The sequence below is a fragment of the Microcoleus sp. S13_C3 genome, assembly GCF_036700905.1.
Lineage (GTDB): Bacteria > Cyanobacteriota > Cyanobacteriia > Cyanobacteriales > Microcoleaceae > Microcoleus.
Genome location: NZ_JAUBPT010000002.1, coordinates 57,057 through 114,498, shown reverse-complemented (window position 1 = coordinate 114,498; position 57,442 = coordinate 57,057). Strand labels below are relative to the sequence as shown.

The 57,442-nt window shown below is 46.5% G+C and carries 57 protein-coding genes (1 of these 57 running past the window's edge); 18 read left to right on the top strand and 39 right to left on the bottom strand.

Annotation, left to right across the window (positions count from 1 at the left end; all coding sequences use genetic code 11):
- From QUA16_RS01170 to QUA16_RS01140, 7 genes are all read right to left on the bottom strand, one after another.
- A protein-coding gene (locus QUA16_RS01170) for a winged helix-turn-helix domain-containing protein (RefSeq protein WP_333104985.1) crosses the window boundary here: on the bottom strand, positions 1-228 show its 5' portion. The gene continues 171 nt to the left of window position 1, outside the view; the window shows 228 of its 399 coding nt (coding positions 1-228); the start codon lies at positions 226-228; its stop codon lies off the left edge, out of view.
- A gap of 228 nt (positions 229-456) precedes the next feature.
- Positions 457-1,185, bottom strand: coding sequence for a response regulator transcription factor (locus QUA16_RS01165; RefSeq protein ID WP_333104983.1), 729 nt, complete (start codon positions 1,183-1,185; stop codon positions 457-459).
- A gap of 655 nt (positions 1,186-1,840) precedes the next feature.
- Positions 1,841-2,662 (bottom strand): CHAT domain-containing protein, encoded by an 822-nt coding sequence (locus QUA16_RS01160; protein ID WP_333105013.1) that lies wholly within the window; start codon positions 2,660-2,662, stop codon positions 1,841-1,843.
- 8 nt (positions 2,663-2,670) lie between these two features.
- Positions 2,671-3,492, bottom strand: a complete 822-nt coding sequence (locus QUA16_RS01155; RefSeq protein WP_333180975.1) for a DUF928 domain-containing protein — start codon at positions 3,490-3,492, stop codon at positions 2,671-2,673.
- A 419-nt stretch (positions 3,493-3,911) separates the two neighbouring features.
- Entirely contained in the window at positions 3,912-5,867 is a 1,956-nt protein-coding gene (locus QUA16_RS01150; protein ID WP_333180974.1) for a CHASE2 domain-containing protein, read from the bottom strand.
- A 122-nt stretch (positions 5,868-5,989) separates the two neighbouring features.
- On the bottom strand, positions 5,990-6,661 hold the full coding sequence (locus QUA16_RS01145; RefSeq protein ID WP_333104979.1) for a response regulator transcription factor: 672 nt from the start codon (positions 6,659-6,661) through the stop codon (positions 5,990-5,992).
- A 71-nt stretch (positions 6,662-6,732) separates the two neighbouring features.
- Positions 6,733-6,870, bottom strand: a complete 138-nt coding sequence (locus tag QUA16_RS01140; protein ID WP_333104977.1) for a hypothetical protein — start codon at positions 6,868-6,870, stop codon at positions 6,733-6,735.
- A 153-nt stretch (positions 6,871-7,023) separates the two neighbouring features.
- Between QUA16_RS01140 and QUA16_RS01135 the strand changes: the two genes are divergently transcribed.
- Positions 7,024-7,896: a class I SAM-dependent methyltransferase gene (locus QUA16_RS01135; RefSeq protein WP_333104976.1), complete on the top strand. Its 873-nt coding sequence runs from the start codon at positions 7,024-7,026 to the stop codon at positions 7,894-7,896.
- Positions 7,897-8,673: 777 nt separating this feature from the next.
- On the opposite strand, the gene QUA16_RS01130 is transcribed toward QUA16_RS01135, so the two are convergent.
- The 8 genes from QUA16_RS01130 to QUA16_RS01095 all read right to left on the bottom strand — a co-directional run bounded on the left by QUA16_RS01130 (position 8,674) and on the right by QUA16_RS01095 (position 16,921).
- On the bottom strand, positions 8,674-10,887 hold the full coding sequence (locus tag QUA16_RS01130) for a phosphoketolase (protein WP_333104975.1): 2,214 nt from the start codon (positions 10,885-10,887) through the stop codon (positions 8,674-8,676).
- A 219-nt stretch (positions 10,888-11,106) separates the two neighbouring features.
- Positions 11,107-12,330, bottom strand: coding sequence for a COP23 domain-containing protein (locus QUA16_RS01125; RefSeq protein ID WP_333104974.1), 1,224 nt, complete (start codon positions 12,328-12,330; stop codon positions 11,107-11,109).
- A 305-nt stretch (positions 12,331-12,635) separates the two neighbouring features.
- Complete coding sequence (locus QUA16_RS01120; protein ID WP_333104973.1) at positions 12,636-13,904, bottom strand: transposase; 1,269 nt, start codon at positions 13,902-13,904, stop codon at positions 12,636-12,638.
- A complete protein-coding gene (gene tnpA / locus QUA16_RS01115; RefSeq protein ID WP_333104972.1) occupies positions 13,897-14,295 on the bottom strand; it encodes an IS200/IS605 family transposase in 399 nt (132 codons plus the stop codon). The genes QUA16_RS01120 and tnpA overlap by 8 nt, the downstream gene beginning before the upstream one ends.
- 116 nt (positions 14,296-14,411) lie before the next feature.
- Positions 14,412-14,741: an IS4 family transposase gene (locus QUA16_RS01110; RefSeq protein ID WP_333104971.1), complete on the bottom strand. Its 330-nt coding sequence runs from the start codon at positions 14,739-14,741 to the stop codon at positions 14,412-14,414.
- Positions 14,671-15,804, bottom strand: coding sequence for an IS4 family transposase (locus QUA16_RS01105; protein WP_333104969.1), 1,134 nt, complete (start codon positions 15,802-15,804; stop codon positions 14,671-14,673). The genes QUA16_RS01110 and QUA16_RS01105 overlap by 71 nt, the downstream gene beginning before the upstream one ends.
- 111 nt (positions 15,805-15,915) lie before the next feature.
- Complete coding sequence (locus QUA16_RS01100) at positions 15,916-16,194, bottom strand: hypothetical protein (RefSeq protein ID WP_333104967.1); 279 nt, start codon at positions 16,192-16,194, stop codon at positions 15,916-15,918.
- Between the two features lie 118 nt (positions 16,195-16,312).
- Positions 16,313-16,921 carry a COP23 domain-containing protein gene (locus tag QUA16_RS01095; protein WP_333104966.1) on the bottom strand — a complete coding sequence of 203 codons (609 nt, stop codon included), beginning with the start codon at positions 16,919-16,921 and terminating at the stop codon, positions 16,313-16,315.
- A gap of 682 nt (positions 16,922-17,603) precedes the next feature.
- On the opposite strand from QUA16_RS01095, the gene QUA16_RS01090 reads away from it, so the two are divergent.
- The 3 genes from QUA16_RS01090 (at position 17,604) to QUA16_RS01080 (ending at position 19,842) form a co-directional block, all read left to right on the top strand.
- On the top strand, positions 17,604-18,209 hold the full coding sequence (locus QUA16_RS01090; protein WP_333104965.1) for a hypothetical protein: 606 nt from the start codon (positions 17,604-17,606) through the stop codon (positions 18,207-18,209).
- Positions 18,210-18,346: 137 nt separating this feature from the next.
- The gene (locus tag QUA16_RS01085) at positions 18,347-19,723 is read left to right on the top strand and encodes a cytochrome P450 (protein WP_333104964.1); all 1,377 of its coding nucleotides are present in this window, start codon (positions 18,347-18,349) and stop codon (positions 19,721-19,723) included.
- Positions 19,720-19,842, top strand: a complete 123-nt coding sequence (locus tag QUA16_RS01080) for a hypothetical protein (RefSeq protein ID WP_333104963.1) — start codon at positions 19,720-19,722, stop codon at positions 19,840-19,842. The genes QUA16_RS01085 and QUA16_RS01080 overlap by 4 nt, the downstream gene beginning before the upstream one ends.
- 420 nt (positions 19,843-20,262) lie before the next feature.
- Here the strand turns inward: QUA16_RS01080 and QUA16_RS01075 are convergent, their stop codons facing one another.
- A complete protein-coding gene (locus QUA16_RS01075) occupies positions 20,263-20,550 on the bottom strand; it encodes a hypothetical protein (RefSeq protein WP_333104961.1) in 288 nt (95 codons plus the stop codon).
- A 493-nt stretch (positions 20,551-21,043) separates the two neighbouring features.
- Between QUA16_RS01075 and QUA16_RS01070 the strand changes: the two genes are divergently transcribed.
- Positions 21,044-21,304 (top strand): MoaD/ThiS family protein, encoded by a 261-nt coding sequence (locus tag QUA16_RS01070; protein ID WP_333104959.1) that lies wholly within the window; start codon positions 21,044-21,046, stop codon positions 21,302-21,304.
- Positions 21,305-21,572: 268 nt separating this feature from the next.
- On the opposite strand, the gene QUA16_RS01065 is transcribed toward QUA16_RS01070, so the two are convergent.
- On the bottom strand, positions 21,573-21,824 hold the full coding sequence (locus QUA16_RS01065; RefSeq protein WP_333180973.1) for a hypothetical protein: 252 nt from the start codon (positions 21,822-21,824) through the stop codon (positions 21,573-21,575).
- Between the two features lie 97 nt (positions 21,825-21,921).
- On the opposite strand from QUA16_RS01065, the gene thrC reads away from it, so the two are divergent.
- A complete protein-coding gene (gene thrC / locus QUA16_RS01060; RefSeq protein ID WP_333104957.1) occupies positions 21,922-23,220 on the top strand; it encodes a threonine synthase in 1,299 nt (432 codons plus the stop codon).
- Between the two features lie 336 nt (positions 23,221-23,556).
- Entirely contained in the window at positions 23,557-23,832 is a 276-nt protein-coding gene (locus QUA16_RS01055) for a MoaD/ThiS family protein (protein WP_006632924.1), read from the top strand.
- Between the two features lie 917 nt (positions 23,833-24,749).
- Here the strand turns inward: QUA16_RS01055 and QUA16_RS01050 are convergent.
- From QUA16_RS01050 to QUA16_RS01030, 5 genes are all read right to left on the bottom strand, one after another.
- Positions 24,750-26,645 carry a ribonuclease J gene (locus tag QUA16_RS01050; protein ID WP_333103403.1) on the bottom strand — a complete coding sequence of 632 codons (1,896 nt, stop codon included), beginning with the start codon at positions 26,643-26,645 and terminating at the stop codon, positions 24,750-24,752.
- Positions 26,646-26,670: 25 nt separating this feature from the next.
- Positions 26,671-26,847: a hypothetical protein gene (locus QUA16_RS01045; RefSeq protein ID WP_333180972.1), complete on the bottom strand. Its 177-nt coding sequence runs from the start codon at positions 26,845-26,847 to the stop codon at positions 26,671-26,673.
- 198 nt (positions 26,848-27,045) lie between these two features.
- Positions 27,046-27,939, bottom strand: coding sequence for a 4-hydroxy-tetrahydrodipicolinate synthase (gene dapA, locus QUA16_RS01040; RefSeq protein ID WP_333103402.1), 894 nt, complete (start codon positions 27,937-27,939; stop codon positions 27,046-27,048).
- A gap of 107 nt (positions 27,940-28,046) precedes the next feature.
- Positions 28,047-29,090: an aspartate-semialdehyde dehydrogenase gene (locus tag QUA16_RS01035; protein ID WP_333103401.1), complete on the bottom strand. Its 1,044-nt coding sequence runs from the start codon at positions 29,088-29,090 to the stop codon at positions 28,047-28,049.
- 96 nt (positions 29,091-29,186) lie between these two features.
- A complete protein-coding gene (locus QUA16_RS01030) occupies positions 29,187-29,426 on the bottom strand; it encodes a hypothetical protein (protein ID WP_333180971.1) in 240 nt (79 codons plus the stop codon).
- Positions 29,427-30,105: 679 nt separating this feature from the next.
- Here QUA16_RS01030 and tig point away from each other — a divergent pair.
- The 3 genes from tig (at position 30,106) to clpX (ending at position 34,003) form a co-directional block, all read left to right on the top strand.
- Positions 30,106-31,533: a trigger factor gene (gene tig, locus QUA16_RS01025; RefSeq protein ID WP_333103399.1), complete on the top strand. Its 1,428-nt coding sequence runs from the start codon at positions 30,106-30,108 to the stop codon at positions 31,531-31,533.
- A 427-nt stretch (positions 31,534-31,960) separates the two neighbouring features.
- Positions 31,961-32,650 carry an ATP-dependent Clp endopeptidase proteolytic subunit ClpP gene (gene clpP, locus QUA16_RS01020; protein WP_333045253.1) on the top strand — a complete coding sequence of 230 codons (690 nt, stop codon included), beginning with the start codon at positions 31,961-31,963 and terminating at the stop codon, positions 32,648-32,650.
- Positions 32,651-32,659: 9 nt separating this feature from the next.
- The gene (gene clpX, locus QUA16_RS01015; protein WP_333103398.1) at positions 32,660-34,003 is read left to right on the top strand and encodes an ATP-dependent protease ATP-binding subunit ClpX; all 1,344 of its coding nucleotides are present in this window, start codon (positions 32,660-32,662) and stop codon (positions 34,001-34,003) included.
- Positions 34,004-34,236: 233 nt separating this feature from the next.
- Here clpX and QUA16_RS01010 read toward each other — a convergent pair whose 3' ends face one another.
- Entirely contained in the window at positions 34,237-36,297 is a 2,061-nt protein-coding gene (locus QUA16_RS01010; RefSeq protein ID WP_333103397.1) for a DNA polymerase III subunit gamma/tau, read from the bottom strand.
- On the opposite strand from QUA16_RS01010, the gene QUA16_RS01005 reads away from it, so the two are divergent.
- Positions 36,274-36,516 carry a hypothetical protein gene (locus QUA16_RS01005; protein WP_333103396.1) on the top strand — a complete coding sequence of 81 codons (243 nt, stop codon included), beginning with the start codon at positions 36,274-36,276 and terminating at the stop codon, positions 36,514-36,516. The two genes, QUA16_RS01010 and QUA16_RS01005, sit on opposite strands and share 24 nt — an antisense overlap.
- A 318-nt stretch (positions 36,517-36,834) precedes the next feature.
- Complete coding sequence (locus tag QUA16_RS01000; RefSeq protein ID WP_333103395.1) at positions 36,835-37,746, top strand: hypothetical protein; 912 nt, start codon at positions 36,835-36,837, stop codon at positions 37,744-37,746.
- A gap of 17 nt (positions 37,747-37,763) precedes the next feature.
- On the opposite strand, the gene QUA16_RS00995 is transcribed toward QUA16_RS01000, so the two are convergent.
- From QUA16_RS00995 to QUA16_RS00980, 4 genes are all read right to left on the bottom strand, one after another.
- Positions 37,764-38,486 (bottom strand): DevA family ABC transporter ATP-binding protein, encoded by a 723-nt coding sequence (locus QUA16_RS00995; protein WP_333103394.1) that lies wholly within the window; start codon positions 38,484-38,486, stop codon positions 37,764-37,766.
- Positions 38,487-38,604: 118 nt separating this feature from the next.
- On the bottom strand, positions 38,605-39,765 hold the full coding sequence (gene devC / locus QUA16_RS00990; protein ID WP_333103393.1) for an ABC transporter permease DevC: 1,161 nt from the start codon (positions 39,763-39,765) through the stop codon (positions 38,605-38,607).
- 300 nt (positions 39,766-40,065) lie between these two features.
- Positions 40,066-41,709, bottom strand: coding sequence for an HlyD family efflux transporter periplasmic adaptor subunit (locus QUA16_RS00985; protein ID WP_333103392.1), 1,644 nt, complete (start codon positions 41,707-41,709; stop codon positions 40,066-40,068).
- Positions 41,710-41,780: 71 nt separating this feature from the next.
- A complete protein-coding gene (locus QUA16_RS00980; RefSeq protein WP_333103391.1) occupies positions 41,781-42,518 on the bottom strand; it encodes a phycocyanobilin:ferredoxin oxidoreductase in 738 nt (245 codons plus the stop codon).
- Positions 42,519-42,657: 139 nt separating this feature from the next.
- Between QUA16_RS00980 and tatA the strand changes: the two genes are divergently transcribed.
- Positions 42,658-42,855, top strand: coding sequence for a twin-arginine translocase TatA/TatE family subunit (tatA, locus tag QUA16_RS00975; protein ID WP_333103390.1), 198 nt, complete (start codon positions 42,658-42,660; stop codon positions 42,853-42,855).
- Positions 42,856-42,916: 61 nt separating this feature from the next.
- Here the strand turns inward: tatA and panB are convergent, their stop codons facing one another.
- The 8 genes from panB to QUA16_RS00935 form a co-directional block, all read right to left on the bottom strand.
- Positions 42,917-43,693, bottom strand: a complete 777-nt coding sequence (panB, locus tag QUA16_RS00970) for a 3-methyl-2-oxobutanoate hydroxymethyltransferase (protein WP_333103389.1) — start codon at positions 43,691-43,693, stop codon at positions 42,917-42,919.
- Between the two features lie 20 nt (positions 43,694-43,713).
- A complete protein-coding gene (locus tag QUA16_RS00965) occupies positions 43,714-44,013 on the bottom strand; it encodes a type II toxin-antitoxin system RelE/ParE family toxin (protein ID WP_333054748.1) in 300 nt (99 codons plus the stop codon).
- Positions 44,010-44,276 carry a type II toxin-antitoxin system ParD family antitoxin gene (locus QUA16_RS00960; protein WP_333054747.1) on the bottom strand — a complete coding sequence of 89 codons (267 nt, stop codon included), beginning with the start codon at positions 44,274-44,276 and terminating at the stop codon, positions 44,010-44,012. The genes QUA16_RS00965 and QUA16_RS00960 overlap by 4 nt, the downstream gene beginning before the upstream one ends.
- Before the next feature lie 148 nt (positions 44,277-44,424).
- Positions 44,425-44,841, bottom strand: a complete 417-nt coding sequence (locus QUA16_RS00955) for an aspartyl protease family protein (protein WP_333103388.1) — start codon at positions 44,839-44,841, stop codon at positions 44,425-44,427.
- Positions 44,842-44,994: 153 nt separating this feature from the next.
- Positions 44,995-45,459, bottom strand: a complete 465-nt coding sequence (locus tag QUA16_RS00950) for a hypothetical protein (protein WP_333103386.1) — start codon at positions 45,457-45,459, stop codon at positions 44,995-44,997.
- A gap of 21 nt (positions 45,460-45,480) precedes the next feature.
- Positions 45,481-46,320, bottom strand: a complete 840-nt coding sequence (locus QUA16_RS00945; RefSeq protein WP_333180970.1) for a hypothetical protein — start codon at positions 46,318-46,320, stop codon at positions 45,481-45,483.
- 99 nt (positions 46,321-46,419) lie between these two features.
- Positions 46,420-46,878: a hypothetical protein gene (locus tag QUA16_RS00940; protein ID WP_333103384.1), complete on the bottom strand. Its 459-nt coding sequence runs from the start codon at positions 46,876-46,878 to the stop codon at positions 46,420-46,422.
- 40 nt (positions 46,879-46,918) lie between these two features.
- Positions 46,919-48,676: a serine/threonine-protein kinase gene (locus QUA16_RS00935; RefSeq protein ID WP_333103383.1), complete on the bottom strand. Its 1,758-nt coding sequence runs from the start codon at positions 48,674-48,676 to the stop codon at positions 46,919-46,921.
- Between the two features lie 892 nt (positions 48,677-49,568).
- Here QUA16_RS00935 and QUA16_RS00930 point away from each other — a divergent pair.
- The 3 genes from QUA16_RS00930 (at position 49,569) to QUA16_RS00920 (ending at position 51,928) form a co-directional block, all read left to right on the top strand.
- Positions 49,569-50,999 carry a form I ribulose bisphosphate carboxylase large subunit gene (locus tag QUA16_RS00930; RefSeq protein WP_333045238.1) on the top strand — a complete coding sequence of 477 codons (1,431 nt, stop codon included), beginning with the start codon at positions 49,569-49,571 and terminating at the stop codon, positions 50,997-50,999.
- A gap of 137 nt (positions 51,000-51,136) precedes the next feature.
- Complete coding sequence (rcbX, locus tag QUA16_RS00925) at positions 51,137-51,547, top strand: RuBisCO chaperone RbcX (RefSeq protein ID WP_333103382.1); 411 nt, start codon at positions 51,137-51,139, stop codon at positions 51,545-51,547.
- A 45-nt stretch (positions 51,548-51,592) separates the two neighbouring features.
- A complete protein-coding gene (locus tag QUA16_RS00920) occupies positions 51,593-51,928 on the top strand; it encodes a ribulose bisphosphate carboxylase small subunit (protein ID WP_190745620.1) in 336 nt (111 codons plus the stop codon).
- Positions 51,929-52,008: 80 nt separating this feature from the next.
- Here QUA16_RS00920 and QUA16_RS00915 read toward each other — a convergent pair whose 3' ends face one another.
- The 3 genes from QUA16_RS00915 to QUA16_RS00905 all read right to left on the bottom strand — a co-directional run bounded on the left by QUA16_RS00915 (position 52,009) and on the right by QUA16_RS00905 (position 54,380).
- On the bottom strand, positions 52,009-52,650 hold the full coding sequence (locus QUA16_RS00915) for a restriction endonuclease subunit R (protein ID WP_333103381.1): 642 nt from the start codon (positions 52,648-52,650) through the stop codon (positions 52,009-52,011).
- A 262-nt stretch (positions 52,651-52,912) separates the two neighbouring features.
- On the bottom strand, positions 52,913-53,146 hold the full coding sequence (locus QUA16_RS00910) for a hypothetical protein (protein WP_333103380.1): 234 nt from the start codon (positions 53,144-53,146) through the stop codon (positions 52,913-52,915).
- Between the two features lie 10 nt (positions 53,147-53,156).
- Positions 53,157-54,380, bottom strand: coding sequence for a hypothetical protein (locus QUA16_RS00905; RefSeq protein ID WP_333103378.1), 1,224 nt, complete (start codon positions 54,378-54,380; stop codon positions 53,157-53,159).
- 254 nt (positions 54,381-54,634) lie between these two features.
- Here QUA16_RS00905 and QUA16_RS00900 point away from each other — a divergent pair, with 254 nt between their 5' ends.
- Positions 54,635-54,904: a hypothetical protein gene (locus tag QUA16_RS00900; protein ID WP_333103376.1), complete on the top strand. Its 270-nt coding sequence runs from the start codon at positions 54,635-54,637 to the stop codon at positions 54,902-54,904.
- A gap of 127 nt (positions 54,905-55,031) precedes the next feature.
- On the opposite strand, the gene QUA16_RS00895 is transcribed toward QUA16_RS00900, so the two are convergent.
- The gene (locus tag QUA16_RS00895; protein WP_333103375.1) at positions 55,032-55,406 is read right to left on the bottom strand and encodes a hypothetical protein; all 375 of its coding nucleotides are present in this window, start codon (positions 55,404-55,406) and stop codon (positions 55,032-55,034) included.
- Between the two features lie 567 nt (positions 55,407-55,973).
- Here QUA16_RS00895 and QUA16_RS00890 point away from each other — a divergent pair.
- Positions 55,974-57,442 (top strand): tetratricopeptide repeat protein (locus tag QUA16_RS00890; protein ID WP_333180969.1); only part of this gene is annotated, 1,469 nt, incomplete at its 3' end.

Here is a 57,442-nt window from a genome sequence, read left to right as displayed (position 1 = left end):
TCCCCAAACTTTTTCGATTAGCTGTTGGCGACTCCAGGCTTTACCCGAATGAATGGCTAAAAAATGCAATAGCTGAAATTCTAAAGGTGTGAGAGCTAAAGTTTTCTCTTTCAATCTCACCTCTCTACTGATTAAATCGATCGCTAGTTCACCGAAGACAAGATTGCGGACGGGGGCGTCATCCTCTACAACCAGAATTTGGGAATTTCGAGCGGTAGATATCGTCATAATTTTTGACTCTATTGCGACTATTTCAAAGTTCAAGAAAGCGAGTAAGCTGTTCACCATGTAAAACTCAGAGGCTATCTAAGCAAGTATTGGGTTTCAGTCTGTAAAATACGCAGTTTAAATGCTAAACAGCTTAACAGTCTTTTAATTAGCCCTTAGATATCCCCTTGCACGCTTAATAAAGAGGGGAAGATAGTTCAAAGTCCTCCTTCTTAAGGAAGGAGTGTTTCAATTACAAACTACCTTGTTACTCCGAGCGCTCGGAGCAAAACTGTAACCGTATCCCCGAACAGTTTGAATAAAATTGGGAACAGCGGCATCAACTTTAGCCATTTTCCTGCGAATTTGGCCGATATGCACGTCCACCACTCGCTCTTCGGTTGCATAATTGGATTTCCACCCCCAAACTTTTTCGATTAGCTGTTGGCGGCTGCAAGCTTTACCCGAATGAGTTGCCAAAAAACACAATATTTCAAATTCTAAGGCTGTCAGCGTTAGAATTTGCTCCTTCAATCTCACCTGCCTACCCACTAAATCGATCGCTAATTGACCGAAGATCAGGTTGGGCGGAGCGACGGATCTCGCCCGCCTCAACAAGACTTCAACTCTCACTGCCAATTCTTCAAGATTAAACGGTTTGCAAATAAAATCATCGGCACCTGCTTTCATGATTTTAATCCGATCTTCTTGGCCGGTGCGGCTGCTCAGAATTGCAACTAAAACATTAGTTTGATTTTGCATTTCTTGGCAGAGTTTATACCCAGTTGTGTCGGGTAAATTCCAATCCAATATCACCAGAACTGGGTTGAATTCCTCAAAAATTTCGAGAGCAGTTTTGCCGTCTGCCGCAACTTGTACTTGATATGTCTGGTTCAAAAAGCGGTAGACGAGAGTGCGGACGGGGGCGTCATCTTCTACAAGCAGAATTTTGTGATTTTGACCAGTAGATCTTGTCATAATGTTCGACTCTCTTGTTAGTTAATGGTGCCAAGTTAGGAATTGTAGGTTCAAACTCTGTTCTAATCAGATCCATTCTTTACTTAAATCTTAAGCAGCTCCGATCAAAAAATCATTCGTTCTACCCACAGAGTTGATGAAGTATCAGGTGCAAACTTGATTGCGGGAAAGTGCAACGTATGCGAATATCAGGACTTACGCATTGGGACGTAGTTCTGTCCTTCTGAGTAAAATGAAGAATCTCCAGCCCTATAAAAAGTTAAACCTATAGTCCGGCAGGGGTTTTAACCCCCTGCCTCAAAGCGAAAGTCCTCGCTATCAGGACTCAGAAGAAAAGTCCGGGTTTTCCACCCCCTTTATGATTCGGCGGTTGAAACCAGGGCAACCACGGGGGGATTGCCCCTACAAAAACTTTCGTCAGCCTCCGCAGACTAAGAAATAAAGAGGGTATTTAAGTTAGATTTGGTATTAGTCCTCATAGCGAGGACTTTCGCTATAAGCCCCGTGGAATTCATTCCCGCTAAGGACTACCGGGTGGGCGGGAGGACTGGGCAGATGACAGCTTCAGATCAACCTGCAAAAGTGCTGTAAAAACAAACGATTGCGATTAAAATTTAGTATAAAAACATTGAGCTGATTCGCTATTCATAAAAACTTACTCTGATTCCCCAATAAGAGTAAATGCCGCCCAATTTCGCGGCTGGGGATGAGTTTTCATCGTGGTTAACATTGCTTGCCGCAATGCCTGTGCTTTGTCGGGATTATTTTGCAAGTTTTGGTAAAACGATCGCATCAATTCGGATGTCGGCGCATCGGGAACCGCCCATAAAGAAACAATTACACTCGGCACTCCTGCTGAAATCAAAGCGCGCGACCAGCCAATCACGCCATCCCCGGTAATTCTGCCTTCTCCAGTGTTGCAAGCACTCAAAACGACTAAATTTGCTTGCAGTTTCATATCGAAAATCTCTTCTGCGGTCAATAAGCCGTCATCGCTGCCAGAGGGAGCCAGCGCGATCGCACTTCCCAATCCGCGCACATCATCCAGCAATCCATGTGTTGCCAGATGAATAATCGATGCTTGGGGCATTTTTGGGACGATCGCAGCTTTTGTCCCTTGAGCGCCTGTGATGGCTTGGGTTTTGAGCAGAGGGGCGATCGCTCTGGCTTCGGCTTCGGCTCCAGGTAGAGGAGACAATTGCCGTTTGGGTTCTCCCGGAGAGAGAGACACACTCGGCATCGTGGGATTGCCCAAGACTAAAGCGTTACCGCTATGGGATGCCTGAGATGCTAACTTCTGTCGTTGTTGTCTGGTTAATGCCAGAACTTGAATCGAAGGTGCAGTTAAGATGGTGTGTTTCTCGATTAAGTAAGTGCCGTTGGCATCTTGCAGAGCGGGGAAAGGCACTTGGAAGAGCGAAGCTTGAGGAATGAAAATGACATGGACATTGGGATCTTTTGGTAGAAGCGTTTGAATTGGATCGATCAGCAGTTGATGCAGCGTCGGTAAATCGGGTTGGGTTGGCGCTGTTCTTGACGTTGTTGTTCGATCGCTCTAATTTGCTTCAATTGATCGCTCCAGTCTTTCAAAGGTTCGGCTTCCGAACTTGCAAGAGCATCTAGCAATTCCAGCACAGCCGCTTGGCTTTGAGAAGTCTCAGAAGCTTTCCGCGCTTCGGCGATCGCGTCATACCACAGCCCAGACTCCGCATACAGATCGATCCGCTGTTGGGGAGTTTGCGCCGCTGCAAGTTGAGTCTGCAACGACGCCGCAGGTCCAACGACTTGGATTTCTGCCGTCGCCACCACATTCCTCGAAGGAACATTCGGATCGCACACCAACACCACTTGCCACTGATAGGATTGCCCGATCGACAGTTGGGGCAGATTTGAGGGCAAAGCAACCGACATGATTCCTGGCTGACTCTGCATCTCGGTTCTGTAGAGAAGTTGTCCCGTGCGAGTAAACAGCCTCAATTGCAGCGGACGAGGAGTGCGATCGGGTACAAACCAGGTAAAGGTCGGATGCCCAGAAATCGTCTCTCCTACATGGCTAAACGGCACTAAGGCAGTCAATCTCGCCGATGAATTACCTTCACAACTGCCGCCGCGAGTGGTATTCGTCCCCGTGTCTTTCGGTTTAGAAGGGTTTTGAGGAGGAGTGTATTTTGCCAGCGCTACAGGGGCGATCCAGAACGAAACACTCAGCATTAAACTCGCAATGCCCGCAGAGTAAACGGTTCGACGCTTCAACTCGTGAGTCATCATCGCAATCCCCTCTGTAACTATTTCTACAGTAATCAACAATACACAAACACAATAGAGGACTGCCCGCAAGCGTCGTTTGCGGGAAGGTGCAAAGATATTGGTGTCAGCTTAAGGGCAAACCCTCAGTCCGGCAGTCCGGCAGGGGTTTAAACCCCTGCCTCAAAGCGAAAGTCGTCTGAAGACGACTAATGAGTTCTTCAGTCCTCTTTGAGAGGACTTTCGCTATGAGACAGGGAATTCATTCCCTGGCGGACTGCCGGGTGGGCGCGAGGACTGGGTGGACTGACAGCTTAAGTTGACACGCTTTGGGCATTGCCGTATCCAGAGTTCGTTATATCTGAGCTCTTGAACCATTCTCAAGAACGGGCTCTCCGGCCCGTTCCACAAAGAGTGAATTTCTTGTGGAACGGGCCGGAGAGCCCGTTCATAAACGATTTGACAAGCGTGAACCCAACCAATTACCAGAACCACCGCCGTTTTGCTGACCAGGTTAACTCGCACACTGTCCCCTTCGGTTGATTCCGGTAGCGCCGAAATGCTCCGCCTAACTGTTTGGCTAAGTTCTTTGCAAGCTGGGTTCCTAATCCTGAAGGTTGAAGTTTAGGGTTTGGATCTTCAGTTATTTCCTTGTCTCGATCCATTTGAGCCAAGCTAAGCGTTTCTGACTGAGACGGTTTCCCCCTACCATTATCCGCCACCCGAATCACCTGCCGATCGCCTTCTTGAGTGCAAATTACGGTCAAGCGAGTGGCTTCGATCGCGTGTTTGCCGACATTGCAGAGCGCTTCTTCCAGAAAGCGGCAGAGTGCTCGCTTGTGTTCCAACCGCAGATGCGAGGTGTTCAAGGGATCGAACTGCACAATTTTGAATTTGAGCGTTTTGAGGTAAGGCAGTTCTTGTTCGAGCGTGTTGGAATAGACCTTGTAGAGCAATTCATGCAATGGAGCCTGCAGGGCCAATTCGATCGCACTTCCCATGCGGAGATGCGGTTCATCCGCGATCGCGTCTCGTTGCACCGATCCGTAAACTGCCCGCAATTCTTGATTCAAGCGTTGCAACTCCGGTAGAAATAACGGCGGTGTGGCTTGTTCTTGAGCAGTTCTCAAAATCACAACCAATGTTTGTAACGGGCCGCTATGAATCGCGTTAAAGGTCTGCTCGATCGCAAACTGACGTTCCTCCAACCGCAGTCGGAGTTCCTGTTCGTGGCGATAAAATAACGCTGCCGTCAACCCAGCCCCATTCAACACGAGTACGAGCAATACAGGCACGATCGGCACCCACCATCCCAAAAGAATCAGCCAGTAACAGAGCGCGATCGGGCTAATGCTGGCGACTAAGAGCCCGATCAAAATTTTCCAGGGCGATCGCAGAAATCGTCCCAAACTCATCCCCAAGAGTCCCCAGACCGCAATCCAGAGCGTTTCCCAGCCCTCCCCCCAAACCTGAAGCAACGCTCGCCGATCGAGTACCGCGCTAATCATCTGGCTGGTTTCGTGGGCTTGCATTTCGACTCCGTAAATCCGTCCGGGATTGATGCCTGCGATCGCACCCGAACTTGCCAAATCCTTCGCGCTAAAAGACATCATCCCAATCAGCACAATTTTGCCTCGAATCCAATCCGGGTTGACCTGTCCAGATTTGATTTGGGCCAGGGAAAGCACGCGAAATGGCATTGTCCCGCTGCGAACATTCAGTAAAATTTGGTTCCCGCCTGCATCCGCCCCCACATATCCGCCAGAGTTTGACTGCACTCTGGTAAATTCAATGCTGCCAAAGCGCATCGCCTCCGGATCGCGAATTCCATTACCTAGCTTAATTCCTCGGGTTGCTAAATAGAGTTCTGCCAGCCGGATCGCGAAGGAAAAACGGTATTCCTGTCGATCGTTGTTAGTGCCCAATAAACTGCGGCGCTGGTAGCCATCCGCATCGAGTACGAAATCTGCAAAGCCAACCTGTTCGGGTGGTAGCGCGGGCGGAGGTTTGACGATAAAGCCACTGCGATCGGGCAGTGCAATCTCCACTCCGATCGCATTCTTGCTGCTGCGAAACACCGATGTTAGTTCAGCATTACCTGGTTCCACCGGAATATCGCGGACAATATCTAGCCCGATCGCGATCGGTTGATACGTTTGCAACCGTTTGAGTAAATCGGCAATATCGCGATCGGGAATCGGATAAGTTCTAGCGCGTTGAATATCTTCCTCAGTGATGCCGACAATTACAATCCGTTCATCCATTGACTCAGGAGGACGCAAACGCAGAAATCGATCGAACGCAACCAACTCCCAAAACTGAAGCGCACCGCTCAATCTAGCCATCATCACAGCGACAATCACCATCACCCCTGGAAGCGCTCCTCGTCCCCAAGTCGTGACGCCCGCTTTCACTGCTTGCCATCGATCGGGCTTCATAATAATGTCCGGTTGAATAGTTATCATACTTTTGTACGACTGTTTGGCCGATGCCCGATGCCCGATGCCCGATGCCCGATGCCCCTACAGGATTTATAAGTAATTAACCAGACTTGATATCACTAATCAATCAATCCTTGTTCCCTAGCTCGCACTTCCGTTTGAATCCGCAGATTCTTATTATCATCAGGATACACCTCTAGCACATCTCGAATCTTAGTCCAGTAATACTGCACAGTGCGTTCAGAAACATTCATCCGTTTGGCGATCGCAGTATCCTGCAAGCTCTCTTGAAAAGCAAATTGCAACACCTGCATCCAGGCGGGTTTGAGTTGCAGCCCATTGCGGATCTCTCTGGGTGTATAAATACGCTCGTGCAGCGCCCAATCAACCATTGCCACCAAGTCTTTCATCGGCTGGCTCTTATCGACAACTGTGAAGCCGCCCATGTGATTGTCAATCGACGGTTTCAGCCAAACTAAAGTCCGAACATGGGCACTCTGCACCACAATATTCAGACTCGGATACTTATCCATCAACGTTTTGAGGAGTTGAAGCCCTGAATTTGCTTGAGCTATTGCGCCGCTCGTCTCTGGCATCACCAGATCCACAATCACCAAATCCGGGGTAGTCTGCGCTACCTGCTGAAGGGCTGCCTGAGCAGTCGGAGCAGTCAGAATGTCTGCCTCTGGATATTCTTGCTTCAGAATGTTAAGCGTGCCACCTAACACCATCGCATGGTCATCCACAACTAAAAATGTTCGTTTCTCCGGTTGAGCTAGAGTTTTGGGCATAGTGCATAAAATAAAAATAGTAAGGGATGCCGGAAAATCAGCGTCTTTAGTTTAGGTAATCCGTCATCTTCTTACAATAGAGGAATTACCGGGTTTCCGTCCTGCATCTGTCCGCCAACTGTGGTTGTGGAGGTCGGCAACGAGAATTGCGCTAAAGCGCAGTTCTGATGATTGTGTGGCAAAATCCGCACTTCATCGGAATTATTCATCTCTCTCTTCTCGAACTCTGCGTTCTCTGCGTCCTCTGTGGTTAAATCATTCCCATGCCACCGGAAACGATCTTACGCACAGATAGCTCGATCGGAGATTTGAGTATATTTCTATTATAATCCTGGTATCCTAGTAAGAATAAGGATAATTTCATGCCAGCAGAAGGTTCGTATCAAGCGCTCGCGTACAATCTGGAATTTGAGGGAGAAATCCAACGGTTAAAAGCTCAAGTTCTCCTCAGTTGGGAAAAGGAAGCGCGCACTTTAAAGTGGTTCGGTTTAGCCGACGGGATGAATGTTTTGGAAGCTGGTAGCGGGCCGGGATTTTTCACCAAAAAACTGTTAGAATTGCTGCCAAACAGTCTGGTAACAGCGGTAGAAATTGACCCGGTACTGCACGAAAAAGCAGTAGCATATTTGCAGGACAAAGGGGGCGATCGAGTAAATCACGTCCAAGCATCGGTTGCGGATACTGGTTTGGCGGCTAACACTTTCGATTTTGCGATCGCCCGTTTGCTGTTCGTTCACCTCCCAGATCCCGTCGCAGCAGCTAGAGAAATATTCCGCATCTTGAAGCCTGGGGGAAAACTGGTGATTATCGATAGCGATGCGGATCTGTTTTGGTTGACAAATCCGCCTTGGTCAGTCGAGATTGTCAGGGAGAAATTCAAGCAGGTGATAGCATCGCGGGGCGGCAATTTATGCGTCGGGCGCAATCTGTGCCGCATTCTCAAAGAAGCTGGGTTTGGTAGCGTTGATTTAGAAGCCGTTGTCAGCCACAGCGATATCATGGGAATTGAGGCGTTTCAACCTTTGCTGGACTCCGGGCCCATTTTGCAAATGGTCAAACAAGGGTTCATTTCAGAGTCGGAAATAGAAAGCTATCTGGTTTCGCGGGATGAGTTTGTAGCTGCGGGCGATCGATCGATGATGAGTTTTTGGTTGATGGCTTGCGGGGAAAAAAGCAATAAAATCAAGACAGATATTTCACACAATATTGAGGTCCCGTCGCAGCATAATCTCTAGCACTCTCACTACATTACCAGCTAACAAAGCAAACTTATTGAACAGCCAACCCGGAAAAACTTGAGAATAAATTATCCCCTCAGCATTAGGTTAAAGCTGCACCTATAGCTCTAGAATCGTATCATATCAAATCCGGTAGCATCGTCGGGCGTCAAATCTAATCAACAGTCAACTATCACGGCTCGTGCAACCGGACTTGAGATAATCCATCTGCGTTTATCTGTGTTTATCTGCCCTCATCTGCCGTTAAAAAAAGAGAAACTTTTAACCGCAGATGACAATGGATTGACGCAGATTCACGCAGATTAAGAGAAGAGAGATAGAAATAATTCCGATTCTAAAAAATTTAATATCAAAGTTATAAATTTTCATATTAGCGAGCGCTTTTTTAAAGCTTTCATGTTCTTCGGCTACTGTCATAAACTCGATCCACCCATCAAGATAAGTTATCTCCCAACCCGGAGAGTCGGCCATCAAAGATTCGAGCTCCTCAAATTGCTCCCAAGTATAATAACCGGGGAGAATCAATCGCTATTCTGCAAGCGTACCTATTTCTTCTAAAGTTTTTGCTGTCATAGGTATCACCATCCTATTTTAAATATTACTAAGCTGTTGTGCATTTAAATTGTATATTTCGAGTCCCGATCAAAAATCGTCAAATCCTCTCCCCTTCTCCCCTTCTCCCCCTCTCCCTCTCTAATACCATAGGCAATCATGCAACACAGCTTAGCCCCTACCCAGCACAAACCAGGCAGGGGCATTCACTCACATTCTAACTTAATGAACTAGCTCGATCGCCCTTTTAGTCAACGCCTCAGCAGTCAACCCATTAAACGCCATTAATTGACCAGCACTAGCAGTAGTTTCCCCCCGCTTCCAAGCGAAAGTATCCCGCTTGCAATTGCTGCGGAGCATCACAGGTTCCAACATCCCAGAAGCACCGCCTGTCACGCCAATTAAGGCATCTCCGCCAAACAATTCCGCAAATTTCTCATCGCTCAAAAAGCCGCCGTCAGCTTCCGAACAAGTATCCCAAGCAACATCGCTAGCACGATACAAACGCCGGGGATTCACAACAGAAACAATCCGCACTCCAATGCCTTCTGTTTCCAAAAATGCCGCCGCTTCAAACACAGGCATTAAAGTCATGTCGCCGACAACTGCAAACACAACTGTCTTATCTCCTGCTATTTCGTGCAGCACTATTCCACCGTCTTGCAAACCTTGGCGAGTCTGTTCAAAAGTAGTGCGAATTGGCAGTGGCGACTTGCTTGCAGTAATCACAACTCCCTTATTTTTAGCAGTCAAAGCCCACTCGTAACAAGCTTGAATGCTGTTAGCATCCGGTGGAAACAAAGGAAACACATTTCCGTTCCGCATCATCGCCGCAAAATAAGCCTCAATTTCCGGCCGCTGGTGCGTCCAACCGTTACGGCCTTGTTCCAATGCACCCGCTGTAAATAAGGTGACAGTTGCCGGAGTTGGACGGCGCAATTCTGCCATTGCTTGGGTTACAGTTTGCCAAATTGGTAAACCGTTGATGGCAAAAGATTCGTAGGAACACCACAAACTCCGCGCTCCGAATAGCGATAAACCTACGGCTAAACCAGCGCAAGCATCTTCGCTCAAAGGTTCGTAAACTTGACCGTTGGGCGATTGATTGTACAGGTCATCTGTCGTCGGGTGAATAATCTTAAGAGCTTGGTTGATATTGGCAATTGCCGATGCTTCATTGCCGTCAGCATTAGTCACAAGAAAAGTCCGATCGCGCTCGCCGACTTTCCCTACCAAACGTCCCATTGCTGTTGTCGAAATCTTCGGTTCTCCCCCAACTGCAAATTCTTCTAAAGGCAATTCGCCTAAATCTGCCAGCGGCAAGGTAAACTCAGTAACAACTGTTTTCGCCGCCGGCCCGCCGCCCGCACGCTCGCAATTTGTCCGCACCAATTGCCAAGCAGCAGCAGTCAAAGCGCGCTCTTTTAGAGCACTGATAATGTGCGGAGCATCCAGCGTATCTTTCGGATAAAGGTTGTGAGATTTTGCTCCGCGCGCGTGGACGCCGGCACCTTTCAACTGTTTGATAATAAACGCAGTTAATTTGCCGCCGAGAGCAGATTTTGCCGCTTTGTCAACTCCTTGTAAAACAGCTTTGGTAAATGCCATGCGCTGTTCGAGCGAAAAAGCAGTGCTGTCAACATAATCTTCCGGTTGATTTTTATCGTCAAATTCCTTAGCATCAACTAAGATAACTTCTTCAAAACCGTTGCCTTGCCAATAAGCAATCATTTCAGCATTAGTTTTAGTTGAAACCATGCTGTGATGTTCCTGAGAATATCCGTTCCAAACTAACACTGGCAAAAAGTTAGTAGCTTTGGGATAAGCAGTGTGGAAATGCGCCATGCTGCTCATCGGATAAGGTTCGCCCATGCCGCCGTCGCCCATTGTGAAAGCAAACAGTTTGTCGGGGTGCAAAAGCGCTCCAGCCATTGCGAAATGCTGCCCTTGTCCGAGGGGGCCGGCCGGTGCTAAAAGGCCGGGAATGAAGCCGGAAAGATGTCCTAACAAACCGTCTTTTTCTCGGAATTTATCGCGCACTTGCTGCACGTTGAAAATTCCCATATCCTCCAAAGATCGATCGAGAAACATGGCGCTGTAAAAGCCGGGGGCGTGATGGCCCACTTCGGTGACAATGTTCTTGTGTCCGAGCATCACCAAAGCGGCATAGGCCTCAGCTTGGCTAGCAAAACCCCCCGGATGTCCCGATGCCTTGCTGGCGGTGACTTGCAGCGTCAGGTACCGCAGGGCGTCTGCTCCCAGCATCGTTTGAAAGACGGCGACGGGATCGGCAGGATCGGCGATCGACTTGCTCCCCTGGGCGATCGCAGGTGTTTTCCCATAAGTATCAAAACCAGGGACTGTTTCAGAAAAATATTGAATGCCTTCGCAAAAAGCGGGCGTTGTTGACGTTGCCTGCGGGGTAGTTGCTGTCATGCTTGATACCTGAAAAATTTGAGTTAGATTAATGTAAGAGTAATTTTATAGCTTCCGTGTTCCAAAAAATCATGAGTTCTATTATGTCAGTGATAAATAAGTAAAATATGTCAACTTTTCAGCTAATAAGTAGTTGTTTGAGAACCCCGACTTATTTTAAAAAAGTCGGGGTTCTGTGTTTACCCATTACTCATCCCTCTAAAATCTTAAATCCCCAATCTAAAATTGTTCCAGCCGTTCCCGGACATCGATATACAGCACAGTACCGCTTTCAGAAAGAGAAGGCACAGCCTTTTGATTCCCCAGCCAAACAAAAAAACTGCTAAGTGCAGGAGTCGGATCTTGATCGCGGCGCAGCGTGTAGATCAAACCTTCGCAAGGCCCATTAACGCGGCTAGTCGTGCAAATCGCTTTCTGGTTATTTACCATACCCACCGTCACATAATTTAGCTGTTTATTTCGGTTATAATTTTCAAGGCGCTGAGTCACTTGTTGGCAGCGAGTTAGAGGATCGTAGCCAGAACTAGAAAAGAAATTAGAATTCCAGCGAATCCAAGGTTCCCGGAACCCTTGCGGATTTTGATACACAGTCACCGGCTCGCCCGTTGAGGTATCGCACACAAATCCTCCATAACCCCGATTCGGTTGGTTTTGACCAGATGCGCTGCTGAGAGAAAGATTGCTGAGAATATCAAAGCCGTTACGCTTGTTTTGTGATAGCAATGCCATAAAAGCATCGATCGGGATTGCCGCGTTCAAGCCCGTTTTTATCTCCTCAATCTGACCGTTCCACTGACTCCTAATTGTGCCAACAGTATCCCCCTGGCCGTGAATTCCTATTACCCTGCCCTCAGCATCAAATACAGGCCCGCCGCTCATCCCGCGCCTGGTTACAGCTTGGTAGCGCAGACGATACCCTGATGAGGCGCTGCCCAAGCGAGAAGAGATGATACCAGCAGTAAACTCAAGTTTTCGTTCAACTCCCGAAATGGGCAGCGGATAGCCCGAAACGTAAATAGCAGAACCCACAACAGCACGTTCTGACTCGCCCAGTGGTGCTACTGGATACTGTTCTCGGCTCTGAAACTGTATTAAAGCCAAGTCTATATCCCTGTCATTTTTCGGTAGGCGCTGTATTCTAATCGCAGCATAATCCTTCTCCAAATGAGTGCGAATACTGTATTTTTGAGCGAGGCTTGCCACCACATGATTAGCTGTCAGAACAGTGTAAATATTACCCTGTTTGGCAATAATTACTCCCGATCCACTAGCAAAAAAACCCAGCGTGTTGTTGACTTCCACGGTTGTCAACGTCGCTAGCTGGGCAATTTCTTCTGCTGTTTTGGCACAGGCAGCATATTGTTGGCTAACAACCGCCGTCACTGTTAATGCACCTGTCAAGATGATTGTCAGCGCGTCAAACCGCAAACTCCACACATTCATCGATAACTCCCTAGATGAAACGAGGCGAACTGCAAATATATACTAATCGGAATTCCCCAACTGGATTTAACCATTTTTTCCAATAATTCCGCTGTTGGTTCACTTCCATCTTCATTCTTCATAGACGCCAAAATTTGGATTTCGATACTTGCCCCTACAGTTAATCCCAATCAAGAAACCTTTGGCATTAAAAATCGGGTCGCCACTCCTACCGATTTTAACCTCATTTGTATAGCCCAATATAACCTTGAGGCAAAGATTTGGGTAGCAACACCGAAACGAAGCCCGCTTGATACTCCCCAGCCCTAAAGGGACGGGGATTCTTGAAGAGTCCAAATACGAACTTTCAAAGGCGAAATCAAAGCGCCTCTACTGACTCTTTTAAGGCATAACCCTAAAGTTGTCGCTACTTTTCGCAAAATATTTCCAGCAGCATTACAATCTGCGTTAATTTTGCTTCCGTCTTTTGAGCGATACAGTCCGCGATTGATGCGCTTTCCTGATTCTTTCCACCCTTCAGTTTTTTCACCGAACTTAGGTAGTTCATCCGAATCTAAAAAACTCGCCTTACTTGTATAGCTCTCTTCAGTTTCAATGAACTGGATACCATATTGTTCACAAAGCTGGGAAATCCTGTCCTTCAATCGAGCGGTAGGAATTTGCACAAAATTTTGATTGGTTTTGTTACCAAGACTTATTTCTTGGCGCATTCCCTTGTTCCAGCCAAAAATAATTGTACCTATTTGGTTTTCTAGGCAATGATTCAATACTAATCTAGCTGCTTTGTTAACAGCATCTCTCGTTTGTCTGTTTCGTTTTTCCGTGATTTTTGCCAATCGCTTAGACCAAAAGCCTTGAGGTCTATGCTCTTTGATCGACGCAACCCGCTTGTTATACCATTGGTTTAATGATTTTAGATGCCGTCCATCTACGATAAAACTTGTTCCTACATTGGAAACGCAAGTTAACCAATTATTCAATCCTGGATCGATACCCAGAGCCTTACTAACATCCAGCTCAACTGCTGTTGACTGAAGTTGGTAGACAAACTCGACATAAAATTGTTTATTTCTTGGTAAAATGCGAATCTCTCTAATTGCCTTGTAGTCTAGGTTAGATGGCATTGGCAAATAAAATTCACCAATTCCAAACCAGAGTTTGACCTTACTTCCCAACGGGAATCTCAATTGTCCATTCTTTAGCTTTACGTCTGCCTTTGGGAAGGTTACAAGTTTTAAGCTGTTTTTGCGGTATTTTGGTAGTTGAGGATGTTGCGTTACCGTACCACCCTTGATTCCTTTTAACAGCCCAATGTACGACATAAAAGATTCCGCAACGCTGGTCAACGCTTGTTGAGCAACATGGGAATATAGTGCTTTAAAGTGAAGATTATCCTTGAACAACTTGTGTAAGTCATACTTGCTAGGAATTCTCCCGGTTTTAAAATATAACTGCCGAGAATAGTAAGTCCCGCAGTTAGCTAACTTGTTCGACTCTTCGCATACAAATTCCAGTACGCTTCTTAGCTCTCGACTTGGACTGATTAGATTTTGCTGGCATCCATAACTAGACATTTTTCTGATTCTCAATGTACTGCTTAATTACTGAAATTGGCGCACCGCCAACAGTTGCAATAAAGTAGCTATTCGTCCATAGAGTTGGCAATCGACTTTTTAGCCAAGGAAATTCTTGGCGAAGATATCGAGAAGAACGCCCCTTCATGTACCGAATCAGCTTGGCAATCCCAAACTGAGGATCGCACTCGATCAAAAGGTGAACGTGATCTGGCATTACTTCCATCTCGATTAATTCACTGTTAAACTCGGTCGCAACCTCTAACAGTATTTCCTTTAATCGGGTATCGACACCCTCAATTAAAACCTTTCGGCGATATTTCGGACACCACACAATATGGTATTTACACGAGTAAACAACATTTTTGTTTGATTTGTAATTAACGCTCATATTATAGTTATACAGCACGAACCTGCATACTAGACTAATTTTGCATTAAGATTTGTTAAATGCTGGAGGCGGTTGAAACCGCTGCCGACTTATCCCCGTGTCTAAAGCCCTTGTCATTACCAACATTTTTCAAACGACTGGGTTGTAAAATCAGCAGCCCAGCACATATCCATCAATCGACTAAATCCTCGCCATAGGGTTTGCCAACCAGGAAGCCCATCATTTTTACGTCCCAGAAAACCTCCCAAACGGGCAACATATTTCCAAAACTCACCAATACTTAAATTTTTTGACAACAAACCAAGGCGAGCGACTAAAATATTTAGCATGATCGGGGGTACAAAGTGTTGAGCCGGCAATTGGGGATGACTGCGACTAATTTGGCGTAGCTGTAATAATCGCACGGCGACGACCGCAAAAAACCCAAGTAATGTGACGCTTGGCATTGGCAGAACTTAATTGACGTTTTTCGAGCGCACAACCAGTTTTCAGGCACTTATGATATTCTTCAATCAACCAGCGACAAGCGTACCAGTCGAGTTGGATTAAGGCAGAGTTGGCATCTGTTACAGGTACTGTTGTAAACAGAATCCATTCCAAATCACCATCTACTGACCAAGCACGTATACACCAACCATTAATTGGCTGCTGTTTTCTTTCATTACCCGTCGCGGGCGGTTGAATTATTAACGGTGACCAAGCAACCTGTAAATCCACCTCACGCTTGGGTTCGCCATTGCGACCACGTAGCACAATCGTTTTGAGTGCCATTGGTTCCAAGCTACGAGAAAATGCTTTGAGATGTCCTTTTGTTGCGTCTGGTTTGGTAATTACACGATTTTGAGTGACCCGCAATAAACAGTACCAGTGCAATGCCGTAGTACGTCGGATATATGAAAAGATATCGCTGCCTCGATCCCCAACACTTACCCACATTGAATTAACGGCTGGTGCTTCGCCGATTGATTCGACCATCTCCGACCAAATTTCACCTTCACTTTCGGTTCTGAGTAATTCCTGTGAAATGTTCTCAATTTCGAGATTTGGGCTCTGGTGACTGCGTACCCAAGGTATTTGTCCTGCCAGTCCCAGTATCTCCGGGTTTCCCGGCACTGGTACTACTGCCAAGCAATTATGCAGCATTATCCCTCGCCCTCTACCGTCGCCGATATGTCCTAACCCTTCTATGTTTCGTGCTTTTGTGTAATCTAGTTCTGATGTGTCCTGGATAAATAGGACAACCTTCTGCGAGCTGTTTTTGGCTCTGACTTTGGTTGCGGTCGTATGTGGTTTAATCAACTCACGGTGAGTAACTTCGGCTTCTGCAAATAATCTGTAGGCTGCTCTGACTTCATTCCAGCCTTCCATGATATTTGGTAGACTTGCTGCTGGGTTCGCTGCGAGTGCTGCTCCTACGACTACCGCTCTGTCTGTACGACGACTATCCCCCAACTCGGCATCTCCCCACTGTTCAACAGCCCAAGTCTGGAGGTCTGTGAAATTACTCAACTTCATACTCTGACTCTAATACACCTCAGTTCCACTTTAAAATATGTTGGTAATGACAAGGTCTAAAGCCAGGGGCTTGCGTCTCGTTCTTCGGTCAATCGATTTTAGATTTTAGATTTTAGATTTTAGAGGCGACCCCACGGATAAATCACGTGGCGGATACCACCTTTGAAATTCGTGGTCAGCGAAACTCCCAACCTCAGCACTCCCAGGAAAGCCGACTGCCAACACTGGCTCAGACACCGACCCGGGTTCAAGGCTGAATAGTGCTATTTTATACTCGATCGCGCTGCGAAACAGAGCGATCGCCAGATCGGTATTGCCCAGCCGCCTCAGAAGTGCTAGCAGTGGGTAGATGAGGCCGTCGTCGGTGACAAGTCCGATCGCCACAACGTGCTATTTAGTCAGTATCCTATAGGTTTGGGCCTGCTGGCCGACGATCGCCCCGGAACCATAAGATTTCCCCGTCGGGCTGCCTACTGCTGTTTGACGCGCCAAATTTTCCACCTCAATCCTTGGAATTGGCGATCGGATGGAAAATTTGCCAATCTTTAAGGCTGTCGGAACGGTGGGGGAAAGGGGGCAGTTGCGCCTCATCATCCATGTTTTCCCCTAGCTTTTCGCGGACATCAATGTAAGGAATTTTACTGCTTTCATCAAAAGAGGGCATCCCGACATATCCTTGGCGCCAAGCCAACAAATTATACAAAGAGCCGATCGGGTCTTGGCCAGGTCTGAGGGTATAAATCAAATTTTGACAGCGCCCATTGACTTGATTCGCCGTGCAGATGACGTTCTGGCCGTTCATTTGGCCTGCAGTAATGTACTTAAGCATTCGTTGGCGGCGATAGGTTTCGAGGCGTTGACTCACTAATTGACACCGAGTGGCCGGATCGTAGCCAGAACCGGAGAAATAATCGGAAGTCCACTCAATCCAAGGCTCTACGGCACCTTGAGCGTTTTGGTACACCGTCACCGGCGCACGGGTCGAGGTGTTACACCAAAATCCACTTTCCTCCGGTACTCGCCGACCGTAACTCGGTCCAGAAGCAACCGTCAGGCCGCTGAGGGCGATGGCTGTTGCCACCAAAACTTTTGTCAATAATTGCTGTTTCATGATTTTTTCCCTGTGTTTTATGAGATTCGGCACAAAAATCACCGAATGCTGCGATAACACCCTTGACACGCTTGTTCGTTACAACTCAGCTGACTTGGAAATTATGTTCTTCGCGACTTGACCAGAAACCAGTTTTTTTTACGAAAACACTTCGTTGTAGCCCTTATGCCTGGTTAAAAAACCCGGTTTTTTTGCTCTTGATGCGTAAGTTTTGATATTGTTCGCAACTTGCACGTTTCCTCTAACGGCGATTTCGGCGCTGTTAAAAAAAGCGCTCCGAAGCCGACATTAAAATGCGCGCGCCAGTCGGAATTCTGTCCTCATTACTACTAATCCAGCTCGGGCTGTCGCAAACCGGAAAGAGGTTCTTTACCTCAGATATTGGAATGGCTCGAATTGCAAGGGTACATCACACCTACTGACACGGTATTTGATATCACTTACGAGCTCGGTCGCGAGCTTGATCTGCTGAGACAGGTAGATTCCTGGGTTACTGCACTGAGGCGTAAAACCCATCTTGCTGGAGCTAACACTAAAATCCAGGTATTAAAAAGAACTCTTAACTTGTTTTCATCTCCGTACTGCGGGAAATACTTCTAAGTGAGTGTAATCAGGGTCTAAGTGCTTTCTACCACCAAAATTTACCCTCCATACACTGACGTTTAGTGGAGTATTAAAAACTATGAACCGTATCTGCAAACAGTTAGGATATTTAGGCGTTTGGTTAATTTTGATGGGCGGTAGCAGTTGTTCTAGCTCAGATGCAGCTACCTCAACCGAAAACCAGAGGCAACTCTCAGCCAGCGCCCCTCATTTCCAACACCTACAGCTAACGGAAAATCAAATTGAGGCTCGATCGAGTCAATTAAGGCAGCCTTCTAACTCTGTTGCCTCAGTTTTAGGCAGTGCTGCCCTCTCAGAAAATACTGCCACCGTTACGGTTTATAAGGTAGATAATTTGTGTCAAACTCTGAAGCCGGAAACAGTTACAGGCCCAGAGAACCAGTTAATGTCATCGGCGGTTAATGAAGTGTTAAAGCAGCAGATTTTCGATAGTCTTGGTTTGGCGGGTTATCGCCTCAAGATCGATCGCGACCTCGGAATAGCTACCGTGGATCTGCGAGCATCGGGAAATTCGCGGCAGAAATTGCAAAATCTGTCCAGTTGTCAGATGTTAGGTTTGTTCGGGGGCGTGCGCCAAACTTTAACCAATTATGCTCCTTGGCAAGTCAAAACTGTGCGTTTTACAGAGCTTGGAGAGGATATTTTGAACACCGTTCGAGAATAAGCTATTAAAATTATTGGAGATGGGACTGACGCACTTCTCCCCTTAAAAAAAGGGTTGGGAGGGACTGAATAAACCTTCAAACCCTTTGAGATTTTTTGATGCTGCTAAGTCCTGTGACCAAAACCCCGGTAATTCCTATGACACTACCTAACGGCCCCAAAGCTCCACCCTTGGTGCAGCTAATTCAATGGATCGGCGATCCCCTGACATTCATGGATAAATGTGCCAAACAATACGGCGACATTTTCACAGCTAGAGTGAACAACGGGCAACCATTGGTGATGATCAGCCACCCCCAAGCTGTCCAGGAGATGCTCAACAGCAATGCGTTTCACGCTCCAGGCCGCCTGAACAGCATCCTAAAACCCTTGATGGGAGAACAATCCATGATTATGCTCTCGGGAGAAAGGCACAAACGCCAGCGCCAATTATTGATGCCACCCTTTCACGGGGAACGGATGCGGAATTACGGCCAACTAATTTGCGATATCGCTCAAGATGTTGCCAGCAAGTGGTCGGTCGATCGACCTTTTGTGGCCCGCAGCGCGATGCAGGAAGTCACCATGCGGGTAATCTTGCAAGCTGTCTTCGGCATGGATGACGGGCCGCGATTGGAAGAGATCAGGCCCCTACTTGCCTCAGTCCTCGATATGACCAACTCTCCCCTGCGATCGAGCATACTGTTTTTCGGCTGGATGCAGCAAGATTGGGGCTCTTGGAGTCCTTGGGGACGCATGAAACAGCGGCGGCGGAAAATTGACGAACTGATGGAGGCGGAAATTGAAGAACGCAGACTCCAACCAGACGCCAACCGCACCGACATTCTCAGCTTAATGATGACCGCGCGCGACGAAAACGGGCAACCAATGACCAATGAAGAATTGCGCGACGAGTTGATGACGCTGCTGTTTGCAGGCCACGAAACCACAGCAACGGCCCTAGCTTGGGCGTTTTACTGGATTCACCACTTGCCCTCGGTGCGCCAGAAGTTGCTGCAAGAATTGGACAGTTTGGGGGAAAATCCCGATCCGATGGAGATTTTCCGCTTACCTTACCTGAGTGCAGTTTGTCAGGAGACGCTGCGAATTTACCCCGTGGGAATGCTGACGTTTGCGCGAGAAGTTCTTACGCCTGTGGAACTGATGGGACATCAACTCGAACCGGGCACGGTTGTCATCGGCTCGATTTATTTGACCCACAGACGGGAGGATTTGTATCCAGAACCGCTGCAATTTAAACCGGAACGGTTTTTGGAGAGGCAATTCTCGCCGTATGAGTATTTGCCCTTTGGAGGCGGCAGTCGCCGCTGTATCGGCTTGGCGCTGGCGCAGTTGGAGATGAAACTCGTGTTGGCAACCATTTTGCGCGATTTCGACCTAGTATTGGCCGAGAAAAAGCCCGTACAGGCCAAACGCCGAGGGGTGACTTTAGGCCCTGCCGGCGGCGTGCGGATGGCTCTGCTGGGGCGGCGGATGTCGCAGCAGAAGCCTGAACCTGTTGTTAGTGGGGTTTGAAGTCGCAGCAGTTGCAGCGGGCGATCGAACTTTCTGCTTTGAGTGCAAACAATTTAGCGAGAATGTGCGATCGTCCGCCAATGCCACCATTTTTTGTAGCACCCGCTACAGATAAATAGCTAGAATCCTTAACCTGTAAGCCTCCCCCCTCTCAATTTTCAAATTCTCAGTCTAAAATAATAGGAGCCTCGCAAACACAGCCTGAAAGCAAAAGTGGGTGATTGCAATAGTCCTCTTGATATCTCAAAAGCATCCCTGCCATACTTTAAAAACATATGCATACCCTGTTATTCAGCAAGGTCGGAAGCGCGTTGGCATTGCCACCAATCTTCCGGCCTCTTTATTTTTTGGGCGACTTCAGGCATTGGGTACAAGATGCAGAAGGCAAGGCAAAAATATAAATTCTCCCCCTGTCCCCATCTGCCCCTCTCCCCAATCTAGAGCTTCTGCCTGTCATTGAAATAGAATCCGACAGCAAGTTTAAGGAATCACTAAGGAATAATTAATAACTTGTTAAATCAGCTCCTTTTGCCCTTCTCTCAATCTTCTGTTTTCAGAAATTCCGATACCGAGACAGACTTCGGGAGACTATCCATATCTTGAATTTCGCTTTCGTGGGCAAAGAACTCGACTTCTTTGTCGTCAATCTGGATCTGATAGCTAGCGGTAGCTGTCACAACCCGTCGCTTTTTTTTATCTTCTATTAAAACCCAACACACGACAGGTCTTACCCATCTCTCAACGTGCTGGTTTTGCTTCGTACTCCCAAAGGCATACCAGCCTTTAGCTTCAATAATTTGAAGCACTTTAAAATCGTTATTTGCCATATATTTCTATCGTGTTAACTTCAGTATTCTTCTTAGATAGAACGGGTAGCTTGCTAAGCAGGGCAAAGGTTTTGCAATTCCAAACCGCAGTAGATAACCGGATTTTTAGTCAGGATAAGCGGGTTGGCAGGGCCTTGTCTGCGTTGTTGCCTGCTAAATTTAGTGGGATTTTTTGTACTCTCCCACAATTACGGTAAAGTATCTATACCGCATCCTCAAAAAATATTCTCGCATTAGCCTCAACAGCAGCCAACTCGACCTTAGCTAGCTGCATCTAAGTGGATGCCAACTGCTTCTAACGCCTGGTTGGTGAGAGCGATCGGCATACAATACTGTTAAGACTTTTTGCTGCAATCAACTATCATCTTTACCCAATGGGGTAAAACTTAACTAGAGGTTGCCGCTTTCAATTCTAAGCCTCGGCGCGCCTAATTCCTAATTAATTGTATGGTGTAGTTGATAATTGCCAAACCGTCGATCGCACTCAACAGCCGTGTCTAACTCTTCGATTACCATCACCGTTAAACTGTTCGCCGCCTTCGGTGAAGCCTACGGCGTTTCGGAACTTACCTTAGAACTTCCTCCCGAAACCCCAGTGTCTCAAGTGCTCGAAAGCTCGATCGCCCAATATCCTCAATTAGAACAATGGCGCGATCGCACCCGCTTTGGCCTCAACCTGGAATTCGTCTCCCCCGACACCATCCTCCAAGACGGCGACGAACTTGTCCTCATCCCCCCCGTCAGCGGCGGGTAGGCTAAGTTGGTTCATCTGAAATGTTGCACCATTGTCAATAAGCTTTTTAGGAACAGGCAAGATGCCTGTTCCACAAAGAGTGAATTTTCTTGTGGAACAGGCATCTTGCCTGTTAAGCGAGAATGGTGCAACATCTCAGTTAATCTGAAATGTTGCACCATTCTCAATAAGCTTTTTATGAACAGGCAAGATGCCTGTTCCACAAAGAATGAATTTTGTTGTGGAACAGGCATCTTGCCTGTTAAGCGAGAAGGGTGCAATATCTCAGTTAATCAAAAATTCGAGGTTTTGTAGTTGTGTTCGATCGCACGACTGCCCAATTGTTCGCCAAAAAAAGATTTATTAAGTTTTGTAACAATTTCGGCTGCAAATCATCCTTGAGCTCGATCGGGCTGGCGTGCGGGCCTGACAATCTGGATTCCCATCCCGATCGTGAAAACAACTCAAATCCTTGTGGTGTGGGCGTCCCGCCCGCCCAAATATCAAAGTTAAATACACCACCTTTTAACTGAAAAATCAATCCCGACTAAAAAAATCGGGTATGGTTGACGGGCTAAATTGACCGTGCTAATCTTGCACAAGACTAAGAAAACATCGCAAAACTAGAGAGTTGAGCTATGACCCAGGCGACCAGAACCCAATCCACAGCAGCAACCTTCACAGCCCTCAAATGTAAAGAATGCGGCGAAGAGTACGAACTCCAAGCCAAGCACGTCTGCGATTGCTGTTTTGGCCCGCTTGAAGTCAAGTACGACTACGACGCCATCCGCCGCAGCGTCACTCGCCAAACCATCGCAGCCGGCCCCAACTCGATCTGGCGCTACCGCGCATTTTTACCAGTCGCTACAGATAACGTCATCGATGTCGGCACTGGGATGACTCCTCTATTAAAATCCCACCGCTTGGCGCGCCGCCTCGGTCTAAAAAATCTTTATATTAAAAACGATGCCGTCAATATGCCCACTCTCAGCTTTAAAGACAGAGTGGTGTCAGTCGCCCTCAGCAGAGCGAGAGAATTGGGTTTCACAACGGTATCCTGTGCCAGCACCGGCAATTTAGCTAACTCTACGGCTGCGATCGCCGCCCACGCCGGACTCGACTGCGTAGTCTTCATCCCCTCCGACTTAGAAGCAGGCAAAGTCCTCGGCACTCTGATTTACAATCCAACTGTCATGGCAGTTCACGGCAACTACGACCAAGTTAACCGCCTCTGTTGCGAAGTCGCCAATACACATGGCTGGGGATTTGTCAATATCAACTTGCGTCCCTACTATTCCGAAGGCTCAAAAACCCTCGGTTACGAAGTTGCCGAACAGCTAGGCTGGCAATTGCCCGATCACATCGTCGCTCCCCTCGCCTCGGGCTCTTTGTTCACAAAAATTTACAAAGGTTTTCAAGAATTCACCGAAGTCGGTTTAGTTGATGAAAAGAAAGTTCGGTTCAGCGGTGCCCAAGCTGACGGCTGTTCCCCCATCGCCCAAGCCTTCCGCGAAGGCCGTGATTTCGTCAAACCGGTGAAACCGAATACAATTGCTAAGTCGATCGCGATCGGCAATCCAGCCGACGGTATGTACGCCTTGGAAATCGCCCGCAAAACCAACGGCAACATTGAATCCGTCAGCGACACCGAAATCATCGAAGGCATGAAACTGCTAGCAGAAACTGAAGGCATATTCACAGAAACTGCAGGCGGCACGACCATCGCAGTCTTGAAGAAACTCGTAGAAGCAGGTAAAATCAATCCCGATGAAACCACCGTCGCTTACATCACCGGCAACGGTTTGAAAACGCAAGAAGCAGTTCAAGGCTACATCGGCGAACCCATCACCCTCGAACCGAAATTAGAAGCGTTCGAGCGCGCCTTAGAACGCGCCCGCACGCTCGAACGCTTAGAATGGCAACAAGTTTCGGTTTAATAGTCATTAGTCATCAGTCATTAGTCATTAGTTATAAGTTATTAAGCTGCTGACTACTGACTACTGACTACTGATTAATAGTCATCAGTCATTAGTCATTAGTTATTAGTTATTAAGCTGCTGACTACTGACTAAGGACTACTGATTAATAGTCATCAGTCATTAGTCATTAGTCATTAGTTATTAGTTATTAGTTATTAAGCTGCTGACTACTGACTACTGACTAAGGACTACTGACTAATGACTACTGACTACTGACTACTGACTAAGGACTACTGACTAAGGACTACTGACTACTGACTACTGACTAAGGACTACTGACTAAGGACTAAAAAAATGACCGTCAAAGTTTTAATTCCCACTCCCCTGCAAAAATTTACCAACAATCAAGCCACCATCGAATGCGCCGGCGATAACATTTCCGAACTCATTGAGTCGCTGGAAACCAATTGTCCCGGCATCAAAAAAAGCCTGTGTGACGAAAAGGGAGAACCCCGCAGATTTCTCAACTTCTACGTCAACAGCGAAGACATCCGCTTTTTGGATGGCTCAAAAACAGCCCTCCAAGATGGCGATGAAGTCAGCATTGTTCCTGCTGTTGCTGGTGGCTGATTAATTTTAAAATAAACGCAAGTGAACGCAGATAGATTTAAATAACTATCTGCGTTTACTTGCGTTTATTTACGGTTTAAAAACTACTCCTTCCCTAACCGAGAAAATCCTACAAATCCCGGCGGATTTGGTAAGTAGCTGCTTCCTGAAATACATCGAGTCGCAACTCTTCAATCTTGACAAGTTTAAATGTCTTAGCAAAATAGATATCATATCAAATCCGTTGACATCGGAATGATTCATCTGTCTCTTCCGTTTCTCTGTATCCTCTGCGCCCTCTGCGGTTTAATCATTCCAATACAACCGGAATTCATATCAGGAGTTACGTCGATCGATACTGACATTTTTTGGGCGTTGCACCATTTGAGAATGATTATTGTAGGGTAGGCGTCCCGACTGCTGTGAAAATAAACCGGACGGGCGGGACGCCCATCCCACAAAAAAATCAAAATCATCCTGCTATTATGCAACGCAGTTTTTGGAGGTTGATTAACAGTAAGACTTTTTCTAACATTTGCTAACAATCACTTACATTTGCCTTCTGGTCTTCATGTCATATAGAATGAATTTAGCCACTCAGATGTAGGTGAAAAACCTTGGTAGTACGCAACCGCTATATAAATAAGTTGCCTCTACATTATCAAAGCAAATAATCAGATTGGCGTGGGGCTGTAAGCGATAACCAAGCTGAAGGCAAGAATATAAGTGCTTGTAGAAATTTCTACGGGCATCGGTTGATACGCCTTGGTTGAGATCTGATCTCAACTTATGTATTTGTTAGCAAATGTTAGCAAAAAAGTATCGGTGAAGCTATTTAGGAAATCAAATCTAGGTTTGTAGTTGCGCTTGGATACCGAAGCGCAACTACAAACCTAAAACTTATTTCTTTGTTCGCAGTGCGTCAGGAAATTATCGCACTAGGAAGCTGCCCTTGCAGCAGTCCGGGGACGGCGCCGGCCTGTCACCTGATTGGCAGGAGATGGCAAGGAGGGCGATGGCGATGATGGCGATGGCAAGGATGGCGATGCCGATGATGGCGATGATAATAGCTTAGGTGCTTCCAGGGAACCGGGAGATACTGCTGCTTTTTCCGATCGCACTGCTTCTTCAGGAATTTGCATCAGGAATACCAACAGCGGATTGCTTTGAAGTTCCCGGCGCATCACTCGCTGAATTGCCTTTTCTATTTGCGTTTGAACTCCTACCCAGTCAATATCAACTTGTGAGTCAGCAGTGGCGGGTTTGACAAATTCTGACCAACGATCGCTCAAAACTGTTTCAATGGTTTGAGTGATTAATCCGATCACCTCCGTGCGATCGGCTGATGTCACCACACCTTTCAAGTGAACTTCTGGTTTGGCAACTAATTTGCCTTCCCAATTCAAAGCCGCCGCTACAGTTACAACGCCATCTCCGGCTAACTGCTGACGTTCCTTGAGGACGCTAGCTTTGACCACGCCCGATCGAGAAGCGTCTACCAATTCAATTCCTGAAGGCACTTGGCCAGCAACTCGTATCGAATTTTCGGTCAATTCTACGACATCGCCGTTATCAATAACCACCATATTGCTAGCGGGAATGCCCATGCTTTGAGCCGTCTTGGAGTGCTGGATCAGCATCCGGTGTTCCCCGTGCACTGGCAAGAAGAACTTGGGACGAGTCATGTTAATCATTAACTTTTGGTCTTCTTGACAGCCGTGACCCGAAACGTGAATGCCTTTATCGCGGCCGTAAACCACGTGTGCTCCCAGCATCATCAGTTTATCGATCGTGTTTACCACTGCGATCGTATTTCCGGGAATCGGATTAGCCGAGAAAATGACTGTATCGCCCTTTCTGATTTTCAGTTCGTGATGTTCGCCGTTAGCAATGCGAGTCATCGCCGCCATTGGTTCGCCTTGAGAACCTGTAGTTAAAATCAGCACCTTGTCTTCAGCCAAATTGCGGATTTCTTTCAGCGGTTTGAAAATACTATCTTCGCATTTGATGTAGCCGAGATTGCGGCAGTGAGCGATGACGTTAAGCATCGACCGGCCAACCACTCCGACATACCGATTGTTTTTCTTAGCCAAGTCCAAAACAATTTGCAATCGGTGTACCGACGAAGCAAAAGTCGTCAGCAGCACTCTTCCCGGTGCTTGAGCGATAATTCTGTCTAAATTCGGCGCCACAGAACTTTCCGAAGCGGTAAAACCGGGAACTTCCGAGTTAGTAGAATCGCTGATCAAGCACAGCACGCCTTTCTCGCCGTACTCGGCTAGCTTTTGCAAATCAAAATGCTCGCCGTCTACAGGAGTGTGGTCAATTTTAAAGTCTCCGGTGTGGATCACAATTCCCACGGGAGTGTGAATTGCCACCGTAAAACTGTCTGCCATCGAGTGAGTGTTGCGGATGTATTCGACTAAGAAATTCTTGCCAATTCTTACAGTATCCCTGGGTCGAACCGTTCTCAATTCAGTGCGGTGAGACACTCCGGCTTCTTCGAGTTTTCCGGCTAGCAAAGCCATCGCCAAACGGGGGCCGTAGATGACTGGAATTTCAAATTGTTTGAGGTGATAAGGAATTCCCCCGATGTGGTCTTCGTGACCGTGAGTCACGATCATACCTTTAATTTTGTGGCTGTTTTCCCGCAGGTAAGTCATGTCTGGGAGGACAATATTTACCCCGTGCATTCCATCTGTCGGGAACGCTAAACCGGCATCTAAAAGAATGATTTCGTCGCCGTACTCGAACACACAAGTGTTTTTACCGATTTCGTGCAGCCCGCCGAGGGGAATAACTTTTAGAGCAGATGCAGTTGTATTTTTGATCATGCGTATCCTTTGTTAGTTATTTTTGTTATTGGTCTGTTAACTGTTGACTGTTGACTGTTGACTGTTGACTGTTGTCTGTCGTCTGTCGCCTACTGTCTCGACCTCTCCAATAATCCCTGTGGAACAGGCATCCTGCCTGTTCAAGACAAGCTTTTTGGGAGGTTTTTATCTGTTGTTCGTTGATGGGGGCGATTTTTTCCAAGATATTTGTGGAAAACTCCCCTACGGGGTTTTACTATCCCCTACAGTCAGTTGTCTTTTGCCTTCAGTCTTTAATCCTCAGTCTTTACTTTTTGACTGTTAGCTAATTACTAACAGTTAATTACTAATGACTAATGACTAACAACTAATGACTTATCACAACCAATATTCAGTTGTCTGAAAACTCGTTCTCGCTCGTCTAGCTAGCTGATACTGCTGCTAGCTGACTCAGTACGTCCTTTAACTTTTGAGTTACCTCAACGGGCGGATCGCACAGGGGCGGACGGGTGGAGCCTACATCCCAGCCTTGAAGTTTGAGAGCTGTCTTGACGGGAATGGGATTTGTGGTGAGAAAAAGAGCTTTAAACAGGTCAAAAAGTTGCAAGTGAATCTGGGTAGCGACTTGAACTTGACCGGCCTCGAAAGCTTTGATCATCTGTTGCAGTTGCTCTCCTACCAGATGGCTGGCTACGCTAACTACACCAGATCCTCCTACCGCCAACATTGGCAAAGTTAGGGAATCATCTCCAGAATAGATGGCAAATTCAGGGGATGTCAAGCACCGAATTTGACTTGCTTGATCCAAGTTGCCACTTGCTTCTTTTACGGCCACAATGTTGGGGATTTCTGCCAATCGAGCCACCGTCTCCGGCAACATATTCTGACCAGTGCGACCGGGGATGTTATATAACATTATAGGCAATTCGGGAGCAGATTGCGCGATCGCCCGAAAATGATTATATAAACCTTCTTGCGGGGGTTTGTTGTAATAAGGAACCACCTGCAAACAACCATCTAACCCTAGTTTAGCTGCTTTTTGGGTAGCTGCTACTGCTTCTGAAGTAGAATTCGATCCGGCTCCTGCGATTACCAACGCCTTACCGGCCACCGCCTTTTGTACCACCTGAAATAATTCGTACTCTTCATCCCAGGTCATAGTGGGAGACTCGCCAGTAGTGCCGCACACTACCAAGCTATCTGTACCGCGATCGGCTAAATGAACTGCCAATTGTTCTGCTACCGCATAGTTAACGCTGCCGTCTTCCTTAAACGGCGTAATCATTGCAGTCAGAACCCGTCCAAACTTTACCACACTTTCTCCGATTTTAGACTGTTGATTTTTGATTTTAAATTTTTGATTTCAGATGAAAGGTTGATCTAAAATCCCCAATTACAATTTCCCAATTGCCAGGGTTCCCCCTAAGTAGAAGCCGCCGCCACTTGGGTTCGCAACAAATTTTTTTGAACCAGCAACTCAGCTATCTGCACCGCATTTAAAGCCGCCCCTTTGCGAATTTGATCGCCCGACAGCCACATTTCCAACCCGCAGGGGTGAGAAATATCTTGGCGAATCCTGCCGACTAACACGTCATCCTTACCGCTGGCCTCGACAGGCATCGGGAAATAATTAGCTTGCCAGTCTTCTACCAGCTTAACCCCGCTTGCCTGCTTTAAGATTTCCCTGGCCTCGATCGCGCTAAAAGGCTCTGCAAACTCTAGATTAATCGCTTCCGAATGAGCCCGCAGTACGGGAACCCGCACACAAGTTGCCGTAATTTTAATCTCGTCCGTACCAAATATCTTCCGAGTTTCGTTTACCATTTTCATTTCTTCTTCACAATACCCCAAATCGTTAATAGGGGTGTTGTGCGGAAACAAATTAAATGCTAAGGGGTATGGAAATATATCTGTTTTGGGCGTTTCCCCCTGCAAAATTGCTCTTGCTTGAGCTTTCATTTCCTCCATTGCCCTCGCCCCCGCCCCGCTGGCAGACTGGTAAGTCGCTACAACGATGCGCTGTATGGGCCTAACTTTGTGAAGTGGCCAAACGGCAACTGCCATCAAAATAGTCGTGCAGTTGGGATTAGCAATTATACCTCGGTGAGCTGCTGCTGCTTGGGGATTGACTTCGGGAACCACTAGCGGTACCGTCGCATCCATGCGGAAGGCGCTAGAATTGTCAATTACCACTGCTCCGGCTGCCACCGCTTGCGGAGCCCATAATTTAGAAGTAGATCCGCCGGCAGAGGCGAGCACCAGATCTACATTATCAAACGATCGCGCCGAAACTGCTTCGACCGACAGCATCTCGCCGCCAAAAGGCAAAGTTGTGCCTGCTGAACGTTCCGAAGCCAGCAGCTTCAACTGAGAAATCGGAAAACTCCGGCTGTGCAATAGTTCTAGCAACTCGGCACCGACTGCGCCGGTAGCTCCTAAAATGGCAACTCGATAGGATTGAGACAAATTAGTTTCCTCCACAAATTATAGTTTCAACGATCGAAATCAAAAATTTAAATAACTGCAATTCTCAATATCAAACTTAATTAATGTTATGCGACATCAGGAGCATGAGAGGATGGCAATGGTGCAGTTAAGCGAAAAGGGCGATCGAACTTCCTGAATGCGACGTGCGATCGTACCCAATGCCAGTTTAGCATCTTTTGTCGCTCGCCCACGCCCAATCCGCATCCGGTTAAGTTTTGCGATATATCTGCATTTTCGCAGGCGCATCCATTGACTTTGACTGGCCGCAGAGACCGGCAAGATTGACATCACAGGGCGATATGTGCTATGGTGCATCGGCAATTAGTGGACTTAACCTCCACATTCCTAGCAGCAAAAGCTAGTATCCTCAAACCAAAACTATTTGGCAAGAGCCAAAAAAGTAGCCGGCAATGACTTACAGTCTCATCCGGTAAAGGTGTTGTAGTTGTGCCGTTACGAGTCAAAGCGTACAAAATTAAAATGCAGGCAAAGTCAGATTTGTATGTATTTTATCAAGGAAATTGGGTCTAAAACCCTGTCCTTCTAGGACGGCTTTAATTTCTTAAATCCCTTCCTAAAAGTCAGGAAATTTCTAGTATTCTAGAGTAGTCAAGGTTAAACTCCTGCGCCCTAGTGCATAAAAACAGTTAACGACACACTTTGGCGCGTAAACCGGGGGACAAAGAGCGGCGAAAACTCTATAAACAGCTAGGAGCTTAACACAGTTCCTTTAACCAGAGAAACAAACTATTTAGTCTTGTTAAGTAGGGTAGGGCATACCCGAACTCTAGGTAAATATCCTAGTACGCTTTTGGAGATAGACCAAGAAGGGATGACTGCGAATCATGCTCGTTAATTGGTAGGATTTCTACGGTTAAAAAGTTTGAGGATTGCCGAAAGGACGCAACATTTTAAGGTCAGTCGCTGAATTAAGAATCCCTGTCCTTTAGGTCAGGGAGTGTCAATACACTATTGTTAAATATCACAAAAGCCGATGAAAGTAACCCAGGAAAAACTTCCAGCTAGCCAAATTGGTCTGGAAATCGAAGTACCGTCAGAAAAGTCAAAACAAGCTTACGAGCAAGTAATTAAACAATTTGCTCGCGAGGTTAATATTCCTGGGTTCCGCAAAGGCAAAGTTCCCCGTCAAGTTTTGCTACAGCGCCTAGGCCAGAGTCGTTTGAAGGCGACGGCTTTGGAAAATTTGATTAATGATTCCCTGCAAAAAGCCCTGGAACAAGAAAAAATTGCCGCAATTGGCAGTTTTGAACTTCGCACCGAGTTTGAAGAATTACTAGAGAAGTTCGATCCAGAACAGCCTCTGATTTTTTCGGCGAAGGTTGATGTACAACCCGAAGTGAAAATGGGTCAGTACACAGGTTTGCAGCTTCAAGCAGAAGAAGCTAAGTATGATGAGGGTCAGGTAGATGAGGTATTGGCAAAATATCGATCGGACAAAGCTACTTTAATCCCCGTAGAAGGCCGGCCGGCTCAGTTGGGAGACACGGCTTTGGTTGATTTCTCCGGTAGATTTGCGGAAGCACCCGAAGGCGAAACTCCCGCAGAAATTCCTGGCGGTCAAGCAGAAGACTTCCAAGTAGAATTATCGGAAAATCAGTTTGTACCGGGCTTTATCCAAGGCATGATCGGGATGAATCCGGGAGAAACTAGAGAAGTTTCTGTGCAGTTCCCAGATGAGTATAGCAGTGAAGAATTAGCAGGAAAACCGGCAGTCTTTACGATTACTCTCAAAGAACTTAAGGAAAAAGAATTGCCGGAGTTGGACGACGACTTCGCCCAAGAAGTCAGTGAGTTTGAAACTTTAGCAGAACTGCGCGAATCGCTCGAAACTCGGTTTAAAGCAGACAAAGAAAACCAGACATCAGCTAATAAGGAAAAAGCTATATCAGCAGCCCTCGTGCAGCTAATAGAAGTGGAAATTCCCGAAACAATGCTCGATCGCGAAATCGATTATTTGTTGAATCAACAAGCCCTCCAATTGAAAAATTACGGCATAGATATCAACCAACTGTTTACGGAAGAAAATATGGGCCCGATGCGGGAACGCTCGCGCCCGGAAGCAATCGAGCGCCTCAAGCAGAATTTAGCTCTGGCAGAAGTAGCCAAGCTGGAATCCTTATCTGTTGAACCAGCAGAAGTAAAAGCAGAAGTAGCAAAAATCAGAAAGCAGTTTCCCAAAGGAGATTTTGACCCCCAAAGGTTGCAGGAATTTGTAGCAGAAGACTTGCTCAAACAAAAAACCCTGAAATGGTTGGAAGAAAAAGGAACAATCGAACTCGTACCTGAAGGCTCTCTGACTCCTGCTGCAGAAGAATCTGATGCAGATGCAGATGATGCAGATGATGCAGAAACTTCAGAAGCAGCCACAAGCGTCGAAGTTGAAGTTGTAGGCGAAGATTAGGGCGCAGAATCAAAGTAGTAGGGACACCGCACGCCAGCCCTTCTTCGTGTCAACAAACACGTTAAACCCGCATTCCGGCAGGGAATTCATTCCCTGGCGGACTAGCGGATCCACTGGCGGACTTGGCGGGCTGAAAGCTTAAGTGGACACTAATGGGGTATTGGAGTGTCCCTACGGCGGGGATCGATGGGGGTATCTGAATTGCGATCGAATTTTACGTTTAATGTCGAGCTACTGTTGAATTTGGGTTAAATAGTCACAAGATTTTTGCTCGACTATACCCAATGCCCAATGCCCAATGCCCCATTCCCCATTCCCCATTCCCCCGATATCTGTTCAGAAGAGGCATAATAGTTAAAAGCTGGCGGCTTAATTTAAAGCTTTCATCAGCAGCAGCAAATTGTCTAGAATCCTTGACTGGTGTCTTATGGTTGTATCTCAATCTTCCAATTACCTAATTACAAGCTATAACGATTTTGATGTCAGTTCCAGCCCCAGCAATGTAGTGCCGATGGTGCTAGAACAGTCGGGGATGGGCGAGCGGGCCTTTGACATTTACTCGCGCTTGCTGCGGGAGCGAATTGTGTTTTTAGGAACTCCCGTAACCGACGAAGTTGCTGACTCGATAGTGGCTCAGCTATTGTATCTAGATGCCGAAGACCCAGAAAAAGATGTCCAAATGTACATTAATTCCCCCGGCGGCTCGGTGACGGCCGGCATGGCAATTTATGACACAATGCAGCAAATCCGCCCGGATGTGGTGACGATTTGTTACGGTTTGGCAGCGAGTATGGGCGCATTTCTGCTGACAGCAGGAGCTCACGGTAAGCGGATGTCTCTTCCGAGTTCCCGGATTATGATTCACCAGCCGCTTGGAGGCGCTCAAGGTCAAGCAGTGGATATTGAGATTCAAGCCAAAGAAATCCTTTATCATAAGCGTAAGCTGAATCAACTGCTAGCGCACCACACAGGTCAACCGATCGACAAATTAGAGGCGGATACAGAGCGCGACTTTTTTATGTCAGCCGAGGAAGCCAAAAATTACGGTTTGGTCGATCGAGTTATCGAAAAGGAAAACCTTCCGACGGCGGGAGAGAATGTCACTGCACTGAATTAAGAGGCTGTTATGTCTAAGTACGACTCCCATCTAAAATGTTCGTTTTGTGGCAAGTCTCAAGAGCAAGTACGCAAGTTGATCGCAGGCCCAGGGGTGTATATCTGCGACGAATGCGTTGACTTGTGCAATGAAATTTTAGATGAGGAGTTGTTTGATTCGAGTGCAGTACCCGCAGCGGCGGTGGCCCCGAAGCAGGAAACGACGCAAAAGCGTCGCGCTACTTCGGGCAAAAGTATGTCGCTGAGCCAAATTCCGAAGCCGAGGGAAATTAAAAATTACCTCGACGAAAACGCGATCGGGCAAGATGAGGCGAAAAAGGTGCTCTCGGTGGCAGTTTACAACCACTACAAGCGCCTCAGCTTTATCCATGCCAAAAATAGTGGCAAGCACCCGCCGGAAGAAGTAGAACTGCAAAAATCGAATATTTTGTTAATTGGGCCGACGGGCTGCGGAAAAACTCTGCTGGCTCAGACTTTGGCAGATATGCTAGACGTGCCGTTTGCGGTGGCTGACGCGACGACGCTGACGGAAGCGGGCTATGTCGGGGAAGATGTGGAAAATATTTTGCTGCGGCTGCTGCAAGTGGCAGATATGGACGTGGAAGAGGCGCAGCGCGGAATTATTTATATTGATGAAATTGACAAAATAGCCCGCAAGAGCGAAAATCCTTCGATTACGCGGGATGTGTCTGGGGAAGGTGTGCAGCAGGCGCTGCTGAAAATGCTTGAGGGGACGATCGCCAATGTACCTCCCCAAGGTGGCCGCAAGCATCCCTACCAAGACTGCATCCAAATTGATACTAGCAATATCATGTTTATCTGCGGCGGTGCTTTTGTCGGTCTAGAAAAAGTGATAGAGCAGAGAACGGGCAAAAAGTCAATGGGTTTTATTCAGCCGGGAGAAGCTCAGCCGAAGGAAAAGCGGGCTGCTGATGTACTCAAGCAACTGGAACCGGATGATTTGGTGAAGTTTGGGATGATTCCTGAGTTTATTGGGCGGGTGCCGGTGGCGGCGGTGTTGGAGCCGCTGGATGAGGAAACGCTGATGGCGATTTTGACGGAACCGCGCAATGCTTTGGTTAAGCAGTATCAAAAGCTGCTGAAGATGGATAATGTGCAGTTGGACTTTAAGCCGGAGGCGATTCGGGCGATCGCCCAGGAAGCATACCGCCGCAAAACTGGAGCACGGGCGCTGCGGGGAATTGTCGAAGAATTGATGTTGGATGTGATGTACGAGTTGCCGTCGCGCAAGGATGTTGCCCGGTGTACGATTACTAAGGAAATGGTCGAGAAGCGATCGACGGCTGAGTTGTTGGTACTTCCGTCTTCGCTACCCAAGCCAGAGTCAGCTTAAAAGTAGATATTCACAATCACTAGGTGACTCTAATTCAACCTAAAACTTTTAGGGTATTAAGAAACCTGGAAGGGGGGCCACTCTTAGCAGCCCCCCTACTACAAAAACCGGGTTTCTCGGTTTTTTTTTAGTGATCTATAGCGATTCTCAGGAAAGTAAGCTACTCTTCCTGTTTGGCCAATGCCCAATGCCCAATGCCCAAGAACACCTCATGTTACTGAGAAAGGCTATACTTACCAATCAATAAAATCATCCTCACCTAACTCAGAAGATAACTCGGAAAAATCGGGTTCAGATTCCAATCTAAAAGTTTCCGACTCCCAAATCTCCAAGTCATCCGACAAATCGACTACTTCCCCGTCAAACATATCAGCCAACTTCCTAGTCGAATTCGCGACATTTCGCGCATCATCACGCACCGCTATAGCCTGAGCTTTAGAGTCATTTTGAGAGTCTGTAGAACCGTTTGTGGGCGATCGCGATTCGGAAATGGCCGGCACATTAACGGCGGTATTTTCAGGCGCTGGCGGGTGTTTTTGTTCTTCTCTACCCTTGCCCAAAAAATCATCTGTAATCTCAGAACCCGCCGACTTCTGCACCTGTTGGTCGGCATCATCTGCAGGATGAGAATTCCTGGGATTTTCGCCACCACGTCCGTTAGAAGTAGGCAAATCCTTAGCGCGGGAACTTTTAGTTTCAGCGGGATTTGTCAAGCCCACTTTTACAGTAACTCGACGGTTGAAAATTTGCAAAAAAGCTTCTTCAATATTAGCTACTTTGTCTTTAACCATATTGAGCAACGGCTGCGAACTAATCTTAACATGAGCAGTATCATTGCTAAAAATTACGAGCTGTCCATGTTGGCGAAGCAGCGATTGAGTGCCATGCGGCCGCACGCGGTCAAGTACCTGTTCCCACACTCGATTTAAATCGATTTCATCGGCTGAATTAGTCGGTGAATAATTTGTTTGATTCGTTTCAGCAGTTGGTACAGGTGCAGGAATCGCTGCCGGAGGTGTGCTTTCTGTTCGATTAGCCACAGGCGGCGACTGCGGCGGAGGATTTTGAGGTTTGGCAGCGGGAGGCGGTTCGATATTAGATGTCTGGCTCCCCCCCTTAGCAAGGGGGGGTTGGGGGGGGTGATTTTGTGGTGGTTGAGCAACATTTTTCGCTGGTTCGGCTGTTGCTTGTGCCTGATTTCTAATTGCTGAAGGCAACAATCCCAATAGCGTTACTTCCAGCCACAAACGCGGCTGAGTAGTGTTTTTAATTTGCACTTCGTGGGTTTGCAAATGTTTCTGACCTGCCAAAATCAACTCCGCATCCCAATGGCGGGCAAAATCCCCCAGTTTTTCCCAAGTTGCCGATGTTAAAGCTACTAAATCTGACCGCTTTGGTGCAGCTTTGGCTATTAGCAAATCTCGGTAAAAGCTCGCGAGACTTTGCAGCACAATTAGCGGTTCCCGACCGCGATCCATGAGGTGGCGAGTCATGTCTATTAGTGCTGTAGCGTTATCTTTGTCAATAGCTTGCAGCAAATCCATTAAGTCATTTTCGGGAACTGCGCCGACTAAATCCCAAACTTTTTCGACTGTTACTTGACCGGGAAATAAGCTCACTTGGTCGAGCAAACTTTCGGCATCTCGCAGACCTCCTTGGGCAATTTGAGCAACCATTTGTACTGCATCACTGGCAATATTGATGTTTTCTAATTGGGCAATTTTTTGCAAGTGAGCAATCATTGCTTCGAGAGGGATGCGGCGAAAGTCGAACTTTTGGCAGCGAGAAATAATAGTTGGTAATACTCTTTGTGGGTCGGTTGTGGCGAGGACGAATACAACGCGATCGGGCGGTTCTTCTAGGGTTTTCAATAAGGCATTAAATGCCTGGGTACTGAGCATATGAACTTCGTCGATTACATATACTTTATAGCGGCACTGTACGGGGGAAAATTGAGCTCGTTCGATCAAATCCCGAATGTTATCTACTCCGGTGTTGCTGGCGGCGTCAATTTCGATGACATCTAGTGTCGAACCTCGGGCAATTTCTTGGCAAACGTTGCATTTGCCACAGGGTGTCGGGGTGGGGGCAACCGTAGAAATACAGTTGAGGGATTTGGCGAAAATTCTGGCACTGGAGGTTTTACCGGTGCCTCTGGGGCCGGTGAATAGATATGCTGGTGCTATGCGCTCTTGTAGGATGGCGCTGGTGAGGGTTTGGGCGATCGCCTCTTGACCGACTAATTCGGCAAATGTCTGAGGGCGATATTTGTGGTGCAGGGGTTCGTAGGTCACGATCGAATATTGGTGGTATTAGCTGTAATCTTAGCTAAGGAGACGTTGTTCGATCGCAAAGAGAGCTCGACTCTCACAGCAAGCCGCCCGGTGGGCTGGCACGGCGGGAGTGAGCCAACAGTAGGAGTTAGCACTCTTCAACGTCCGTCCCTCGATCGTCCGGGCGATCGGCTGTTCTCCTGGATGTTTTCTGCTGCTGAGTCCCAGAGTTACTATTAATTTATGTGTATTTCTTTTTATTTTTCTAGAAAGGGAGACCGCCGAACCAACATTTTTTTAGCTGTATTGGTATAATATATTACAGACAATTCACCATTTCTATTGGCCAGTGCCAGCGCGCGATTTCCCGATATTTCGGAAACCGGCTTGCAGTTAAAGATAAAGTATTAATTAGAGGGTGCGTGCTCCAGTTGCAGAAATCCAGTTGTACCAAGATGATGGTGGAATGATGTCAATGTTGGTTGATCCAGTTGCACTACCAGCTCTACTCTGGAGTCCTGTATAAATATAGCGTCAAATTTTACCCTTTAAAAGCCCATGTCAACCCAAATAATCCTTGTAGAACCAAGGTTGGCAGTAGCCTCTCCCAAACCTAAACAGGCTAAACCCGGAGATCCGTCCTCAGACCAACTCTTCATGGGAGCGTCGGGATTACTGTTGTTATTGCTTATCGGTTTAGCGGTGTTTACCAAGCTAAAACTCGACGATTTGAGTAAAAAGCTCAAGTTTGAGGAGTTTAGAAATCGAGAACTCCAGAAAAAATACAAAATGGCTCTGGAAACCATGTCAAAGATGGAAAAGAATCCCGACCTTATCCACTCGCGAGACTTTAATTTAGATTACCTGAGAATGCGAATGGCGGAAGAAGTATTTCACTTTGCCATTGTGAACCAGATTAAGGTAAAAGTCAAAGAGAAAATTAGTATTGCCCTGCGTCCGACTCAGGCTGCGGTGGGAGATAAAAACGGGAATGCCGGCAGCGGCAGGCAAGTAGATTCGATGTTTGATATCGAATACGAAACTGGCGATCCCGCAGTGAAAATAGAAAAACGAGTGCTGTTTCGGATTCAAATTAAGCTGATGAAACTGCCGACTCAGGCAACATCAGCGACAATTAATCAAATTATTGACTGTTTGGAAACTTATCTGAGTCCTTCAGACGACCACGACAGTTGGCAGCCGACTATTCAAGGTCGCATCGTTCATATTGAGTGGGATCAAAAAGCCAAGCCGACGCCGATGTTGGTGCTGGAACAGTCGAATGAAGGGGTGAATGTTACCTTTAGGACTACGAGAACGCCTGCGGGCAGACCTGCAAATGACCTTGACAGCCAGTTGACAGGAACGAAAGGCCAAAAAAACGGCAAAAGTAGTTCTAAAACTCCAGCCAAAGGTACAACAAAAAGTCCTACCAAGGTAGGAGGAAAGCGTCCCGGTTCTCGGAAATAAGTTGAGGTGAATTAATATTATTTTCCCGAAAGAACGCCTGTGGCAGCCGTTGTGGAGGTGTCTTGTGCGAGGTAGCCGTCTTCCATGTGAATAATGCGATCGGCTATGTCTAAAATGCGGTTGTCATGGGTGACAAGCAAAATAGTGCAGTGCTGTTCTTTGGCCAAACCTCGCATAATTTCTACCACATCTCGACCTGATTTACTGTCTAGTGCTGCTGTGGGTTCGTCTGCTAATACTAATTTCGGCTGGCTGACTAATGCGCGGGCGATCGCAACTCTTTGTTTTTGTCCGCCAGAAAGACTGCTTGGGTAATAATCTATTCTGTCTCCCAACCCCACAGCTTCCAGAATTCCTTCTATTTTATCATTAGTTTCTTGGTTAGAAAGATGGTTGTGCAGGTCGAGGGACATTTGCACATTTTGCCTAGCTGTCAAGCATTTAAGCAAATTATGAGCTTGGAAAATATAACCGATGTCGCGACGGACTTTAACTAATTTATTTTTCGCGGTTCCCCGCAATTCTTGGTCGAGAATTTTCAGACTACCTTCTTGGATCGATCGCAAAGCTCCAATCAAGGTTAACAATGTTGTTTTACCAGACCCAGAAGGCCCAGTCATCAGCACGATTTCGCCCGGATAAATTTCGAGGTTGATGTCAAATAATGTCTGTTTGCGAAGTTGACCTTCACCGAAAGAATGGTTGAGATTTTTAATTGAGACAACGGGTAAAGTATTCATAGTTAGCAGTTATTAGTTATTAGTTATTAGTTATTAGTTATTAGTGGTTTTTTATTTCATAATTCCTCCTTCTTCAATCCGTGTATCCGTGTCAGAATCCGTGTCGTGCCTTCCTTCCTTAAAAAATATCTGCCGGGTCAGCCGCCTGCAACTTCCTAACTGCGATCGCCCCCGATAGACAACACATGACAACTGTCATTGCAAAAACAGTCCCAGCTTTCATCAAAGTCATGTACAGTGGCAAACTTGTCGCACTTCTCCCTAAATTGTACAGCACCACAGAAACCCCAAACCCCGGCAAATAACCAAGAATTGCCAAAATCAAAGCCTCTTGAAACACCACACCCAAAAAGTAAATGTCCTTATATCCCATCGCCTTCAGCGTAGCGTATTCTGGTAAATGATCGGTAACATCAGTATAAAGAATTTGGTAAACAATCACTATCCCCACGATAAATCCCATTGCCGCGCCGAGAGTGAAAACAAATCCGATCGCCGTACTTTCTTCCCAATACTTTTTCTCAATATTTACAAACTCTTCTTTAGAAGAAATTCTCACATCATTCGGCAAAGTTGCCCTCATTTTCTCAACAACAGCCTTAACATCTGTTCCCGGCTGCAAGTGAACAATACCTATATCGATTAAACCTCTTGTTCTCCGCGTCGAAAAAATCCGCATAAAGTTCAAATCGCTGGTGACAAGATTTCCGTCGGCACCGAAAGAGGCCCCTATAGTAAATAAACCATCTACCCTAACGCGGCGATTGTCAACTTCAGTTTCAACAACTTTTCCCTGTTGGAAATATTCTGCTACCGGCCCAAACTCCGGCCGAGAAGCTTGGTCAAATAAAACCACATCGGAAATTTTGATTTTGTCCAAATTATTTTGGATTTCAGGCAGATCAAAGATGGGATTAGCGGGGTCAAAACCTATGACCATCAATTGCCGAGTATTTCGCTGGTTGGGGTCGGGGTTTTTCCACAATCCAAAGCCTAAATATACGGGACTAATTGCTGTAACGCCGTCAAAACTCAAAGCTTGATACAAGCGACGCTGGGGAAAACTTTTCATGGCTATTAAAGCCGTAGACTGGGTGCTGGTGATAAAAATATCCCCTTTTAACTGTGAGTGAAAGGTGATGGAGCTTTCAAATAGCGCGTCTCTAAACCCGAACTGCATAAACATTAGCAAGTCGGCGAAGCCAATGCCGGCTAGTGCGACGGCTAAGCGCATTTTTTCGCGGGTTAATTGTGCCCAAGCTAGTGGTATTTTTGCCATACAATGAAGGAAGTTCGGCAACGGATTATGTAACGGATGTAACGGATGTAACGGATGTAACGGATGTAACGGATGTCAGGAAGAAGGAATAAGGAAGGAGGAAGAGGGAATAACTCCTCTGACCAATTACGAATTACCAATTACCAATTATATTATGTCCGGTCGATTACCCCTAATACGGTAGGGGCCCGTGAGCCAACAATACCTGCCAATAATTGACAATCTCAAAAACCCGCCCTTTTAATCGCGGTCACTCGATAGGACATGATATTACCAATTACCAATTACCAATTACCCATTTTAGATGTCTATTTTAACTTCTACTTGCAAGTTTGTTAGGGCTGCAACTTTTTTGCTCGATTCCGGATCGAGGCGAATTCTTACTTCGATAACTCTCGCGTCGGTGTCGGCGGCGGGGTCTGTATTAAGGACATCTTTTTTGCCGATTTGTTTGCCGATGCGAGCGACTGTTCCTTCCAAAGCGCCTGCAAATACGGGGCTGGTGACTGTTGCGCGCTGGCCGTTTCGCACTTTGGCGATGTCGGTTTCGTAAACTTCTGCTACGGCGTACATTTGGTCGGTGCCGCCTAGTTCTACGATGCCGTCTTGAGTGTTGACACCTTCTCCTTGTCGGCTGTGAACTTTCAGGATGTAGCCGGATACCGGTGCTTTGACGTAACTTAAGTTTAAGTCTACTTGAGCTTTTTGTTTGGTGGCGATCGCACTTTCTACGGCTGCTTGGGCGGCTTGCACGTCTTCGGGACGTACTTCGGCAATTTGGTCTAGATTTGCTTTGGATTGATTGATTTGTTCTTCGCCGGTTTCTGCTTTTTGTTTGAGCATTGCTTCGGCTTGATTGATTTGTTCTCGTCCTGTTTCTATCTTTTGATTTAAGGTGGCTCTGGCTTGGTTAATTTCCTGCCTACCTGTTTCTAACTTGCGTCGGAGATTGGCTCTGGATTGATTGATTTCCTGCTGGCCTGTTTCTACTGTTTGTTTGATTGTTGCTTTAGTTTCGACTATTTCCTCACGCAAAGTTTGCACTGTTTTTTCTAATACAGCTTGAGCTTCTTTGACTCTCTGGCGAGCAGTTTCTACTGCTAAGCGCTTGGTGTCGTAGGCGGAAGCAGAAATTGCGCCTGTTTCAGAAAGTTCTTTATTGCGTTGTTCCTCGGCTTCGGCGTTGGTTAATTCGGCTTTTAGCCGATCGACTGTAGCATTTTGAGAGGCAATTTCGCCGCGCAATTGAGCTTCTAACCTAGCCAATTTGGATTGCTGCACCTCTGTTTCTCTTTCTAGTTGTGCCTCAAATTTAGCAAGATTAGCTTGTTCGGCTTCGGTTTCTCTTTGCAGTTGTGCTTCAAACTTGGCGACGTTAGCTTGTTCAGCTTCGGTTTCTCTTCGCAGTTGAGCTTCTAAGCGGGCGACATTCGCTGCTTCGCCTTCGGTTTCTCTTTGACGTTGAACTTGAAACTTGGCAACTTCTGCTTTCCCGGCGCCGACAACGCCTGTTTTTGCGCCTGCTTGAATTTTCGCTAATTCTGCTTGTTTGACTTTGACTTCTTTGTCGGCTTGTTGGAGGATTGCTTGGAGTCGATCGCGCGTATCGAGAACTGCTATGATTTGTCCTTGACTGACTCGATCGCCCTCTTCCACCTGCAAAAGTTCAATTCTTGCTCCCTCCGACGCCGAAGGGGCCGACAATTTGATAACTTCCCCCTGCGGAGTCAACCTACCCAAAGCGGTAACGCTGTTGCGGGTGGCGACGGAAGTTGCAGCCGCCGTTGCAGCCGCCGCCTTTAACTCTTCGGCTTTTCTAATTTGAGATACTTGCCAAAAACCAACTCCTGTGGTAATGAGAGTTGCACCGATCGCTAAACCGATAATTCCTCGCCCTGGGGGTTTTAAAAATGATTTATCCTTGAGCCGTGATTCCTTTACCATTACTTATAAAGTAGGTGATTTCCTGATTAAGTTTTTTTCACCTACTGTGAAGTATTGTAAACCAATTTCAGCTATTTAGGGATATCAAAAAGCACCTCGGTCATGTAATGTTCAGCCCAATCTTGACCGAAAGCTTTTTCGAGTACGCGGCGGGTTTTGTCGTTTTGCTGCTGCTGGGTGCAGTAGTAAATTTGAGCGTCTAGAATTTCCGATGCTTCGGCGGCATTGACAGGTTCGGAAGCGACTGCCTGTTTGCAGTGAATTTCCACGTAGGATTCAACAATATCCAAAAACCGACTGTTTTCTTCGATCGACTCTGGCCGCACAAACAGACAAAATTCTGAGAAAATATCCCCCCATTCGGGAATTGGGCGGGGACAAGAAAATTGCTTAATCGGCAAAATTCCCAGTTGGGTTCGGTAGGTTTCCGACAAAGTTCGATCTCGGTTGAGGGGAGAAAGGTCTGCGATCGCGGCGCTAACTTGGCCTTTGCCTGCTACGATATCCGTACCGAACATCGGCAAAGCATAATTCGGTCTGGGAAACATCACGCAGTGCAGAATGTCAAGTACCGGCCCGACTTTAGCGAGTTCGAGGTGGATTTTGCGGAACTGGGGCGTTTGATAGCAGCGGTTTTCAATGATCAGTTTTTCTCCTTCCAAGCGGCCTTCTACGTATCCCAACTCAGCGGGCAGGTGGTAGGGTTCGAGGTCGAGATAGCGGTGCCATACTGCTTCCATCCGGTCTGCTAAATCGCGGATGAGATGGTGCTGTTGCTCGCGTAGAGAAGGCTGGGATGTTTCTAACATTCTTATTTATCGTGCGATAGCTTAATTAAACTTGATTCTACTGTTGCAGGATGCAGGAAAAAAGGTAGATACTTTAACAATATCAGTAGATTGACTTAAGATTGACTTACGATCGAGCAAGTTTTAGAGGAGATTTTGTATGTTTGGTCTGGGATTGCCCGAAATGGGCATTATTGCGGTAGTCGCTATTTTAATTTTCGGCCCCAAGAAGATTCCTGAGTTAGGAAATGCCTTGGGGAAAACCTTGCGTAGTTTTAAGGATGGCATCAGTCAATCTGATGATGATGCTGTTGATAAGGAGAAGGATAAAGAAGAAGAGGGCCAGCCGAAAGTGTAAATTAGGTTTGTAGTGAGGATTTTAGTCCTCATTTTTAAGGGCTCAAGCCCTCACTACGAACCTATTCGGGAAATTTGCCTTCTCTAACTTCAAGGGAATAATCTTTCACAGCTTGGGTAATTGTTTCTCGCAAATTGGCGTAAGCTTTTGCAAAAGGCGGCTGTTTTTCGGAAAGTCCCAACAAATCGGAAGTAACTAAAACTTGGCCGTCGCAGTGCGGCCCCGCACCGATGCCAATTGTCGGAATAGTTAATTTTTGGGTAATTTGAGCGGCTAAGTCTGCGGGAATGTGTTCTAAGACGATCGCAAAGGCACCGGCTTCTTGAAGGGCGATCGACTCTGCTATGATGCGATCGGCTGCTTCGGCTGTTTTTCCTTGTTTTTTGTAGCCGAGTTGGTGTACCGACTGCGGAGTTAAACCGACGTGTCCCATCACCGGAATTCCGGCGGATGTTAGCTGCGAAACTGTGGCGGCCATTGCTGGATATCCACCTTCCAATTTTACAGCTTGAGCGCCTGTTTCTTTCAAAACTCTCCCGGCCGAGTGCATGGCTTGCTGGGGACTTTCTTGGTAAGTCAAAAACGGCAAATCGACCACAATTAATCCTTGTTTAACACCACGGCGCACTGCTTTAGCGTGGTGCAGCATTTCATCGAGGGTTAGCGGCAGGGTTGTGTCGTAGCCTAAGACTGTCATGGCGAAGGAATCGCCGACTAGGATGATATCTACGCCTGCTTGATCGATGAGTTGGGCGATCGCATAATCATAAGCTGTCAGGGCAACAATTGACCGCCCTTGTTGTTTCCACTGAATTAATTGATGAGTAGTGACTGACATTTTAGTGCAAAAATATAATATTATCTGTCTTCTACAAAAACATCCTCAAAGTCTCTATAACCACTCAACACCCTTTCAATTTGGATACCATTTTTAATAACGCGGTAAAAAATTACATATTTATCTACAGGGAAACTGCGTAGAGACGGTGCTAATTCCTCACGACTGCGCCCCATTTCTGGAAAATCTGCTAATAAACGAAATTTTTCCTGAAAAACATTAAGAAAATGGTTGGCTGCATTGGCGCTAAACTGCAACAGATAGTTCGTGAGTTCCCTTAAATCTTGCTTGGCAGGGGCACTCAAAGTGTATCGACTCATTTTTCACCCTCATCGGCTTGCTGAATCTCCTCACGCAGTTCTCTTAACACTTCTTCACCATCAAAAACCTCTCCGCGATCGGAAGCTTCAATTCCAATCATTATTTCCTTGCGGAGTTCCTCTAAACGCACCAAGCGTTCCATTTCTCGTTGTTCTAGCAATCGTAACGCAGCCCATACCACTTCAGAAGCTGATGAGTATCTACCGTTGTTGACTGTTGACTGAACAAACTGCTCTAGTTCGGGAGTTAAGGATATGTTCATTACGTTGAGTCACCTATTTGAGTCAACTACTATTTCCCATAATAACAAAAAACTATCAAATTTTGCGATCGGGATTTTAAACAAGGAATCAGAGACAAGTAAGCTCTAATGTAGGTAAATCAAGCATTTAACGTTAATCATCGAGATTTTACACGCGAATATAGCTTTGCATCCCCTCCGCCGGCAAAACAATCAACCGCTGATTTTTCAAGTCTGGTTCTAAACCCAAATCTTCGAGGGGAATTAAGCCGAGTAAAGGTTCTTCTCCTGCGGGAATTTCTACACAATCATACCTGCCTTCTCGTCCAGCTACGGCAAGAGTGACATCTTTGAACAGACGAAATTTTCTGGTTCCTATTGCCGTATGTCCGTCGATTTCACCTAGCATTGGCAAACCCAACTGACTGATAATATCTGCTGGTAAGCAGAGTCGAGTTGCGCCTGTATCGACTAAGACGTTATCGATGGTGATAGAGCGTATTTGCTCTGCGGGGATGAACCCTCTTTCTCCCAGAATTTCATCGATGTGATTGGTGACGGTTATTGTTGCGGTGACTCGACCCATTTTTTGATCCTTTTGTTTTCCTAGAGAATGTTTTCGTTGCTTTTTGACTAAATGATCTACAATCGAGGTTGCCTATTTTATATTTTAACAATATTTGTCACTAAAAGCGCTGTTGTTATTTATTGTTGAAATTGGATTGACAAATATGGCAACTTAATAGCAAAAATGCTCTCTAATTATTGAATTACGAAGCTTCTGCCATTCTTGTTTAGAAACATCTGCACGAGTTTTGTCACCCGATGGATCGCGGATATCCCAAATTGTATCTGCAATCCGATCGAGCGATCGCCCATGAGAACGATAATCGAAGTCCCAGAAAGCATCACCGACGCAATCTCCTTGTGTAGTAATCATTTCTCGATCGACTGTATTACGAATAGCATTCCATTCGCGGATGTAGGCAGAAGAATCGTCAGAACGCAATTTGCGACCTCCCAATTGAGGATTCACTCTATAAAAAAACCAATCCGTCAGCCTATCCACAGCTTGAGTTCGTGATTCATAATCGCGCGCTGTAGCACTGTCTAGATTGGAACCACCGAGTACAAGGGCTATAGCTAACGCACACACCCCTAAAAACTTCGATCTTGACGTAATTGAAAGTGATTTAATTAGCACGATTAAACCCCATAAAAATCATCAATATCCCCGATATAGCTGGTGATAAATCTTTTGTTGCCATCCATCTATGGAACAAGAAATACCTCCCGTTTTCGGTGCTAGAGTAGATAAACACCAATAATTTCTCCCATCAAACACAACGCCTTTTGTAATATATTGTAACTCAGAGAGAGGTTGCCACGGTCGCTCGATATTAGACTCGTCATAATATCGATATTGTTTTCCCTTAACCTCTAAACCCTGATCCGTACCTCCCAACCAATAACGACCTTCTTGAATTATGTTTGATGACGATTTTTGTTGAGGGCTATCTGTCTTTTTCTCAATCCACCAATTCCTCACAAAACGTTTTGTATTTTCAGAACCTCTTGTCGTAGCGACTATAACTAGCAGTTCTCCTTGTTGATTGATAAACTCAAAACGACAAGGCCCCTCTCCTGTACCAGAACAATCCTTAATCTCTTTATATCCTAAATCAAATAGCTCTTTAACCGAACGATCTCGGAGGTTAGGTTGACCCTGTAAGCTTGGCTGCCACCGTTGTTGAATCAGGATTTGGCGCGCCTCTTTGTATGGCATACCTTGTTGAAGAGGTATTTTTTTTGGGGCATTTACAGAAAATTCAAGGCTGACTTGAACTTTTTTATTTAAAGCCTCCATAGTTGAATTTTCGGGTGGATTATTCAGGTAATTTTTTTTACTTTTTGTATCGATGTTTGCACTATTTATGCTGAGAAGTTGTTGCTGTGTGGCAGCATCCGCCAAACTTGTATATCCAATGGCGATTAGTCCCATCAATGGTGCAATAATTCTGGTAGTAATAAGAGTGCGATCGCCTATCCAAATTTTCATACTCATCGGTTTAAAACCTTTCTTTTTACAGAGTTGTGTAGAGATGACCTCTACTCTAGGAGTTATCTTGGATCAATGCTGCGTGCGACGTAAGGCGATCGAGTCTCACAGTCCACAATTGGAAATATACATTTCGCGTCGAATTGCTGACCATTCACTAATGCCGATTCGATCGTTTTTGGGAATTTGCTGTCCGGTTCGTTGAGGATGGCGGCTGTAAAAAATTGTATCTGCAAGTAAATCGTAGGTTTGCTCGTAGGTTTCGCCGTTAATTGTCGTGAATTCCCATCCTGTCTCTTCTGGGGCTGGCCTAAAACAGACTTCTTGTACGGACTTGACTCGCGGATCGATCGCTTCGCGCAATCTCCGCCATTGATTGCTATATTCGCGATCGCCCGCTTGGAGTTTGCGATTGTTTAACTGAGGATTAACCCTGTAGAATAAGAAATCGGTCAATCGATCGACGGCTTGTTCTCGCGATTCGGCTTTGGCTAGATTGGGGCTGCTGAGCACAAGGGCGATCGCCAGAGCACCAACCATTGAAAATCTTGAGACAGACTTCATTGATAACAACTCGATTAGCATAGTGATTTGGTGTTAATTCCTACCGCCATCCCAACCACCTGAGCACGGGCACAACTAAATAATGACTGACTCCCAAACAAAGCCCGATCGCACTTCCCAACAAACCAAAAAACACAATCGAGCCCCAAACTTGCAGCCAGCCGAAGGTAACGTTAGACAGTGACAAAATCCCAAAGAAACTCCCCGGAAAAATGTTCCAAGCATTCAGCAAGAGAAACATTCCCGTAGAGAAAACAGCCACAACCAAAGCATGAACTAATTGATGGCTCCGCAAACCCATTCCCACAGTCAAAGAGGCGATCGCAAAAGATCCCAAAATAACCCCCTGCACACCACTAGAAGCTGTTGCTTCCATCCAGCACAAACCCGCCAACAAATAGCCCTGAGCTCCCATCAATCCAGACAGCCAATACTGTTTTTGCTGGCGAAAACTCCCCGCATCCGTCAAACCGATCGCAGTTCCGAACCCCGCAAATCCAAACAGCAGCACTTCTGGCCCGACAGCGAAAGTCATGTTAGGAATTAATTGCTGCAAACCTTCATTTAGAAAATTGGCAATTTCCGGGCCAATAGGCGAAGCATAACCCAAAACCAAACCGCCGATCGCCCCCGCACTTCCACCAACGGCACCCAGCACCATTTCCCAGCCTGTATCCAGAGAAGCTACCACGATTTGGGCGATCGCGCCGAACAGCAAAACCGTCAAACTTGCCGTTTTTTGCGCCCCTGCCACCACTACTTGCCGGCAGAATTCTACAATAGCTTGACCCATTGGGGCGATGGCGATTTTGCCCTTACTCCTAGCATAAATCTCCTGCAAACGCGCCCGAACATCACCAGCCGTCGCCGGACGTTCCCGCACGTTCGATCGCACCATATCGTCCAACAAATTCGCCAAAGCCGGACTCACAGATACAATGTGGCGCCACCGCAACTCTCCCGTCATCGGATCTTCAATTTCCGCCGGATACTTCCCTGTCAGCAAGTGAATGCAAGTCCGCCCCAGCGCATAAAAATCCGTCGCCGGCACCACACCGCCTCCCACAATTTGTTCCGGCGGACTGTATCCGGGCGAAATCAACCGCGTCGAACTCCGAGAATCTTTCCCCACGGATTCGACACCGCCCATCTGTTTAACTCCCCCAAAGTCGATCGTCACCAATTGCAGTCCGCCCAAACCCTTGCTAAGCAGGACTTGGGGCGATTCCGGGTCTCGCAGCATCAAATTTGAGGGTTTAATGTCGCGGTGAATAATCTGACACCTGTGCAACTCCTCTAAAATTTCCACAGCTTGACTCAGCCAACTAAACACCCATTCCTGCGGACATCCTTGAGGGTGTTCGTCGAGAACCTCTTCTAAAGTTTTGCCGTGAATCTTTTCCATTACCAAACAAGGCAGTCGCTTCGCCGCAGGATTTCCCTCCCCGCCTGCAAAATTTTGCGTTTGGACGTAAAAATAACCGTCAGGCTCGACTCTAGGGACGCCTGGGTGTCGCAAAAGTGCCAAAACCCAAGCTTCTTGCTCGAACAGTTTCAGCGCTTTGGCGGAAGTTTCGAGTAACACTTTCAGGACGCGCTCGGTTTCAGTTTCTGTGTCCCAAACTGTGAAAATCGCTGCAAAACCCCCGGAACCGAGGCTTTGTAGAGGCACGTAGCGATTTTTTAGCCGCAGGGGAGCCCCGCAACTATGACAAAAATTGTTGCCCCAAGTCTGAGGGTAGGGCCTTGGGCAATCTGGATTGATGCAGTGAACGGCTTTTGAAGGGGGGTGAGGCACAACCAGAGTAAAAATGGGACTAAATATCCATACTAGACTTACGCGCAGTTAAGGCAGAAACCAGGTTTTCAGCGAGGTTAAATTGCTGTAACGACGGATTTGGTTTGAGACACGAGCTTGCTCTTGCTGCACAAGCCCTGTCCATATTATGTGGTATGCTGTCGATTTTTGAGTTGGCGGTCTCCGATTCACGGGATTTTAGATTTTCGATTTTAGATTGTGGATTTTGCCAGAGTTGGCGCGATCGGGCTTTACAACCTCAGAAACCGGGTTTCTTGGTATATTTCTCGTTTAGCACCAATTTTTCGTAGAAACCCGGTTTCTCGCCCACCCACGGGATTTTGGATTTTGGATTTTCGATTTTCGATTGTGCCAGAGTTGGCGCGATCGGGCTTTACAACCTCAGAAACCCGGTTTCTTGCTATATTTCTCGTTAATATACCCAAATTTTTCCCATCAACCCGGTTTCTTGGCCCCCCACGGGATTTTCAATTAAATAATTGCATACTCGATTGCAGTTGAGCTCGATCTCCTACCCTAAAATTAAGTATTTATAACTAACTTTTCCTCCCCCCAACCTAAAATTTACAATCTCAAATTTAATCGATCTCCACCATAAAATTAAGTATTTATGACTAATCTTTCCTGTTTCCTCAATCTAAAATCCCAAATCTAAAATCCAAAATCTCTTCGATCCCCAGCCTTTCCTCCTGCATCCTTCGTCGCTTGAATTTTATAAGATATGTTACAAATATTTTCGGAATGTAAAGCAAAATAAACAATACTTATGATGATTAAAAGAATATTAAAATTGGAGAGTGACACTTTGTTGATATATTTTTAACAGCCTGCGATCGGGCAAAAAAATTAAGCGAATACTAGGAAGCGAGATATGGCTTACGCGCAAACCCAAACTCAATCAAAGGCTGGGTATAAAGCCGGAGTTCAAGACTATAAACTAACGTATTACACGCCGGACTACACGCCGAAAGATACAGATATTTTGGCTGCCTTCCGCGTCACACCGCAGCCGGGAGTTCCCCCAGAAGAAGCAGGCGCTGCTGTGGCTGCTGAATCTTCTACAGGTACATGGACAACTGTTTGGACTGACCTCCTGACCGACCTCGACCGCTACAAAGGTCGCTGCTACGACATCGAACCAGTTCCAGGTGAAGACAACCAATACATCTGCTTCATTGCTTATCCTTTGGATTTGTTTGAAGAAGGTTCCGTCACCAACTTGCTGACCTCTTTGGTGGGTAACGTGTTCGGTTTCAAAGCTCTGCGCGCTCTGCGTTTGGAAGACTTGCGGATTCCCATCGCTTACCTGAAAACCTTCCAAGGCCCTCCTCACGGTATTACCGTTGAGCGGGACAAATTGAACAAGTACGGTCGTCCTTTGCTGGGCTGTACAATTAAACCAAAATTGGGTCTGTCTGCTAAGAACTACGGTCGTGCCGTTTACGAAGTTCTGCGCGGCGGTTTGGACTTCACCAAAGACGACGAAAACATCAACTCGCAACCGTTCATGCGTTGGCGCGATCGTTTCTTGTTCGTTCAAGAAGCTATTGAAAAAGCCCAAGCAGAAACCGGCGAAGTCAAGGGCCACTACCTCAACGTAACTGCCCCTACCTGCGAAGAAATGATGGAGCGGGCTGAGTTCGCTAAGGAAATCAAAACCCCCATCATCATGCACGACTACCTGACCGGTGGTTTCACTGCTAACACCACCTTGGCCAAATGGTGCCGCCGCAACGGTATCTTGCTGCACATTCACCGCGCTATGCACGCCGTGATTGACCGTCAGAAAAACCACGGTATCCACTTCCGCGTGCTTGCCAAGTGCTTGCGGATGTCCGGTGGCGACCACCTGCACTCCGGTACAGTTGTGGGCAAACTCGAAGGCGAAAAAGGCATCACGATGGGCTTCGTAGACTTGATGCGCGAAGACCACATCGAAGAAGACCGCAGCCGCGGTATTTACTTCACCCAAGATTGGGCCTCCATGCCCGGTGTCATGCCGGTTGCTTCTGGTGGTATCCACATCTGGCACATGCCGGCTTTGGTGGAAATCTTCGGCGACGACTCCTGCTTGCAGTTCGGCGGCGGCACCTTGGGCCACCCTTGGGGTAACGCACCTGGTGCAACTGCTAACCGCGTTGCTTTGGAAGCTTGCGTCCAAGCTCGTAACGAAGGCCGCAACTTGATGCGCGAAGGCGGCGACGTAATTCGCGAAGCTTGCAAATGGTCTCCTGAACTGGCTGTTGCTTGCGAACTCTGGAAAGAAATCAAGTTTGAGTTCGAGGCAATGGATACCCTTTAAGGATTTTTGGTTTGAGATTTTAGGTTTTAGGTCGCAAACTTGCTGGGAAGTCTTTATCTTTGAAGAAGATTTACAAGTAAGTTTGCATCCAAAATCTAAAATCCAAAATCTAAAATTTGAGGGAGCTGGGGTCAAAAATGGATCTCAAACAAGTTGCGAAAGACACCGCTAAGGTGCTGGCAAGTTACCTAACCTATCAATCCGTGCGGATGGTGGTCGCTCAGTTGAGCGAAACCAATCCTCCTCTGGCAATCTGGTTGAATGAGTTTTCCACTAAGGGCAAAATCCAAGATGGAGAAGCTTATATTCAAGAGTTGCTTTTGGAAAATCAAGATTTAGGCTTTCGGATCATGACTGTGCGAGAGTATCTGGCTCACGATGTGACAGAATATTTGCCAGAAATGGTTTGTACTGGCATTCAACAGGCGAATATGGAACACAGACGCCAGCATTTAGAGCGAACTACGCAACTTAATTGGTCTGTTCCTAGCAGTAATCCTGAAACATCAATAGATTCTGAACCGAATCTGGATAATTTGTCGAGTTAATCGATCGACAAGTGCGATCGAACACACACCTTAGAGATACAAAAAATGAAGACTTTACCTAAAGAGCGTCGTTACGAAACTCTGTCCTATTTGCCCCCGCTGACAGACGCCCAAATTGCCAAGCAACTCCAGTACATCCTGGATCAAGGCTACATTCCCGGCGTAGAATTCAACGAAACCTCTGCCGCTGAAATGCGCTACTGGACTTTGTGGAAGTTGCCTTTGTTTGGTGCTCGCAGCGTCCAAGAAATCATGGCTGAAGTTCAAGCTTGCCGTCAAGAAAATCCTAGCTGCTACATCCGCGTCATGGGTTTTGACAACGTGAAGCAATGCCAAGTGCTGAGCTTCATCGTCCACAAGCCTAACACCAGAGGCTACTAAAAAGTATTGGCTGGCTAATCTAACTTTTAGGTTAACAGTCATTGCAGATTGGAGGCGGGGAATGCTCCCTGCCTCTTTTTTTAGAGTTTGCAAATAGCTTTTAAAACTTGCAGCAACAAAATTGAAGGTTCGGCTTCCATCAAAGTCAAAAATGGCATTAGCTGATAGGTTGGGGGATTGCCTCTGCGGATATGGACGAACTGATAAAACTCTCCGCTAGTTGCCAGCCCCCAAACAGACTCTTGATATTCTAAACTTTTATAGGCGTAAGTTAGGAGTTGGGGCAAACCTGCGCGGGGAGCAATTAGACTATTTTTAGATTCTACTACTAAAATCCAAAATGGTATATCAGCGGCAATTTGTTTCTCTTTATTGATTGCTAAAATGTCTAATCTGCCTGTAATCGTTGTGTCTTCATCTTCTATAGTTATGTTAGCAATGTCTTGTTCTAGACTCATCTTGATTGGGCGGCGGTAGAAGCCAGCCAATCGCATTAAGGGAAACGTAGTTAAAGCCTGTACCAGTCCTTCAGAGACTCTTTCCACTGAGAGGTATTCGCGAAAATCGTTGCGGATTTGGGCGAGTTCTAACTGTTCTATCTCTGTTAAGGATTCTAAGGATAAAAAATTTGTGTACGTGTCATTATTAAGCTGCTCTTGGAATTTCAAAAATTGACTTACTTCACCGAGAGTGATATTTTTGGCGTTAATAGTTGTTGTCATATTTTGATAGGGATTTAAGTTTTAGTTATAATTTTAACATAGAGATTGTGAGAGTCCACTTGCACCACTCTTAGGAACAGGCAAGATGCCTGTTCCACAACATATTAAGTTTCTTGTGGGGTATGCCGGAGAGCCGGCCCATATTATTAGGAACAGGCAAGATGCGGAACAGGCTTTTCGGCCTGTGCCACGACATATTAATTTTTTTGTTGGGCGGGCATCTTGCCCGCCCATGAAAGTGACAAATGGGATAACTGCGAACCTAATCTATCCTTTCCATCACAATTCCATCAACTATTTCATAACCCCAATTAGAGTTGCGATTTGCTAACTGCTGGGCCATGTCATATTCGCCTAAATTGCAGAGTTCAACTAACATTTGATATCCTTCATCTCTTTCTCGCTGCAACCTTTCCCGTCGCAGATTTTTCCGAGTTTCCTCAGAAGGATTTGGTCGCTCTTCTCCCAGCGGATTAATCTCGCTAACTCGTTTCATATCAGCCTCATTAAAAAGGTATTGATTCGACTATTTCACCGTCAACTATTTCGTACCCCCATTCTGGGTTAGCAGCGATTTGTTTTTCTACTATACTTCGACCCAGAGGAGTTTGGTAAGCTTTTTGCAAAGAGGAAATACTGGGGATTTCGGCGACTGTTGGCAGCTCTTTTTGTTCGTTTTTTGGCGGTTCAGCAATTGTTTCAGATGTGGATTGATTTAAGGCCGATTGAGGCGCGATCGCCCCTAACTTCCGCATTACACTATCCTTGGTGATTTGCGGTTTTTCGTTGAAGGAAGACGGCAGATATGGTGTGTCAACGCCCTGCTGTTTTGCTTTGAGTGCATCATCAGCAATACGATCGCACTTTCGCAGAAAACCCTCCCACAAATCTTTGCCCAAAACCGGGTTTCTCAAGTCAGCACGGGCTTTAGAGACTGCTGCTTCCAGCGGTTCGCCTTTGTGGACGTAATACTGAATTCGCTCTTCTTCAAAAGCAGGATAAGGCACTTCCGGCTCGATTTCCCAATCCCGCTGGACTTTCTGACTTTCTCCTAAAGGGATTCCGGCGATAAATTCATCCCAAAAAGTTGAGGTTAAGCCTTTTGTCATGCTGTCAATAATTTTAAATGCCCATCCAGAAGGATTGCCGAATCCTAAATTACGCTCTTGAGCATATGCTTCTAAAGATCGCTGAAACTTGTGCAATTCTTCCTGGGAGTTCCAAGGGCCGCTAAATCGGTAATTCGGGGTGACAGCAACGGCTATTTGCTGGCGGGGTTGCCCAAAATATTTGTCGGTTTTACCTACATGATTTGGGCGTGATGTTTCGGGGATTATTTCTACAGGGCGATTGTTGCTTTCGCGGGTTGTCTGTGGTATAATTGCGACAGGATTGGATGTCCAAAAGTTATTGAGTTTTTCCTCGAAAGCGTCAATGTCAGCCCAGAGTTCTAGGGTGTCGGTGTTGGGATTTGTTAATTTTTCTTTCAGGAGCGATCGCACTTTGAGCTGCTGTCTCGCTAATTCCTGTTCTTCCTGATTTAAACCAGTGGCTTTTTCTATTTCTGTGCTGTTAGTTTTAACCCATTCGCCGGAGTTGGACTTTTGTGATTGCCATTGCAATAATTGGCAAAGAAAAATACTGGCTGTGACTCCGCCGGTGATTTTGGCTAGTTTGGGATAGTAGATGGCGGGGTTTCCTAGATTTCCTAAAAATATTCCTATTTTCATTTTTTATATTCCTAATTCCCTTGAATAGTAGGGTGATTTTCGGCGCACCTTACCTTGAATCCTAGGGTGCGCCCATAACCACCTTACCTGGACTAAACTAACATTTAGAAACTTAAGATTTTCTTTAAGCTTATGTCTATTCCTGACTGAATGGAGTTTCTAGAGGAAAGACGGGGATCGCATATTCGATCGCCTGATTGACAGGACTCAGTTAAGCGTAATAATAAATTATTTACTGTACAGATCCTCCCAAAATGAATCCAGAACGCCAAGAGGCTTATTTGAACTTAATCGAGCGAGTGCTTACCTGTCCCAACGGCCAAGAACCAGAGGTTTTGAGTTCCTGTTCCGATTTAATTGATGCGGGATTTGTGCAAATGCTAATCCAGATATCGGCTTCAATGGCCCGCGAAGGTGACGAAGAGACTGCTAATTTTTTAGTACAACTTGCTCGTTTGCTGGGGAAATCTTTGGGTTTGTCGCCGGATTTGATGCTGGCTGGGTACAGTAGTGCACAGGGGTAGAGAAAAAGTGCGTTAGCGAAGCCCTCGAAGAGGATCGCCTCGTTGTATCATGTTTCGATAAATTGGGGCGATTCCCTACCCTTGGCGATAGCTTCGCTTCACGTACTTTTTAAAGGCATCGATGGCTTTACAGTTTATATTCTAGAGGTTCGCAAAAATCATCCACCCCAGTTTTAAATACATAAATAATCACCGACGTTACCAAAATATCAGGGCAAATTTTGGCAGCAACTAAATCTCTAAATGCTGCATTCAATTGTCCGTTTGTCAACTCTGCTTTAACCTCTGATTTGCAGATAGCCACGCGGCATCTTTTGGCCAATCCGTCTAACCAATTTTCCGAGATATTCGGTTCTTGTCCGGCTTGAATTGCTAGAGATATCGCTGCATCTTCGATGTTACCTTCGCAATCCTCGATGGCGTCTAGGGCTTTTAGGGCTTCGGGATATTCGGCTAATTGCGAGCGAAATTGGGCAATTTGTTGTGAGGTAATAATCACCATATTATTTTCCTGGGTTCTCTGTTGGCGGGATAAGTTTAGCAATTAAAGTTGCTATTATAGCATTTTTTTTGAGGTTGGGATTGATTGTTTGAATTTTATCACTGGTGCAATAGTTCAATGTGGTTGAAACCCCCGTCTCATAGCGGAGTCCGACGAGGGTTGAAACCCCCGTCTCATAGCTGAAGTCCTCTTGCATAGGACTGATGAGAAGGATTTAAAGGCTAATTAATCATCTTCAAAATGTTAGATTGCGATGTTGCGAAGTCCGACGAGGGTTGAAACCCCCGTCTCATAGCTGAAGTCCTCTTGCATAGGACTGATGAGAAGGATTTCAATGGTAATTAACAATGTTCAAAATGTCACCCTTAATTAACATTGTGTACATCTTCAGTCCTCTTTCAGAGGACTTTCGCTATGAGACAGGGGTTTCAACCCCTGGCGGACTATGGGACTAACGACAAATCACGATGATCGCCTTTTCAACCTCTGGCGGACGATCGGACTGGCGACGAATCCCCACAATTATTGCTACAATAACAAAAAACCAACCGCCTCACCATCTCACCAATGTTAAATAAAATCTGGCGATTCCTCAAACAATTAATTCAGCGGCTATTGGGTACGACTCCCCCGAAGATTCAACCGACACCTCCTCAACCGCGGCCAACTTTGACTGATGCGGAATACGAGGCGAAGTTGATGGAACTTCTCGAAGGGGTGAATGAGGGCTGGGGAAGAGGCGATGTTGTGGGATTCTTACTCGCAAAACAAATTAAAAATGGTGAATTGGCGGCTTGGTTGCGGAGGTTTGGGGCTCGACTGTTGGAGGGCGCGCAGGGGAGTACAGCGTCTACGGATGCGGTGGTATCGCTTCAGAAATTGGCGCGCAGGTTGGAGTTGTTGAGTCGAGTTGCGATCGGGAAATTGGGAGAGGTGGCGGGGAATGTTGGTAGGGAGATTTTGGTTGTGTTTCCGCTAGTTTCGGATCGAGAGGCTGAGGAATGGAAAAAGCGAGGAGATGAGCAATTTATGAAAGGTGATTTTGAAGATGCGATCGCCTCCTACGACAAAGCCTTAAAATTAAAACCAGATTATCACGAAGCCTGGTACATTCGGGGCGTTGCACTGGTTAATTTAGGCAGGATTGAAGAAGCGATCGCCTCCTTCGACAAAGCCTTAAAATTAAAACCAGATTATCACGAAGCCTGGTACATTCGGGGCAATGCACTGGTTGATTTAGGTAGGATTGAAGATGCGATCGCCTCCTACGACAAAGCCTTAGAATTCAAACCAGATGATCACGAAGCCTGGTACATTCGGGGCGTTGCACTGGATATTTTAGGCAGATTTGAAGAAGCGATCGCCTCCTACGACAAAGCCTTAAAATTAAAACCAGATGATCACGAAGCCTGGTTCGATCGGGGCGTTGCACTGGATAATTTAGGCAGATTTGAAGAAGCGATCGCCTCCTACGACAAAGCCTTAAAATTAAAACCAGATGATCACGAAGCCTGGAACATTCGGGGCGTTGCACTGGATGATTTAGGCAGGATTGAAGAAGCGATCGCCTCCTGCGACAAAGCCTTAAAATTAAAACCAGATGATCACGAAGCCTGGAACATTCGGGGCATTGCACTGTATAATTTAGGCAGGCTAGAAGATGCGATCGCCTCCTACGACAAAGCCTTAGAATTAAGACCAGATTATCACGAAGCCTGGAACATTCGGGGCATTGCACTGTATAATTTAGGCAGGCTAGAAGATGCGATCGCCTCCTACGACAAAGCCTTAGAAATCAAACCAGATTATCACGAAGCCTGGAACATTCGGGGCGTTGCACTGGTTGATTTAGGCAGGCTTGAAGATGCGATCGCCTCCTGGGACAAAGCCTTAAAATTAAAACCAGATTATCACACAGCCTGGTGCATTCGGGGCGTTGCACTGGTTGATTTAGGCAGGATTGAAGAAGCGATCGCCTCCTACGACAAAGCCTTAGAATTAAAACCAGATTATCACGAAGCCTGGTACAATCGGGG

What these genes read in the sequence shown, in the direction of transcription:
- tatA (WP_333103390.1), top strand. Translation starts at nt 42,658, where the DNA reads ATGTTTGGTCTGGGATTGCCCGAAATGGGCATTATTGCGGTAGTCGCT.
- QUA16_RS01165 (WP_333104983.1), bottom strand. Translation starts at nt 1,185, where the DNA reads ATGACAAGATCTACTGGTCAAAATCACAAAATTCTGCTTGTAGAAGAT.
- clpP (WP_333045253.1), top strand. Translation starts at nt 31,961, where the DNA reads ATGGTTGTATCTCAATCTTCCAATTACCTAATTACAAGCTATAACGAT.
- QUA16_RS01075 (WP_333104961.1), bottom strand. Translation starts at nt 20,550, where the DNA reads ATGGCAAATAACGATTTTAAAGTGCTTCAAATTATTGAAGCTAAAGGC.
- QUA16_RS00965 (WP_333054748.1), bottom strand. Translation starts at nt 44,013, where the DNA reads ATGAGTCGATACACTTTGAGTGCCCCTGCCAAGCAAGATTTAAGGGAA.
- QUA16_RS00985 (WP_333103392.1), bottom strand. Translation starts at nt 41,709, where the DNA reads ATGGTAAAGGAATCACGGCTCAAGGATAAATCATTTTTAAAACCCCCA.
- QUA16_RS01000 (WP_333103395.1), top strand. Translation starts at nt 36,835, where the DNA reads ATGTCAACCCAAATAATCCTTGTAGAACCAAGGTTGGCAGTAGCCTCT.
- QUA16_RS01130 (WP_333104975.1), bottom strand. Translation starts at nt 10,887, where the DNA reads ATGACAGCAACTACCCCGCAGGCAACGTCAACAACGCCCGCTTTTTGC.
- QUA16_RS01150 (WP_333180974.1), bottom strand. Translation starts at nt 5,867, where the DNA reads ATGAAGCCCGATCGATGGCAAGCAGTGAAAGCGGGCGTCACGACTTGG.
- QUA16_RS01120 (WP_333104973.1), bottom strand. Translation starts at nt 13,904, where the DNA reads ATGTCTAGTTATGGATGCCAGCAAAATCTAATCAGTCCAAGTCGAGAG.
- QUA16_RS01145 (WP_333104979.1), bottom strand. Translation starts at nt 6,661, where the DNA reads ATGCCCAAAACTCTAGCTCAACCGGAGAAACGAACATTTTTAGTTGTG.
- QUA16_RS00930 (WP_333045238.1), top strand. Translation starts at nt 49,569, where the DNA reads ATGGCTTACGCGCAAACCCAAACTCAATCAAAGGCTGGGTATAAAGCC.
- tnpA (WP_333104972.1), bottom strand. Translation starts at nt 14,295, where the DNA reads ATGAGCGTTAATTACAAATCAAACAAAAATGTTGTTTACTCGTGTAAA.
- QUA16_RS00960 (WP_333054747.1), bottom strand. Translation starts at nt 44,276, where the DNA reads ATGAACATATCCTTAACTCCCGAACTAGAGCAGTTTGTTCAGTCAACA.
- QUA16_RS01125 (WP_333104974.1), bottom strand. Translation starts at nt 12,330, where the DNA reads ATGAATGTGTGGAGTTTGCGGTTTGACGCGCTGACAATCATCTTGACA.
- QUA16_RS01135 (WP_333104976.1), top strand. Translation starts at nt 7,024, where the DNA reads ATGCCAGCAGAAGGTTCGTATCAAGCGCTCGCGTACAATCTGGAATTT.
- QUA16_RS00945 (WP_333180970.1), bottom strand. Translation starts at nt 46,320, where the DNA reads ATGAGTATGAAAATTTGGATAGGCGATCGCACTCTTATTACTACCAGA.
- QUA16_RS00920 (WP_190745620.1), top strand. Translation starts at nt 51,593, where the DNA reads ATGAAGACTTTACCTAAAGAGCGTCGTTACGAAACTCTGTCCTATTTG.
- QUA16_RS01090 (WP_333104965.1), top strand. Translation starts at nt 17,604, where the DNA reads ATGAACCGTATCTGCAAACAGTTAGGATATTTAGGCGTTTGGTTAATT.
- tig (WP_333103399.1), top strand. Translation starts at nt 30,106, where the DNA reads ATGAAAGTAACCCAGGAAAAACTTCCAGCTAGCCAAATTGGTCTGGAA.
- clpX (WP_333103398.1), top strand. Translation starts at nt 32,660, where the DNA reads ATGTCTAAGTACGACTCCCATCTAAAATGTTCGTTTTGTGGCAAGTCT.
- QUA16_RS00940 (WP_333103384.1), bottom strand. Translation starts at nt 46,878, where the DNA reads ATGAAGTCTGTCTCAAGATTTTCAATGGTTGGTGCTCTGGCGATCGCC.
- QUA16_RS01085 (WP_333104964.1), top strand. Translation starts at nt 18,347, where the DNA reads ATGACACTACCTAACGGCCCCAAAGCTCCACCCTTGGTGCAGCTAATT.
- QUA16_RS01050 (WP_333103403.1), bottom strand. Translation starts at nt 26,645, where the DNA reads ATGATCAAAAATACAACTGCATCTGCTCTAAAAGTTATTCCCCTCGGC.
- QUA16_RS00955 (WP_333103388.1), bottom strand. Translation starts at nt 44,841, where the DNA reads ATGGGTCGAGTCACCGCAACAATAACCGTCACCAATCACATCGATGAA.
- QUA16_RS00905 (WP_333103378.1), bottom strand. Translation starts at nt 54,380, where the DNA reads ATGAAAATAGGAATATTTTTAGGAAATCTAGGAAACCCCGCCATCTAC.
- QUA16_RS00980 (WP_333103391.1), bottom strand. Translation starts at nt 42,518, where the DNA reads ATGTTAGAAACATCCCAGCCTTCTCTACGCGAGCAACAGCACCATCTC.
- QUA16_RS01110 (WP_333104971.1), bottom strand. Translation starts at nt 14,741, where the DNA reads ATGCCAAGCGTCACATTACTTGGGTTTTTTGCGGTCGTCGCCGTGCGA.
- QUA16_RS00895 (WP_333103375.1), bottom strand. Translation starts at nt 55,406, where the DNA reads ATGGTGATTATTACCTCACAACAAATTGCCCAATTTCGCTCGCAATTA.
- rcbX (WP_333103382.1), top strand. Translation starts at nt 51,137, where the DNA reads ATGGATCTCAAACAAGTTGCGAAAGACACCGCTAAGGTGCTGGCAAGT.
- QUA16_RS01030 (WP_333180971.1), bottom strand. Translation starts at nt 29,426, where the DNA reads ATGCACCATAGCACATATCGCCCTGTGATGTCAATCTTGCCGGTCTCT.
- devC (WP_333103393.1), bottom strand. Translation starts at nt 39,765, where the DNA reads ATGGCAAAAATACCACTAGCTTGGGCACAATTAACCCGCGAAAAAATG.
- QUA16_RS00915 (WP_333103381.1), bottom strand. Translation starts at nt 52,650, where the DNA reads ATGACAACAACTATTAACGCCAAAAATATCACTCTCGGTGAAGTAAGT.
- thrC (WP_333104957.1), top strand. Translation starts at nt 21,922, where the DNA reads ATGACCCAGGCGACCAGAACCCAATCCACAGCAGCAACCTTCACAGCC.
- QUA16_RS00995 (WP_333103394.1), bottom strand. Translation starts at nt 38,486, where the DNA reads ATGAATACTTTACCCGTTGTCTCAATTAAAAATCTCAACCATTCTTTC.
- QUA16_RS01140 (WP_333104977.1), bottom strand. Translation starts at nt 6,870, where the DNA reads ATGAATAATTCCGATGAAGTGCGGATTTTGCCACACAATCATCAGAAC.
- QUA16_RS01095 (WP_333104966.1), bottom strand. Translation starts at nt 16,921, where the DNA reads ATGAAACAGCAATTATTGACAAAAGTTTTGGTGGCAACAGCCATCGCC.
- panB (WP_333103389.1), bottom strand. Translation starts at nt 43,693, where the DNA reads ATGTCAGTCACTACTCATCAATTAATTCAGTGGAAACAACAAGGGCGG.
- QUA16_RS00910 (WP_333103380.1), bottom strand. Translation starts at nt 53,146, where the DNA reads ATGAAACGAGTTAGCGAGATTAATCCGCTGGGAGAAGAGCGACCAAAT.
- QUA16_RS00900 (WP_333103376.1), top strand. Translation starts at nt 54,635, where the DNA reads ATGAATCCAGAACGCCAAGAGGCTTATTTGAACTTAATCGAGCGAGTG.
- QUA16_RS01055 (WP_006632924.1), top strand. Translation starts at nt 23,557, where the DNA reads ATGACCGTCAAAGTTTTAATTCCCACTCCCCTGCAAAAATTTACCAAC.